The sequence below is a fragment of the Methanohalophilus sp. RSK genome (genome assembly GCF_003722075.1).
Lineage (GTDB): Archaea > Halobacteriota > Methanosarcinia > Methanosarcinales > Methanosarcinaceae > Methanohalophilus.
In genome coordinates this window covers 1-51,830 of the sequence record NZ_RDSK01000003.1, presented here as the reverse complement: position 1 = coordinate 51,830, position 51,830 = coordinate 1, and the positions used below count along the sequence as shown (strand labels likewise).

Here is a 51,830-nt window from a genome sequence, read left to right as displayed (position 1 = left end):
CGTAAAAGTGCCAAGGTGGCGGAGCGGCTACGCAATCGCCTGCAGAGCGATTCCATCCCGGTTCGAATCCGGGCCTTGGCTTTCATCCATCTCATATAAGTTGAGGACAGCGGCCATAGCGGCAGGGCAACTCCTGTACCCATCCCGAACACAGAAGATAAGCCTGCCAGCGTTGTATATTGTACTAAAGTGCGAGAGCCTTTGGGAACTATGCATCGCTGCTGACTCAACTTATTGACTCTTACCTTTTCTCAATAATGCTTTATTTCTAGCAGCCTTTTTGAATCAATATTAAAATTCCAGAAATTCTCTTTCTTGATTAATCTACTTTCCAGATGTTATTTGATATCTCTACTATCCTATCATTATATTTTTTTTAAAACATAGAGATTTTCTTTCTCAAACTGTCTTTTTAGAGGACTTCTTACAGCACTCTAAAATCTATTAATACATAAAAATTAGAAATCTTAGTTGGTGTGAGGGTATAATCAAATATCTAGTTTAGCTATTATTTAATTATTTTTTTCGAGAAGTCTTCTAACGTTAACTAGAAAGATGGGTACATAAGCACGATAATCATACCAGCACAGTGCATAATCTCAAACAATGAAAGGGGAAAAATCATGAACGAAGATAGCAAGGACCCTGTAATAGGACCCACTGGCCGGGGTAGCACGTCAATCCGGGACTGGTGGCCGAATCAGTTGAATCTTAATATTCTGCACCAGCATTCTTCCAGGTCCAATCCGATGGGAGAAGCGTTCAACTACGCTGAGGAGTTCAAGAAACTCGACTTTGAAGCTGTGAAAAAGGACCTCTATACACTGATGACCGACTCGCAGGACTGGTGGCCGGCTGATTATGGTCACTATGGGGGGGCTTTTCATCAGGATGGCATGGCACAGTGCAGGTACCTACCGCATGGCCGTGGAGGCGGAGGTTCCGGCAACCAGCGGTTTGCGCCACTCAACAGCTGGCCGGACAATGCGAACCTCGACAAAGCGCGCCGTTTGCTCTGGCCGATCAAGCAAAAATACGGCAGCAGGAACTGCTGATGGACCGGGCTCAACTGCTGACATTGACCGCCCCTGAGATGGCGGTTCTCTTGGGCGGCATGCGCGTCTTGAATACCAATTTTGCACAGTCCCAGCACGGCGTTTTCACCAAACGGCCAGAGACGCTCACCAATGACTTCTTCGTGAACATGCTCGACATAAACACTGAATGGACGGCAACTTCGGATGATGTTTTCGAGGGTCGTGATCGTACAACAGGTGAACTCAAGTGGACCGGTACCCGTGTCGATCTCATTTTCGGTTCGAACTCCCAGCTCAGGGCCGTGGCGGAAGTCTATGGATGTGAGGACCCCAGGAGAAGTTCCTGAACGATTTTGTAGCGGTGTGGAACAAGGTAATGAACCTTGACCGCTTTGATCTCACCTGATCGTAGCATCAACGTAGGGTCTCTAAAGCATATTTTGAATGCTTATGGAGATTATTAGAAGCATATGAGCGTGGCGTTTCAATACAATCTGAAACACCGCCCTTTCTTTAGGACCTTGCAGTTTACTGGTGCACAGCAATGCAACCATGACAAAAGAAGAGCATGCAAAGGCTACTGAAAAACAAATCATATTCGACTGTGGTTGCGGTTTTCCATCGCAGTTCAAAAAGTGATTTGGCGGTGTAATCTTAAAATATTTTCTTTGCTCTTTTGTTACCGGTTATTGTTTGGCAGGAATTCCCTACACTTTGGTTTTTGTAGATATGTCACAGGGGTTAAGTTATAAATAAGAAATCTCATACTGCATACCCATAATCAATCATCTTTCACAGTGAAAACCATGACCAAAAACCTACCTGACCAGTTAGAATTCCAGCTAATAGATGCCGACTACTTCAGACAGGACAACTCTCCTGTAATCCGCCTGTTTGGGCGTTCCTCAGAAGGTAAAAGTATATGCTGTCAGGTACCCGGCTTTGAACCTTATTTTTATGTAAATTGTAATACAGACCTGGAACAGGTTGCAGCTGATATAAAGCAAAAGTTCGAACAGGTAAAGGCCATTGAAGAGGTTGAGAAATTTGAACCGGTAGGTTACCAGACCACACCCATCCGCATGTTAAAGATAATTACCCATGATCCGGGTAACGTGCCGGAGATCAGGGATGATATAGCCGCCATGCCTGCTGTAAAAGAGATCTACGAGGCAGACATCCTATTCAGGAACCGCTTTCTGATTGACAGGGGCCTGCATGGGATGGGCTGGATGCGGTTGACCCCCCAAAGTGCCGTGCAGGACCTTCCCCTCTGCAATATAACCTGCAGCAGTGGGGACGTGGAAGAATTTGAAAGAAAGGAACCTGCACCCCTGAGGCACCTGGCGTTTGACATCGAGTGTTTACCAGTGGATGGCAATATGCCCACTCCTGAAACCTCTCCCGTGATAATGATCAGTATCTCCTTTGCACCGGCCTATCAGGGCAAAGACACCATAGTCCTGATAGCCAAACCTGCTGATGGCGTGGACGCAGATGTGGAAGCCTGCCAGGATGAAGCTTCCATGTTGTCGCGGTTTTTTGAGATATTCAGGGAATTCGATCCCGACGTGGTTACCGGCTATAACAGCAATGATTTTGATATTCCCTATATAACCGATCGTGTATCCATTCTCAACAAAAATGGCCACAGGATCAAATCCGATGTAGGCAGGGACGGCAGGAGCCTGGGTTACAGGAAAATCGGCATTCGCACCATGGTTGATATCACCGGCAGGGCTGTTGTCGATGTGTTGCCCCTGATCAGGCAGGAATTCAGCCTGAAACGTTATACCCTCAGGAATGTCTCCCATGAATTGCTCGACAAGGAAAAACTGGATGTTTCCCCTCAGGACATGGAAGAGTACTGGGAAGACAACGGTACCAAACTCTATGAGTTTATCAATTACGCCAGACGTGACTCCGAGCTTGCCCTTGAACTGCTTCTGCACCTAAAATTACTTGATAAACATATAGCGGTATCCCAGGTAAGCGGCACTCTGCTTCAGGATGTGATAAGCGGAGGCCAGACCAATATGGTCGAACAGCTCCTCCTGAGTGAATATGGCAAGCAGAACAGGGTCATGTCATCCAAACCCGATGAACATACATCCCAGCAAAGACGGAAGCTGAATGAGAACCTCAAAGGGGGGGCAGTCCTTGAGCCTCATAAAGGGTTACATGAAAACGTGCTTGTGCTGGACTATAAGTCCCTTTATCCCACCATTATAATGGCCCATAATCTCTGCTATACCACCGTTGTGCAAAACAGCAATCTTGAAGCAGATGACCTTATAATCTCTCCTACCGGGGATAAATTTGTCAAACCCCATCTATACAAAGGCATCGTACCCTCGGTACTCGAGGATCTTTTGAGAAGGCGCAGTGAGACCAAACAAATAATGAAAAAGACCCGGGATGAAAATCAACACCGTGTTCTGGATGCCACCCAGCTTGCCCTGAAAATCCTGCTCAATAGTTTTTATGGCTATTCCGGCTATGCCCGGGCCCGTCTGTACAGTCTGGGAATGGCCGGCTCAGTAACAGGTATTGGCAGGGAAAACATCGCCCGCACCGAGGAGATTGTCTGCAGCCAGATAGGCAGCGTGGTGCTCAGGAATGACGAGGTCTATTTCAGGGATGAAGCAGGTGAAATTGGACCTGATGACAAAAAAGTAAACCTTTCCATTGTTTACGGGGATACGGACAGTGTTTTTGTGCACTGTATGGATAGGGATAACAGGGAAATATCTCCTGATGACTTGACTTTGGAAGAATCTGCCCGGGTGGGCAGCAAAGTTGCTTCCCTTGTAACCGCATCCCTGCCCGATCCCATGGAACTTGAGTTCGAAGCTACCGCCAGGCGTGTCCTGCTTGTAGCAAAGAAACGCTATGCTCAATGGCTGTTTGAACCTGCGGAAGACGGCTGGAAGGATAAGATCAAGGTCAAGGGCCTGGAAACCGTCAGGCGTGACTGGTGTGAGCTGACATCCAATATGCTAAACCGGGTACTGGAATATGTCCTGAAAGAAGGTAATGTGGAAAAGGCAGTGGAACATGTGAAAACCACTGTGGACAGGGTGCGCAATCTGGATGTCACCCGGGATTCTGATATTATTGATGATCTGGTACTGACAAAGACTTTTTCCAAGAGTCCTTCAAGCTACAAGAACAAACAACCCCATCTCACCGTGGTGGAAAAGATAGAACAGCGTACCGGCATGCGTCCTTCCATCGGAGAGAGAATTCCCTTTGTGATAGTTGCGGGCAAGGACCTTTTTGTAAACCGTGCGGAAGACCCTGAGTATGTCAGGCAGCACAACATAGCCCTGGATGTTGATTACTATATCCAGAAACAGCTCCTTCCACCGGTGGAACGCATCCTTTCAGTATTTGGTGTGAATATAGCGACCCTGGATCATGACTCCAGGCAAAAGGGGCTTTTTGATTTTGCGAAATCCAAACCTGCTGACAACGGGTGTCAGATGAATGCCGAAGTAAGAGAACCTGAAAAAGAAAAACTTCCAGAAAGCGGCAACCAGAGTTCCCTACTTGATTTCTGAATCATATACTTTCTATGGCTTCCACGGGATCCAGTTTTGATGCCTTTCTTGCCGGATATACTCCGGCGATCATATTTATTATAAAAGCAAAGATGGCGGCATAAATAAAATTCATTGCCTCAATCTTCATGGGCATACGTGTAAGCCCCAGATACATTTCGGCAGGCAATTCTATTTCGTAGGATCCAATTGCCACCGCTGTAAAATATCCCAGTACAAGACCCAGCAGGAGGCCGAAAGCGCCCAGGATTGTGGATTCTATCAGGAATATTTTAGTGATGCTTTTTCTGGAAGTACCCATTGCCATGAGCATTCCGATCTCACTTTTCTTGTCCATGACAATATTGATCAGTGTATTGGCAATACCAAATCCGGCGGTAATATAGATCAGGATATAGTAAAGCCACACAACCATCTTCTGGGTATTGAGTAAATCCAGGAGCTGACTGTTGATCTCAATCCAACTATCAGCCTTTAGACCTGTTTCTCTTTCAATTTCTAAAGCGGTTGTCTCTGCATTATAGGGATCTGTGACACGCATGGATATTGCAGTGATTGTTCCCTTCTCATCATAAAAATCCTGCAGGGTTTCCAGTCTTGCATAGGCAACACTTTTGTCCCGGCCGGTGCCACTGTCAAAAATCCCTATAACTTTCAGGGAAAGCTCGCCTGCTTGAGGGGAGGTTATCTGTACCCACTCACCAGGTCTTGTTTTCAGATCATCGGCCAGGTCATCCCCTATAAGGATACCTTTGCCACCTCTGGAAAGATCCTCATAATTTCCCTCTACGATATCGGGTTTAAGGTGCATCACTTTATTTTCATCCGGAGGATCCACTCCGAATATGTTGATCCCTGCGGAATTATCCCGGTATGTAATCACGGCCTGTTTTTCAAGGTATGCAGAGGAAGCGATAACTGTGGGGTTGCTTTCGATTACAGATTTATAATAATCGTAGAGATGTATACCTGCATCCTTTTCCTCTGCAGGATACACCACTATATGAGGAGAGTTTTCCACTGTTTTTTCTATCAGTTCATCGGTAAACCCGGTCATAAGGGACATCAGGACTACAATTACCACTACAGCAAGGGCTACAGCAAGAATGGAAAAGAATGTATTGCGCTGTTTTGAAGCGATATGCCTGCGGGCAATCCTGAATTCGAACATAAAGTTTCAGAGCTGCACATAACGTGCAGCATCTCCCAGGTTTTCTTCAATACGCAGAAGCTGGTTGTACTTGGCAGTTCTTTCCCCTCTGGCAGGAGCTCCGGTCTTGATAAGATCGGCACCGATTGCCACTGAAATATCTGCAATCATTGTATCCTCGGTTTCTGCAGACCTGTGGCTTACCACTACATTATAGCCGCTGTGGAATGCCATGCTTGCAGCATCGAAGGCCTCAGAAAGAGTACCGATCTGGTTTACCTTGAGCAGAAGAGCATTTGCAGCTTCCATTTCGATGCCTTTGGCAAGTCTTGAAACATTTGTGACAAACAGGTCATCTCCCACAATAATGGTTTCCCAGGCTTCATTGGTAAGATTTGCAAAATCCTCAAAGGCTTCCTCATGGAAGGGATCCTCAATCATTACTATAGGGTATGTGTCAATCAGGTCGACGTAGAAATCGGTAAGTTCTGCTCCGGTCATGGTGGTTCCGTCGATATTGTAGTTCTCCCCATCGAAAAACTCAGAGGCAGCGGCGTCCATCCCGATGGTCACCTCAGACTCGGTATATCCCGCTTCTTCGATGCCACTTACCAGAGCATCCAGGGCATCCACTGTCTGGTCGATGGGTGGGGCGTATCCTCCCTCATATCCCACATTGGTTGCGGACGCACCATATTTATCCTCCAGTACCTTTCCCAGGGCATGATAGGTCTCGCTTCCCATGCGCAGGGCATTTGAATAAGTATCAGTTCCCTTGGGCTGGATCATGAATTCCTGGATCGCCAGACCATTGCCTGCATGCTTGCCGCCGTTGAGGACATTCATTGTGGGAACGGGTAGTGCAAAGGAATTCGATCCTCCAAGATACCTGTACAGGGGCATTTTGAGGGAATCTGCAGCTGCATTGGCAACAGCCATTGATACACCCAGGATGGCATTTGCACCGAAAGTAATCTTGTTGTCGGTTCCGTCAAGGGCAATCATTAACCCATCGATCTCCCTCTGGCTGCGCACGTCATAACCAGTCAGTTCCCCGGCTATTGTTGTATTGACATTGTCCACGGCATCTAGGACACCTTTACCATTGTAGCGTTCATCCTCCTTATCCCGCATTTCAATGGCTTCATTTGTTCCTGTGGAAGCTCCTGAAGGGACACTGGCCCTGCCAAAACCCTTTGGCGTGAACACATCAACCTCCACTGTGGGATTTCCCCTGGAGTCCAATATCTCTCTTGCATGAATCTTTTCTATCCGGTATCCTGCTTCTTCTGCCCTGTAACTCATATAATTCCGCCTTGGACTTTGTTTACTGAATAGGAAATTACTGTATATATAATATTCTTGTCCCTGAAATCTTTGTTGTTAATGTTTTGTACGTATTTACGTATAATGTATTCATAAAATATATATTAATGGAGCCATTTTTCTTCTCTTATGAATGACGTTGCTTTCATAAAGCTCGATCCCGGCAAGAGGGAGATTGCAGATTTACTCCAAAACCTCTCCCTGTCCCGGATAGAAGCTCTAGCTATGACCTGCCTTATTGATGGTGATTCGCTTACCTCAAGTGAGATTGAAAATCTCACCGGCTTGAGACAACCAGAGGTAAGTGTTGCCATGAAACCTCTCTGCAAAAAAGGTATAGTGGAGTCCTGGGATCAGAAGTTATCAAAGGACCGGGGTAGGCCTCGTCGTTACTACAAATTAAAATTAACCTTTGATACATTCATGAGAAATCTGGAAAATGACATATCGGCCGAAATAGAGTGTAAATCCCACGCGCTCAATAGGCTAAAACAGATATGCACTTAATTCTCTTTTTATCCGAAATTGATAGGGGCAAATCCTCTTTTACTGTCAAATTTGCGCAAAGCATCCATTCCTTCAATTTCAAGAAGAAGGATTTCCGTCACCATGAAGGCTTCATTGTGCTTTCGCATGCATCCGATACTGGCTTTGCCATCCCTGCCCAGGCCGGTATGGAGGTGAACTACGGGTTTTTTGTTCTCAAGCATTATGTTGCCAATACCGATTATTTCATGCGGGTCCACAAATGAATTCCATATGGGCTCCGGGGGAATCATATCTTTGAGGGGGCCGGTGACCAGATTTGAGTTCCTGCATGCTCCCAGCATGAAAAGGAATGCCTTTTCTATACCTTTTTCTTCTGCCAGGGCCGTTATACTTTCCAGTATGTCTTCACCGTCATCTACCCTGAGGACAAATACTCTTCCGACTTTTCCTTCTCTGTATTCCATGTTATTCCCTTATTCAGTAATTTTGCCATCTACGATCCTGACGATCCTGTCGGTTTTGCGGGCCATGTTTTCATCATGGGTCACCAGGATGAATGTCTGGTCAAATTCCCGGTTCAGTTTCCTTAAAAGTTCATAGACCTTGTCACTGGAATGGCTGTCCAGATTCCCGGTAGGTTCGTCCCCGATGACGATCTTTGGCTGGTTGACAAGTGCCCTTGCCACAGCTACGCGCTGGTTTTGTCCCCCTGAAAGCTGGCCTGGAAAATGGTGCAGACGGTCTTTAAGTCCAACTTCATTGAGCAATTTTTCAGCTTCTCTGGTAGCTTCACCCTTTTTCTTGCCGGCTATCAAAAGAGGCATCATGACATTTTCCAGTGCGGTGAAATCGGGTAGAAGATGATGGTACTGGAAAATAAAACCAAGCAATTTATTTCGTGCACTGGATCGCTGCCGGTCATCCATGCTGGTGACATCCTGGCCGTCAATCAGGATAGTGCCTTTTGTGGGAGTGTCCAGAATACCTATCATGTGGAGCAGGGTACTTTTGCCGGACCCGGAAGGGCCAACTATTGAAAGGAATTCTCCCTTTTTCACATCAAGGTCCAGTCCGTCAAGCGCCTTTACCTCGACGCCATCTCCATAGACTTTTTCCAACCCACGGATCTCGATGATATTGTCTGTTTGTGGCATGTCCCTCCCTGGAAACATTGCACATCATGTCAGTAATGCGGTTCCAGACCTTCGATCTGGGAGAATGCCTTGTCTACTTCTTTTTCTTCCTGGACACGTTCCTTTTTCTCTTTTTCAATATTGATAGCATCGACTGCAAGATGATAAAGTTCTTCCAGCTCGGAAGCGGATTCAAGAGTAAGGACAGACAGTACCCGGGGAGATTCGCCTTTGCGGACAATTATTCCTTTGAAAACATGGCCTACCGAATCAGAAAGTTTCTCAACTTCTGTGGAGATTTCATCGATACTCAGGTAACTCTTGTCACCCCTGATGATCATCATGGACCTGCTTGCTTCCTCGTAAACATTGGTATTAAACAGTAATCCGCTTGGGGATACAGCCTTCTGGATGGCTGTTCTGACAGGCACTTCTCCGTCTGCTTCATAGTAACCAATGGTTGCAATCCCGGCTCCTCCACTCATGACCGTCTTGAAATCACCCAGGTCGGTGACCATCATCATCTCGCTGTCCAGGGAATCCAGCAGGAAGATCAGCCTTTTTGCGATCATCTCATTTATGGAATCATAGGCAGATTCCACATCCCCGCCCATCTGTTTGAGATACTGGTTATCTGCAAGGATTATCCCGTCAACCCCACTTTCCCTTATGTCCTTGAGGGCAAATGCCGCGTTTTGCAGGTACAGTGTCCCTTCTTCTCTGAAGGGGAGGACAACGACTGCATATACCGGATAATCATTTTGTTCTTTCAATTCCCGGATCAGGGAAGGAGTAAAAGATGATCCTGTACCTCCGGAGGCAGAAGTTATAACAAAAGCAAGATCGAAACTGCCTCTCTCATCGAGGTTGCGCATGATCTGGGATTTATTTTCATCAAAAACTTTCCTTCCCACGTTTCTGTTTGCACCAACTCCGTGCAGGTGAGGTATATGGATTCGATCCTTTGCCTTGGTATATTTCATTTCCTTGAGGTCGTTGACGGCAGTATTTATGGCAAGAGTTTGTACATTACTTTTATACTGTTGTTTTGCATAGAATTTAGCAAATCGACTTTTGGAGCCGAATGCCTGCCTGTTTATAGAGTCCAGGATACGGTTGCCACACTGTCCGTTTCCGACCATAAGTATGTTGAGCAATTAATTCCTCCAGATGATATTTAAAAGCGGTATTGTTGGCGGCGGTAATATATCCATGCTGCTGCCCCAAGAATGATGACTACAGGCACGATATATACATATAGCGGCTGCTCGAAGATCACGTCGTATTTGCCTTTTGTGACTTCCAGTGCATTTGTTGTTGTTTCACTGTTTATTTCTTCTGCTTCAGGGTCTTCAGCACTGATGTAGGAATAGGAGGCTGTTACCGGATAACTGCCCATTTCCTCTGCTTTGACGTTGAATGTGAATTCCTTTTCCTGTTGCACTCCCAGGGTTTCCAGGTATATTGTGGGTGTACCACTGATAATCTCAATTTCGCTGTCCTCGCCTTCATACTCAAGTTCGTCGGGAAGCTGGATGTCCACTGAAACAGCTTCAGCATCCCCTTCACCGTTATTTCTTATGAGTAATGTTACTTCAGTACTCTCGCCCCGCGGTATAACAGGTTCCTGAAGCTCTGCCGAGACTTCCACATCTGCCATGGCTGCAGGTTCGCCTTCCACTGTGATTGTAGGAGTGTTGGAACTTGCCTGCGGGAAATCAACTCCCGCATTGTTGGAAAAGGTTGCAGTAGTAGGTTTGAGTGTAAATGTGCCGGGTTCTGTTGACTTGATGCGATAGACAAAGATTTGCTGTGACTCCCCAACGTCCAGGGACATCTCCCCGGATTGGCTTACGAAAGTTTCTTCCAGGATGAATTTCTCGGGGAGGTTGTTGGAAAACCTGAGATCAGTTGCATCGTCATCTCCTTTGTTTTCTGCCCTGACGGTAACTGTTACCGAATCACCTGCTTGTATGGTATTTGAGCTTACACTTTTGGTTATTTCTATAACGGGTGTACCGGAAAATTCCGCCTTTTTATGGCCCCCATCGACAACTCCCTTTGTATTGATGATATCCTCATCGGTAATTGTAATGAGTATTTTGGCAAGATTTAAAGTACCTGTCTTTGTATCGAGAAGTTTCACTTCAACTTCTTCATTATCGATTTCAAAGGTAAAAGTGTCGTTAATATCCAGCCCTTTGTCCATCAATTCAGTGTCCTTTTCATACACATAAAACGATGCATAGTCTTCTGAAGGGAACACATCGGCTACATCTATTACATGATTGTTTATCTGGTACCCATCACCGGCTTGTATATCTCCTTCATAAAGAACACTTGTTGCACAAGCAGAGCCCGCAAATACCACTGAGGACAAGGCTGCTATCAAGAGCAGGCATACTATCATTTTTTTGAATTCCATGTTCCCCTCGCCACGATTTTTTCATGATTTGTTATCTAAATACTGCCTAAATACACTACTGGAAACCAATATAAAGTTTATGACATAAAAGACTCTTTCATCTCCATACTCAGATCGGCCCATTGTGCTTTATGGATCAGAGAGCCCATAGAGATTACGTCAATTCCGGTTTTTGCGTATTCGGCAAGGTTTTCGGTGTTTATTCCTCCCGACACCTCTACTATTACCTTATTCCTTAATCCTTCGTGACGTAACTTTTCCACGGTTGATATTATTTCTGAAGGGGCCATATTGTCCAGCATAATGATGTCCACTCCCATCTTTGCAGCCAGAATAGCATCGGTTGCGGATTCAACTTCAGCTTCTATCTTTTGGGTAAAACTTGCCATTTCCTTTGCTTTGAGGATTGCATTTTCCAGGCCCATTATATTCCTGTGGTTGTCCTTTATCATGATGGAATCGGAGAGATTGAACCTGTGGGGGTCCCCTCCACCCGCGATTACGGCCAGTTTTTCGAACTCCCGGATTCCCGGAGTTGTTTTACGGGTTGCAGCCACAACTGCTTCAGAACACTGATTTACAGTTTCCACGCAATCTCTTGTAAGGGTCGCAATACCGCTCAGGTGTCCCAGGAAATTCAAGCTCAGCCTTTCGGCACGTAATAAGGATACCGTGCTTGCCTTAAGTTCAAAGATCACATCGTTATTCTGTATCCTTTCACCATCTGCAACCTTTCTTGTATATTCGATATCAAAATAATCAAATATGGCTTCTGCAACATCCACACCGGCAATTACACAATCCTGTTTTGCAAAAACCACGGCTTCTGCAATTGTATCCGGCACCATCTGGCATGAGATATCATGATAACCCAGATCTTCCCGGATGAAGTTCTCTATCTGTCCTCTCAGCATCCTTTTCACCGGATTTACTTTATGTTCGGGAAGTTTTAATAGGCTTTGTAATGATAATACTTTTATGCGCTGCCCCTCTAGAACATAAAGGAGTCTCATTAATGCTTAAAATAGGAGTTTTCGGTTGTGGTGCCATAGGTGGAGAGATATGTAGGGCTATTGATAATGGCCAGATTGAAGCAGAACTCTATGCTATATATGACCGCCATGATGAATCCCTGAACAGGGTGAGAAGTTCACTGGAAAATTTTGATCCGCAGGTCATGGAAATTGTTGAAATGGTCAGGGAGGTAGACCTGGTGGTAGAATGTGCTTCCCAGCAGGCGGTTTATGAAGTGGTTCCCGCAGCGTTGCATGCAAAATGTGATGTCATGGTGGTCAGTGTCGGGGCTTTTGCTGACACACAACTGCTTGAAATGGCCGAAAACATAGCCCGTGAAAAAAATTGCCGGATTTACGTTCCCTCTGGTGCCATCTGTGGAATAGATGGTTTGATTTCAGCTTCTGCAGCTGCTCTGCATTCAGTCACCCTGACAACCGAAAAACCCCCCGCTGGATTGAGGGGTGCCCCCTATGTCCTTGAAAATAATATCGATATTGATTCCATAACCGGCAGAACGGTTCTTTTTGAAGGCTCAGCGACCGAGGCTGTACATGCATTCCCTGCAAATGTGAATGTGGCTGCTACTCTCAGTCTTGCCGGGATTGGATTTGATAATACCAGGGTAAGGATAGTGGTCAATCCTGCCCTGACAAGAAATATCCATGAAATCGCAGTTGAAGGTGAGTTTGGAAGGTTTACCTCCAGAGTGGAAAATGTGCCATCCCCCACAAATCCAAAAACAAGTTATCTGGCTCCTCTTTCCGTAATTTCTACCTTGAAGAAACTGACCCAATCCTTTAATGTGGGAACCTGAACTCGCATAAACTTATATGTTATATAATCTATGTATTCGCCCGGAATTCATTATCCCGGGATTGCAGTGGTAATATGCAGGATAAGCAGGCGATAATAGACAGGATTAATGTCCTGAAAAAGGAAAAAAATGCGGTGATCCTTGCCCACAATTACTGCCGTGGCGATGTACAGGATATAGCTGATTTTGTTGGTGATTCACTTGGCCTGAGCCGTCAGGCAGTCGAGCAACCCGGTGATATCATTGTTTTTTGTGGCGTAGACTTCATGGCGCAAAGCGCTGCTATCCTGAGCCCCCAAAAGAAAGTTCTAATTCCCGACAGGTTTGCACGCTGCCCAATGGCCGCAATGGCTACTGCAGATGAGGTGAGAAAAGCCAAAAAACAACATCCAGACGCGATGGTTGTGTCCTATGTAAACAGCAGTGCAGAGGTGAAAGCAGAAAGTGATGTATGCTGCACCTCCGCCAATGCGGTGGAAGTTGTCAACTCACTGGATTGCGCGAAAGTACTGTTCATTCCTGATAAAAACCTGGGAGATCATGTAGCCAAAAATACTGATAAGGAAATAATTCTGTGGGACGGCTACTGCCCGACCCACAACCAGTTACGTGAGTCGGATGTAGCTTCGTCTAAAGAAGCTCATGCTGGCGCCGAGGTTTTGGCTCATCCGGAATGCAGGCGGGAGGTGCTTGAAAAAGCAGATCATATTTTCAGCACCACAGGAATGACAGGATATTGCTCCTCCTCTTGTTCAAATGAATTCATTATAGCTACGGAAAACGGGCTTCTGCATCGCCTGCGCACGGACAATCCGGATAAGCACTTTTACCCCTGCTCTGAATATGCGATATGTCCGGATATGAAAACCATCGACCTTGCATCTGTTCTGGATTGTCTGGAAAATGAAGAATATGAGGTCACAGTAGAGGAAAAGGTCACAGCGCAGGCCAAAAAAGCCCTTGATCGCATGCTTGAAGCAGGAAGAGCATAAAGGCGGGCTATTTCCATGCACGCTTATCTTCAATTAATGCGTATTGTCAATTGCGCAATGGCAGCCTTTGCAGCAGTTATCGGCGTGTTAATCGCTTTTAGAATCATTTTTGAACAACCCCTTCAGGCATTTCCATTTTTAGAAGCAGGGCTTGTGGGATTTGTAGTAATGCTCGTAACAGGGGCCGGCAATACCATCAATGATTATTTTGATGTGGCTATTGATACGACAAACAGGCCTGACAGGCCGATTCCCTCTGGAAGGGTAAGTAAGAAACAGGCGCTTTTCTTTGCTGCATTCCTTTTCATTGCCGGAATTACCATTGCCTGGTTCATTAATCTGGTCTGTGCTTTTATAGCTCTTTTCAATTCTCTCCTGCTTGTCCTGTATGCCCGTAATCTGAAGACCACTCCCTTTTTTGGCAATGCTGCGGTGGGTTACCTGACAGGTTCCACTTTTCTTTTCGGTGCCGCTGTATTTGGGATAGAAGGATTGTATGCCCTTTCGGTATTATTCCTGCTTGCAACCCTGGCTACAATTGCACGTGAAATTGTGAAGGATATCGAGGATATGGAGGGAGATCTAAAAGCAGGAGCTACCACTCTCCCCATTCTCATCGGGAAAAAACAGGCAGGGCTTGTAGCTTCGGCGCTTGCCCTGATAGGTATTGCTGCCAGTCCTTACCCTTACCTGAAATCCATGCTGGGTGAATATTACCTCCCTCTGGTGGGTATCGCTGACCTGCTTTTTATCGCGGCTGTCTATGCAGTGTTGAAAAATGACCCGGCCCTTTCCTCCAAACGCTTCAAACTGGCTATGTTCATGGCATTGTTTGCCTTTGTGGCAGGTGCTTAACGGGATGTATGCCTGAGATATTCCTGCAACATCCGGGGAAACGTTTCGGCGGGAACAAACCTCACACCCAGTTGTTCGGCCCATTTCTGAATCCCGTAATCCTTGGCAACTACGGCTGCATCAAGTTCTTTTGCCAGCAGTAGCACATCGATATCCGGTGCACTGTCCAGTATCCCGTAACGCAGGGCTGAGCGGTATTTGTTGCGGAATTTGTTCACAACGGAACCCACTACTTCGCGATCGATATCCCTTTCCACCATATGTTTGGTTTCTGCCTGTGAATTCTGGATAAGACATTCGTGGGAAGCCTCACGTATTGCATCCTCTGCCACATTCATGCCTTTGTTGATCCTCTCCCTCATGTAGGATACGTATTCGTGGAAGATTCGGGAGGGGATCTGTACCTCATACCTGTCAGGGGTTTTCTTGACAAGCCAGGTATCAATCTTTGCCACGACTTCAGGGTCACAGTTATTGTTATTGGCAAACTCCTGAAGTTCATTATAAACGGAAGGGAAGGGGACATAGCAGCTGATCTGCAGATGCAGTCGGGCATCGGCTATCAGGTCCAGAATTTCTTTCATACCTGCACAGATAGTGTCCTGTCCCAGTGACTGGCGTGCCTGAATATCGGTAAGCCCGGTGGTATCCATTATAAACCTCTGTCTCAACATGTTTCCTCCCCGTTATAAAAAGTACAGAATAAAAATTGGTTTACAATTTAAAGTAGTTTTGTACTATTTGGCTTTTAATTTCCGGTTTCCGTATCTTTATGTTCACAACCTGCCTTTGCATTTTTGAGTTTTTCAATTGCAGTCCTGAAGTGTTGGTTGTTGATGTGAATTGAGTATGCTATCCTTTTCACATCCTCCCGCTTCATGGCAGGCCGGACATTTTCCCTGATTGAAAGCATTGAAGCTTCCCTGCAAATAGCCTCTATATCAGCCCCACAATAACCATCCGTAAGTCCGGCCAGCTCATGTATATTGACATCTTCTGACAGGGGTTTGCCCTTCAGGTGGATTCCAAAAATTGCTTCCCTGCCGGCAGAATCAGGCAAGTCTACATGTATGAGCCTGTCAAAACGGCCCGGCCTGAGCAGTGCCGGATCCACCATCTCAGGGCGGTTGGTGGCGGCAATTATGACAATATCCTTCAACTCCTCTATGCCGTCGATCTCGGTAAGGATCTGGCTAATTACTCTCTCAGCTCCCTCCCCTCCAAAGTTATCCTGTCTTTTGGGTGCAATCGAATCGATTTGATCGAAAAAAATAATTGAAGGAGATGCCTGCCGTGCTTTGCGAAATGTTTCACGGACTGCTTTTTCGGAATCCCCTACATATCTGCTTAGTAATTCCGGTCCCTTTATGCTTATGAAATTGGCATTACTTTCCCCGGCTGCTGCCCGTGCCAGCAGGGTCTTGCCTGTGCCGGGCGGTCCGTAAAGCATAATTCCCAGAGGAGGCCGGGTGGCAGTTATTTCGAACAGTTCCGGATATTTTAGGGGCCATTCCACAGCTTCCATAAGATCCTGTTTGACTTTCTCCATTCCCCCTACATCATCCCAGAGGGTATCTGCCATTTCTAGGAAGACTTCCCGCATTGCAGAGGGTTCAACGTTTTTGCGTGCTTCTTCAAAGTCAACAGCATTGACTGTAAGTTCATCCATGATTTCCGGAGGGATTTCATCTTCAATTTTCAGCCGGGGCATGAGTCTGCGCAGTGCATGCATGGCAGCTTCTTTGCAGAGTGAGGAAAGATCAGCTCCGACAAAACCGTATGTTGTATCTGCTATCTTTTCCAGGTCTACACTGTTAGAAAGGGGCATACCTCTTGTATGCACATAAAGTACCTGCAGCCGCCCTTCCCTATCCGGAATCCCAATCTCAATTTCCCGGTCAAACCGTCCCCCTCTTCGCAGGGCCTGGTCAATGGAGTTGGGTCGGTTGGTCGCAGCTATTACTATAACTTTTCCGCGTGATTTCAGGCCGTCCATAAGGGAAAGCAACTGGGCAACCACGCGTCTTTCCACTTCGCCCCTGACCTCATCCCTTTTGGGAGCTATGGAATCGATTTCATCAATGAAAATAATGGAAGGGGCTTCCTTTTCAGCCTCATCGAAAATTTCCCTGAGCTTTTGTTCGCTTTCACCATAATATTTTGAAACGATCTCGGGACCACTAATGGAAAGGAAATTGGCTTCGGTTTCACTTGCAACAGCCTTTGCAATCATGGTTTTTCCGGTACCGGGAGGTCCATAAAGCATCATACCTGCCGGAGGGTCGATTCCCAGTTTCTGGAATAGTTCTGGATGTCGCAAGGGTAGTTCGATCATCTCCCGCATCAGGCCGATTTCCCTTTTCAGCCCCCCTATATCCTCATAGGAAACCTGTTCATCTCCTGGTAACTGTTCTACAGGTTTTTCCTTCAGCATCAGTCTGGTATTGCGGGTAACAATCACAGGGCCTGTCGGCTGGGTAGCTGTTACTACAAACGACATCGGTGTGTTAACGGTCTCAACACGTATCTTTTGTCCACGGTCAAGTGGTCTGCCTTCCAGGATACGGTGAATATAACGTGAGTAATTTTTGGAATGTATAGTCTGGTTTGTAGCAAGAGTAACCCTCTGGGCATCTGTTGCTTCAACCTTTTTGATAGTGACTTTATCATCGATACCTATACCTGCATTATTACGCAGGTTACCATCAATTCTTATGATGGTTTTACCTGCATCATCAAGGTAGCCGGGCCACACAACGGCATAGGTTTTACGCTTACCCTGAATAGATATTATATCTCCACTGATGGCTCCTACCTTTTCCATCAGGTCCTTGTTAAGCCTGGCAATACCTCTTCCTGCATCACGGTGGTATGCCTCTGCCACACAAACTTCGATTTTATTGATGGTTGGGTTGGAGGAGACCATACTTGGTCCAAAAATATTAGCTCAGGCGGGCACGGAGCTGTTCTACAAGTTCCTGCTTGATGGATGTGCTACGATCCCCACCACAGACGATACCCCTGACACCCAGGATATCCGGCTTGATTTCCATTATTGCTTCTATATCCTCGAATTTGATACTGCCTGCCAGAGCCGTTTCCAGGCCATTTGCATGTGCTTTTTCAACGAAATCCTTAAGCTGTGCTTCATTGAGGAACTCGAAGGTGGAACGTCCGTCCTTTACCCCTGTATCAACCATGACCAGGTCAACTCCTGCCTTTGCACCGATTGCCGGTAAGAGGGCGGGGTCAATTGAATTGATCCTCGCATAATCGGAATACGCACATGCGACTACTTTTGGGACATTGTCCATTGTCCTGACAGCTTCAGTAATTCCGGCAAGCATCTCATAGGCCTGTTCCTCTGTCTGGATATCATACAGGCCGATTTTGACATAATCCGCACCTGCAGCTGCTGCACCATAGGCAGCAAGGGCAGCGGTGCCAGGCTTGTAGTTAAAATCCCCCAGAGCTGCACTGATGGGCTTTTGGTTCCCTACAGTTTCCTTCACTCCTTTGATCACTCCCGGGAAATTGGCACCAAGAGAGCCTTCCTTTGGATTTTTGACATCGATAATATCTGCACCGCCTTTTAGGGCGGAGATTGCTTCTTCGTTATTAATAGGACTAACCAGCAGTTTCATGTAATGGCCTCTTTTTTATAGGATGGAATTAAGTGTCATATTAAATATGTTTCGAATTGTCTTTGTACTAGATATATATAATGGTATTGCAGTTCATGCCCGGGGAGGTGACCGGAAAAAATACCAGGCTGTCCATCGGTCCAGTCAGGTATGTGAAACTTCAAGTCCCTGTGGTATAATTGAAACTCTCAATCCACGGGAAGTCTATATTGCCGACCTCAATATCCTGCAGGGGGGAGGGGAAAACAAAGCGAATATTGATGGATTAAAATCCCTTTCATCCACATCTAATGTCATGTTGGACGGCGGTGTAGACAGGCAGGAGGATGCATATAAATGGCTGCAAGTTGCCGATACTCTGGTGCTGGGCACTGAAACGGCTTCAATGGATGTGATCAGGAATCTGGCAGCCAGGTATCCGGGCCGCATAAGTGTGAGCATTGATCGCAAAAATGGTCAATTACTGTCTAAATCATCGGATATCCCTGAAAATCCTGATCAGGCAATAGAAATACTCAATGAGTTGCCATTGAAAGATATCATTTATCTTGATCTGGATCGTGTAGGCACCTCTTCAGGGATGGACATTGATATGCTTTCCCATCTTGCTAAGAGATCCCACCACCCTCTTCTGCTGGGGGGTGGTGTGCGGGATATGGCAGATATTGCAGAACTTGAAAACGCCGGGATTTCAGGTGCACTTGTCGCAACGGCAGTGCACAAACAAGTTATACCAGTAAAACAACTACGATAAAAAAATCAGGTGATAACTATGGATGAAGATACATTTGAAGATGTTGAAGCAGCGTATCATGAAATAAAAATGGGTGGAGGGTGGTACCTTACCATCTCACTGGAAACCAGTGAAAAGTATGAAAAAGAATATGTGGAAATTGCAAAGGAAAGAGGGGGCCAGAAACGGGGCCGTTTTAATCTCAATCCCAAATATGCAAGACAGCTGGGAGAGGCCCTTATTGAATTTGCCGACTCCAATGAGCTTTGATCATTCAAGTTCTTTGATGGCCCTGTCTACTTCCTTTTTTACTTTTTCCAGACTCTGTGATGCGTCTATAATTACAAATCGCTGAGGATTTTCTTTTGCAAGTTGCAGGAATACATTGCGAACCCCCAAAAGGAAATCCACCTTTTCAAACTTGGTCTGTGCGTCACGACTGTTACATCTTGAAACGGCAGTCTTGGGGTCGATATCAAGCAGTACAGTGAGGTCCGGCACAATGGTCCATCCCCTGTGCAGCTGCTTGATCCACTCCACCGGCTCATCGAACCTGTCCTTAAGGGTAGACGATTGGTAGGCAATTCTGCTGTCTGAGTACCTGTCTGAAATTATCACTCTGCCGGCCTGCATTGCAGGGTTGATTGTATTTCGGATGTGTTCTGCATGATCGGCTGTAAACAATAAGAGCTCTGCTAGGGGATCAACATCCGACTGGATTGCCCGCATCACAGCCTGGCCGATCCAGTCTTTTGTAGGTTCCCGTGTAAAAATAATATCCGAATAAAAGGGATTTTGTTTCAGGTATTCCATTATGGTGGTCTTGCCCGACCCGTCAATCCCTTCAATGGTGACAAGTTTTCCTTTCATTTATATCTCTCAGGTACGGACTGTGTCTTCACTGCCACATTGGGGACATTTTATAGGCATGAAGTTGGGGTCTGCCTGGAATACGAAACTGCAGGTATTGCATACAAAATATACCTTTGATTGGTCTATATCTTCCATATTTTCACCTGTATAATATTAACCGGTAAATAATATAACTATATTCTCCATTTCCAGTGTATGACGATTATAGGAGTAATTACAAGGGGTAAGTACGGCAACAGATTGATAGAAACATTACGTCAACATTCGGATTTCACCGTCAAAACTGCATCCCTGCCTGCCAGGTTACCCGATTTTTTGGATGAGCCGGAAGAATTTGTAAAAAGACTGGATATCAATCCGGATGTATTCAATGCAGACACCATAATAACTTATTCTCTGCATCCCGATATTACACCGGTGATTGCCCGCCTAGCCGGGAAAGCCGGTGTGTCCTCATTGATCGTACCCGGAGGCTCTTCCCGGGCCCCACTTGTCGAACTGGATAGAATATCTTCGGAATATGGTATCTATATCGAGGTGGATGAGATATGCTGTACTCTTGCGGAAAAGGAAGAAACAGCACCATATTCCAGTGTCTTTGGTCTTCCGGAATTCGAAGTCTCCACTAAAAACGGCTATATATCGGATGTCCGGGTCCTGAAAGGGGCACCCTGCGGCAGCACATGGAGAATGGCGGAAAAACTGATCGGTACAAGAGTGGAGGATGCCCCTGCAAAGGCAGGTTTGTTAATCCAGCAATACCCTTGCAGGGCTGTCAGAGGGCAGCTGGGAGGAATCCATGATTCGGCCCAGTTGCATAAAAAAGCAATTGAGAAGGCTCTGAAAACCCTCTCAGAAGAATGAGTTTACTGGCTCTGCAATTTGATCCTGTCCTTGAGGATGCATTTGCCGCCTGTATGGCCGCCCAGGGGATTATGAGGGGTTCCCAGTGAATTCATACATCGTGCCATCACTGCTGCACCCCTTGCAAGCCCGTCATCGACAAATACGACTTTTTCTTCGATTTTATCTCCCAACCCCAGTGTTTCCAGTTTTTCAAGCACAAGTTTGGGTTTATCTCCTGATATGCCGGCCCTTCCGGTAATTCCAATGGAAGTTTCAGGAAATACAACTCCTTCTTTCTGTGCCACTTCCACAAGGCGGTAGATTACACCTGCCATCACTTCATCGATTACTGCGAACAGGACCTTGAGTCCCTCTTCTTTGTAAATCTGGGCCCCCAGTTCTGTTAATTCATCCATTTTTGAACCATTGGTACCCACGTCACATCCAATGAGCACGACCCCAATTTCGGCTGCAGCGGCAGGATTTACAGGGACACTTCCATAACGGGTAACATTTTCAGGTACCTTTTCGATAGATATCTTTTCCATCAGGCGGTTTGCATATTCCTTTATTTTCTTCCCCTTCAGGAACATGGTAATCATGCCCGGAGGCTTTTCGTCAAAGACATCAAGAGCGGTTCCCAGTTCCAAATCCACAAGCTGGGTCCCACGGATTATAGCATCGGGAATGGCTCCTGCATAGCCACAGAAGTTCCCAATGGTTTTTGCATAGGGCTCCTCCGGGCTGATGACCCGTCCATCTAGCGTGGTCCCAAAATCCATCGATAAACAGGGATTGCGGAAATCCACATCCACCCATTTCGCTCCTTCTTTAATACCGGCGGTTGCAAGTTCTCCCTCCATCTCATTGGCCACGATTTCCACACCTGTGGCCCCCGTGGGAGGAAGGACGCTGGCAACTGCACCATCAAAAATAACTTTGTTGAGTTTACTGAACTTCTGGAATCTGGGGTTTATATTATCCTGGGACATCGGAGGTGTCATGTTCCTGGGAGGTACTCCTGCCAGAAGGCAGCCGTCTGCAAGAGCTTTGATAAATTCTCCCACTTCTTCCGGTGCATCGAATCCGGCCACAACGCCGGTGGATCGGACAACGAAGTGAATATCTTTTTCTATATCGAGGTTGGCTTTTTTGACAGCCTCTATCAGCGTGTTCTTGACAAGTTCTGCCACGGATTCACGGCTCAATTCCACTCCTGTAAGCGTCTTGCCGAATACTTCTTCTCCAGGTTTTGGTTGTCTTACATCCCTTGTCATCCTTACAGTTTTCACCACATGGTATGTCGTACCTTTTTCAAGATCTGTGGCCGTCAGGATGCATTTGGTGGTCGTATTGCCCACTTCTACAGAGGCCACTATGAAATAGGAATTGGATTTTGATTTCAGGTCTATCAGTCTAACGGAAGGAGTCTCGGCCATCCTGGGTTTGTGTGACATAAAATCTGTCCCTCAGAGGTATGATTTAATTTTTTCCTGTATGTTTGCCTGTGGCAATGCACCCACCATTCGGTCTGCAAGTTGCCCATTTTTGAACACAAGAAGGGTTGGAATTGCAGTGATCTGGAATTTTCTCGCAGTAACCTGATTCTGGTCCGTATCGAGTTTGCCAAAAACAACGTCTCCCTGCATCTGCCCGGCAAGGGAGTCTATTATCGGCCCGACCTTTTTGCAGGGGCCACACCATTCTGCCCAGCAGTCCACTACAGCAAGTGGATAACGGCTTACAAAATCTTCAAAATCGGCATCTGATACTATCATGGCTTCTGCAGGCCAGTTGGCCTTTTCGAGATCTGTCTTTATCTCTTTCATTCTCTTCTTCCTTATTTCTTCGAGTTCGTCCATGTTTCCCCTCGCATTATTTAGATATTTCATAAGCTATATCTGTGATTCTGATCAATTACCAATTAGCTATGTACTGCATACATTTAAAGGTTTGGATGGTTATTCACAAATAGTGCACAACCAACAATTGCCCATCCTGGAGGGGTTTCCATTACAAAAGCAGACAGTGAAAAATCAAGCAACCGCACAATATTCGATCAGAAATGTGTAACCTGTGGCACATGGATGAATAGGATCGAGAATAAAAATAAGAATGCTGGCAGAACAGTAACGTATTCCTGTCCGGAATGTGGCCTGTCCTATACCGTGGATGAATGATTTAATGTGGGAAATTAATCAACTGCTCAATCTTGACCCTTATGATTTTGAAAGGCTGGTAGCTCACCTTTTTGATAAAATGGGTTATAATACCCAATCGACACAACAGAGCAGGGATGGGGGTGTCGATATCGAAATATCGATTGATAATTTTGGTCTTTCCCATCGATGGCTTGTCCAGGCCAAACGTTATTCAGGGCCTGTAGGGGTCAAGGAAGTGCGTGAATATGGCAGTTTGTCTTACAGAGAAAATGTGGATGGAGTAATTATTGTTACCACTTCCAGTTTTACCGGTGAAGGAAGAATGGAAGGGGCAAAACACAACATCAAGCTGATAGAAGGCCCCCTGCTTACCGAGATGCTTAACCATTATTGTCCTGATGAAGGGGAGAGTTTCCACCGGAAAGGACGGGGGGTTGATGTGCTTGAAACCGGTGAACAAGTATTTGGAAGACATAGCGCAACAATTGAAGGAGACAGGATATGGCTGGTACTCACAAAGAAACATATGTATTTTGAAAAAATAACTGCCACTCTTTTCTCAAAGAAAAAAGAACTTATCAGGAGAATAGATGCAAGTTCAGTTATAGGTTTGAAACAGGATACAAATTCCCTCTATATAGTAATCGATGAGAAAAATCCTGAGGTACTGGCCCTTTCGATCAGGGAGCCGAAAAGTTTTGCAGAGAACCTTGAATTGTTTCGTCCTTCTTTTCTGCGGGGCGAAACCCTCCGGAAATTTGGATAGGAAAAAAAAGGTTGTCTGGTGCTTACCAACCGCAGATTTCTCATGATGGATAAAGACAATATCGAAACTATCAGATTGAAGGATATTGCAGGGGCAGAGATTGAGAAACAGGGAATATTACACAAGGATAAACTTGCAATCCTTGAATCAAAGGAAAGTATTACCAGGCACATATATGATGTGGAAAACGCCTCTGAATGGAGGGAGGCAATCCTGAAAGGCCTGGGAAAGGAATGAATGTTATTTAATTTGTTGTAAATAGCGCTGGTTCTTGACAACCCGCGTAATTAATGTGGCCACAAAACCAATAGCAAGACCAAGCAATATAACAAGTACCAGATTCCCTTCTTCGGCATACTGGAGAAGGAATTTAAAGAGCAGAGCAGTCAGGGCAATCCCTGCTATTATGATATAGCCCACATTGATGTTATAGAGTTTTTCCAACAGACTCATAGTCAACCCTTGGAATCCCTTTGCAATAAATACTTTCCTTAATTTTCGCACAGTGGCATCTTTTATAATTATGCACAAATTTTGTCGACCGGTTCTTCATCTCAGATCTCTATGAGGGCCCAGGTCACAACCTGTGCATGGCAGGCACATTGTCCCGAACAGTCTTGTATCAAGTCCGCCCTGATCCAGCTCTTCTCTCAGGAAACGGGTGAGTTTGAGGATACGCTCTTTTGAAGGCCTCTCTATATTAACCTCTTCCTTTCTGAGGGAATGGCTTGCTGCGGGTCTCAGGATAGGAACCACACCTCTGCGTACAAGTTCCCGTATTCCTTGCATTACAGTTTCATCATTTTCTCCCAAACCGATTATGAAATTGGAACAAACCCTGTTCTTGCCAAACATCAGGACAGCTTCGGAAAGGCAGTCCAGTATAAAGTCAAGGTCCTGTTCGCCACAAAGCGCGCTGTACAGCTGGCGATCCATTGTCTCTACATTATATTTTATCTCATCTGCGCCGGCCTCTTTTAGCAGTTTGTTGGAATTGATTGTGGGATATACCGAAACTCCAATGGGTACATTGTATTTTTTGCACTTCCTGACAACATCAACCGCCCTTTCAACTTCCTTTTCAACTGTCTCATCAACTCCGGCAGTGATAGATATGGCTTTCATCTTTCCTGTATCATGTGCTTTTTCTATCATATCCAGCACTTCTTCCACTGATTTGACCCTGCCATTGAGTTTTGGGACCGGGCAGAATTTGCAGTCAAAGATACAGGTCTCGGTCATATTGATATACGCCTGTTCTGGACAGTGAAGCAGTTCTTCTTCAATTTGTCCACAGGCAAGGAGCTTCTCATTTTTGTAGATACAGATTTTTCCATCCTTTTTAAGCGCTTTTAAAGGGGATTTTACATCTGCTCCAAGTTTTACCCGGTGTCCTCCGGAACTAAAAAAGAAACCTACTTTACCGGCACCCGGTCCTGCACTTGAAACAGTGGGTTTCCCGAGTAGTTTTTCATCGATGGCCACTCTTCCTGTTGCCAGTAATTCGGCTTTGATCTGGGCATCCATGTACTCATGGTGGGTAGTAAGATTAATTATAGTTTTCTGCCATCAGTTTATAATAGTGCATGGATATCCTATTGTAGACAGTTTTTGTGGTGAATATAATGAAGCAGGACCCTATTTGTAAAAAAGAGATTGCTGAAGACACTTCTTTCCAGAAAGAATATGACGGCGAAACCTATTATTTTTGTTCAAGTGAATGCCTGAAAACATTTGATGAGATGAAGAAAAGCGTAATACGTCTCAAACGCAGTCTTGATGAGAAAAAACGTGTTTCTTTTGGCAAACTAAACAAAGATGTTATCAAGCCGGGTATCTGCACCCTCTGCGGAGCATGTGCTGCATCCTGTGAATCCATAGCAATAAAGGATAAACGTCCCAAAATAGTAGGACCATGCACATCATGCGGGGTGTGTTACAACCAGTGCCCTCGCACGATTACTACAGAAGAGGAACTTGTGGGCAAACTCAGGTTTGCATACAGCGCCAAAAGCCTTCTTCCCCGGCATGAGGGACAGGATGGAGGTGCTGTTACGGCATTGCTGGCTTATGGGCTGAAGGAAGGTCTGATTGATTGTGCGGTAGTAACCACTCATTCAAAGGATCAACCCTGGAAACCGGTTGCAATTATTGCTGAGGACCGTGCACAGGTCCTTGAGTCCTCTGGTAGCATGTATTCTCACAGCATGACAATGGAACAGTTGATGCAGGCTATTCAGCAAGGTATGCGAAGTATTGCTTTTGTAGGTCCAAGTTGCAATATAGATGCAGTTTACAAGACGCAGCGTAGTCCCTATGGTTTTTTGCATTTGTTCATGAGGGCCAATGTATTGCGTCTGGGACTATTCTGTATGGACACATTTTCTTACGAAGGCATCAAGGAATTTGTTGAAAACCATGGTATGAGACTTGCGGATATTGATGCAATGAAGATCCGTAAGGGTAAGTTCGAGTTTGAGCAGGCAGGTCAGATTAGCAGATTCTCTCTGTCCGAATTTGATGAATACAGGTCTTCCTCATGCAAGTTCTGTACCGACATGGCGGCAGAAAATTCCGATATAAGTTTCGGGGGTGTGGGTACGCCGGATGGTTACACCACGGTTTTTGCCCGGTCCAGTATTGGTTATGAGATATTCAATGAAGCTGTGGAAAATGGTTTTCTGGAGGCCAGGCCCCTGGAGGACTATGAGATGGACAGGGTGCTCAATCTTGCCAGGATGAAAAAGGTACAGATGTATGGTGTAAACCGCAGGAGTAAAAAGGCCTGATAAGAACATATTAATAGCATTACCTTTTGTGTAACACATACGCTATATAACGCTTACAGAGGCTTCATATTATGATTACAAAGGAACAGGTAGAACACATCGGCTGGCTTGCACGGGTCAATATCGATGAGGAGGATGCTTTTGAATTTGCATCGGAACTAAGCACTGTGCTGGATTATTTCGGACAGCTGGATGAGGTGGATACCTCGGATGTCAAACCTACATACCACGTTGCCGATGTCATGAATGTATTCAGGGAAGATAAGCCAAAAGATTCCCTGGAGCAGGATGATATTCTTGCAAATGCTGAAGAGATACAGGAAGGCTACATAAAAACTCCAAAGATCATCTGAGGGGGCGAAAAATGCTGGATGGTTTATCTGATATAAAATATAAGATAGGTTCCTCATCAGCCGAGGAAGTTGTTGCCTCCTATCTGGAAAGAATAGAAAAAAGTGATATTAATGCCTTCACCTGTATTGCAGAAGATGCTACTGATCAGGCTAAAAAAATTGATTCCCTTAATATGGAAGGGCCTCTTGCAGGTGTACCCATTGCAATTAAGGATAATATTTCCACGAAGGGATTATCCACAACCTGCAGTTCTGCCATCCTTGATGGTTATGTGCCACCCTATGATGCTCATGTGATCGAAAGATTGCGGGAGGCCGGTGCAGTGATAATCGGCAAATCCAACATGGATGAGTTTGGTATGGGAACTTCCACTGAAACAAGTACCTATGGTCCGACTCTTAATCCCTGGGATGCAGAAAGAGTGGCCGGTGGCTCCTCAGGGGGAAGTGCCGCTGCTGTAGTTGCAGGGCAGGTTCCTGTCTCGCTGGGTTCGGATACAGGTGGTTCGGTACGTTGTCCGGCGGCCTTTTGTGGGGCTGTGGGCCTGAAACCGACTTACGGGGCAGTTTCCAGATACGGCCTTGTGTCCTATGCCAATTCCCTGGAGCAAATCGGTCCCCTGGCAAATCGTGTGGAAGACGTCGCAACCCTGATGGACGTAATCAGCACATATGATAACCGGGATTCAACCTGTGTCAAGCATAATGCTGGTTATACTGATGCCCTGCAGGACGATATGGAAGGATTAAAGATAGGAGTTCCTGCCGAATATTTCGGAGAAGGTATCGATGATAATGTACAGAAACTGGTATGGGATGCTGTTGGCAAGTTCGAGGATATGGGAGCTGAGTACACGAAAGTTTCCATGCCAAACACACCCTATGCACTGGCAGCGTATTATACCATAGCCATGAGTGAAGCCTCCTCCAACCTTGCCCGTTTTGACGGTACTCGCTATGGCACCCGTTCAGAAGGGGAGAACTGGCATATGATGGCTTCAAAGACCCGGCAGGAAAAGTTTGGTGCAGAGGTAAAAAGACGTATCCTGCTTGGAACCTATGCTCTTTCTGCGGGCTATCATGACAGATATTATCTAAAAGCCCTCAAGGTTCGCACCCTTGTAAAACAGGATTTTGAAAGAGCCTTTGAGGACGTGGATGTATTGATGGCACCCACAATGCCGACTCCCGCTTTCAGGATAGGGGAAAAAATGGATGATCCCCTCTCCCTGTATCTTACGGATGTCAACACTGTCCCGATTAATCTTGCAGGGGTGCCTTCCATATCAGTGCCGTGTGGCTTTTCCGAAGGTCTGCCTGTAGGACTGCAGGTAATCGGGAACTACTTTGATGAAGCTACCATTCTCAAAGCAGCCAACGCTTTTGAGAAAAATACTGATCATCATACCAAACTGGCCGGGGCGGTGGTATAAATGGTATACGAAAATCCCGATGGTGTTATGATAGGCCTGGAGATACATGTCCAGCTCAACAAGCTTGCTACCAAGTTATTCTGTGGCTGTTCCACGGATTATCATACTTCAGAACCCAATACTCATGTATGTCCGGTATGTATGGGCCTTCCCGGTTGTCTGCCGGTGCTGAACAAAAGGGCTGTGGAATATGCTATCAGGATCGGACTGGCCCTAAACTGTGAGATTGTGGAACAAACCCAGTTCCACCGTAAGAATTACTATTACCCTGATCTTCCAAAAGGTTTCCAGACCACCCAGTATGATTACCCGATTGTCAGTGACGGCAAGGTGGTCATTGAAGGTGAGGACGGTGAACATGTCGTTCGGATCAGGCGTGCTCATATGGAGGAAGACCCGGGTAGATTGATGCATATGGGCTCAATTGAAAAGTCCAGGGGTACACTGATTGATTACAACCGCTCGGGCATGGCCCTGATTGAGATAGTTTCCGAGCCGGATATGCGCAGTCCACGGGAAGCCAGACGTTTCCTGGACAAGCTGCGTAACATCCTTGAGTATCTGGATGTCTTCGACAGTACCCTGGAGGGCTCGATGAGGGTGGATGCCAATATCTCTATTGGTGGCGGTGACCGAACAGAGGTTAAGAACATTTCTTCCCACAAAGGCGCCGAAAGGGCCCTGCTCTATGAGATCATGCGCCAGAAGAATATCAAACGCCGGGGAGAAAAGGTTGTTATGGAAACACGTCACTTTGACGAGGCCCGCGGGGTCACGATTTCCATGAGGACCAAGGAAGAAGAGCACGACTACCGTTATTTCCCCGAACCCGATCTGGTACCCATGAGGGTTGGAAGCTGGGTTGAGGGTATCCTTGAAACCCTTCCCGAATTGCCTGATGCCAGGCGCAGCAGGTTCATTTCGGATTATGGAATGGTTGATACCCATGCCAAGGCGCTAACATCTGATATCAGGGTGGCGGATTTCTATGAAGAGGTTGCCTCGCAGGTAGATCCTGCCTCAGCAGCGGTATGGGTTTCCGATGTCCTCAAGGGAGAGCTCAATTACCGTGATCTCACCATAGCTTCCTTTACAGTAGAAGATATGGTAAAGATCATTGAGCTGGTAGTCAGTGGTAAGATTACCGAAAAGGGAGCTGTGGAGATCATACGCAATATCCTTGATGAGGGCGGGTCCCCGATGGACATTGTAAAGGAGAAGGGCCTGCTGAAGGTAGAAGGTGATGTGGTCGACCAGGCTGTAGAGGAAGTTTTAAGAGAAAACCCGCAAGCTCTGGAGGATTATTTTGCAGGTAAGGAAAAATCCCTGAACTTCCTTGTGGGTCAGGTTATGAAGAAAACACGTGGCCGTGCGGATGCCCGTTCAGTACGTGAGATGATGCTGGAGGAAATCGATAAGAATTATCGATGATTGCCCCAAAACAATTATATGTTTTGAGGGCTATGTAGCCAGCCCGATACTATTAATTCAATTACAATCATTACAAAGGTGAGAATATGGCAAGATTCCCCGAAGCTGAGGAACGTATACTTAATAAGAAGATCTGCATGAATTGCAATGCCCGTAACGCTGTAAGGGCTGTTAAATGCAGAAAGTGTGGTTACAAAAATCTCCGTGTAAAATCCAAGGAAGTAAAGAGAGGCTGATCTGTCTGATGCAGGTGGAAGAGTACCTCAATGGCATTGTAAAGAGGGACGGTTGTGCCCATCTGACACTTATAGATCCCGCCTCCCAAAAACCCGAAAGAGCGGCAGAGATTGCAAAAGCTGCCGTTGAGGGGGGCACCGATGCTATAATGATTGGGGGTTCCACCGGAGCGATGGGTCAGGTTCTTGACCGGACCCTTCAGCTGATGAAAGAACAAATTGATGTGCCGACTATTCTTTTCCCTGGCGATTCCGCAGGCGTGAGTTCATACGCCGATGCTATTTTTTTCATGAGCCTGCTGAATTCCAGGGATATCAACTATATTGTTACCAATCAGGCGATGGGTGCGCCTCTTGTGCGCAAATTCGGCATTGAACCCATTCCAATGGCCTACCTGATAGTGGAACCAGGAGGCACGGTTGGATGGGTAGGGGATGCACGTTTGCTCCCCCGTACAAAACCGGAGCTTGCTGCAGCCTATGCTCTTGCAGGATCCTATTTTGGAATGCGCTACGTGTATCTTGAGGCAGGTTCGGGTGCTGATGAACCTGTTCCGGTTGAAATGGTGGGTGCTGTGAAACATGCTATCGATAAAGGACACTTGATAGTAGGTGGAGGTATCCGCGACCGTAATGCTGCAGTTGTCTGTGCAAAGGCAGGGGCGGATATGATCGTGACAGGTACTGCCGTAGAAGGTGCTGGCGATGTCCGTGCAAAGATTGCTGAATTCGTTTCTGCGATCAAAAGTTAAAAATGGATTTCCCTTAATGAGGTGGGGAAATGCTTAAAGTAAAAGGTATTTCAAAAATTTACGCTTCTCCCTGCGGGAAAAAACAGGTACTTGAGGACATCAGTTTTACCGTACAGAATGGCGAAATACTTGGCATTACAGGTAAAAGTGGTAGTGGCAAATCTACACTACTGGAAATTCTGCGTGGAATTGAAACCTTTGACAGTGGAACGATTGAGATCGACGGAAAGGCTATAAATCCGGATATGGGGCAAAGCGGTCAACGTTTTTTGATGAGCAATAGTGCTCTTCATCTTCAGCGCAACTTCAGCCTGTGGTCCGGTAAAGCAGTTGAAAATATAATCCGCAGGCTTTATTATGCAAGGGAAGGTTACGAAGCCCTTCCGGAAAGCGATCACCCCCTTTATGATGAAATGTATGAGGAGGCAATGGCCTATCTGGGTATTGTGGGCTTGAAGGAAAAAGCCCTGCATTTTTCCGGAGCATTGAGTGGAGGAGAAAAACAACGCCTCATTCTTGCCCGCCAGCTTGCATCCCGGCCATCCGTGCTACTTCTTGATGAGCCTGTCACAATGGCTGGTCCGGATTCCAAACAGCAAATACTGGATATAATTCTTCTTCTGAAAGAAAAACTCAACATTCCTATTCTCGTAGTATCCCATCTTCCGGAAATTTTGAGTTACCTTGCCGATGATATGCTCTACATTGATGAAGGAAAAATTGTGGCATCAGGGAGTTCTGGTGAAGTTCTGGATAAGTTCCTTCATGGAATGGCTGACAAAAAACCTCTGGGTGCTTTTTCAGAAGAGGTTTGTGTCAGGGCAGAGAATCTTGCCAAGCGTTATTCCCTCTGGAGAGTTGGGGAAGTTTTGGATCTGAAGGATATCTCTCTTTCTGTTAACAGGGGTGAGATACTGGGCTTTATTGGTCCTTCCGGAAGTGGTAAGACAACCCTGCTGCGGATGTTAGCCGGTCTGCTTGAACCCCAAAATGGCAGGGTCCTTTATTCCCTTGAGGATAACTGGATTGATATTTCCCGTTTCAGCCCGCAAAGAATGGAAATGCGTCGCAGAATGAGTATCATGCATCAGGAATTTACCCTGTCCCCTCATTCCACAATAGGACAGCATATTGCCTTTAAACTCAGGCTCAAAAGACAGGGTGCGATAGAACACGCCCGCCAAAAAGCAGAGGAGCTGGGTATTTCTGAAAAAATGCTGGATACGATTTATCAGTTGCCCGATATGGCAGAGGCAGAAAAAGAACAATCCCTTTCAAAAATGGGCCTGACACCACAGGTCTATCTTGAATTGTTCCCCGCCTGGCCGGATCTCAATGTGGCCAAATATGCAGAACCTGTATTTGATGCTCTGGATCTTTCTCCTGACATACTTGAAAAGAAACCTGCACAGATAAGTGGCGGGGAACATGTGAGGTCCTATATTGCAGTATCTCTTGCCACATCTCCGGATATACTCATGCTGGATGAACCTTTTGGAGATCTTGACCCGATTACTCTGAGAGATGTTACCAATTCTCTCAAGGAAATAAATCGCAGGTTTGGCACGACAATAGTTTTTGTCAGCCATCACATGGATTTTGTGAAAGAAGTAGCCCACAGGGCAGTTTTGGTATCCGGAGGTTCGGTTATTGAAGAGGGGGATGCCCGGGAAGTATGTGATAACTTCATAGAATCAACCGGTGTGACCTACATTGGAAAGGGCATTGACGGGCTCCTTTCAAAGTAATTTTGGAACAGTTAAGTTGAGTGATAATTCTTTCTTCTGCTTATTTTCATTTTGTTTATATATATTGAAACACAATATACTCTTGGAGGTTTAATAAAATGTACGATCCTGTATATTATATGAAAAAATTTGGGCTTTTTACCGTGGGTTTGTATGCCCTGACCGAAGAGAAGATTAATGAATATGTGAAAGAACTCGTCGAAAGCGGGGAAATTAACAGGGAAGAGGGAAAGAAATTCGTTAAGGATTTGATTGAAACCAAAAGAAAACAGCAGGAAGAGATGGAAGAGAAAATGTCTTCCCGGGTCAAGGAAGCTGTCAACAAATCCGATGTTGCAACCCAGGAACATGTAAAGAACCTGGAAGAAAAGATTGACCGTCTTGAAAAGATGCTTGCAAAATCTCTGGGCGAAGACGGACCTGCTGAAGAAAAAGACAAGCATGAAAAAGATGATGAGTGGTCCTGATACCATTCATCCCTAATATCCCTTTTTTGATACCATGGTACCGGGTATTTCTCACAGATATTCAATCGTCAAGCGATACGGGCGTATTATAGATGTACTCGTATCGAATGGATTTGGTTATTTTGTGGATAAAATGGGCCTCTGGTCAATGGGGTCTGTTCGCAGTCGTGTCAAGGACCGGTTTGGAAGGGAACAGGAAACTGATACCCGTCCGGAAAGGGCACGTAAGGTACTTGAAGAACTGGGCCCCACCTATGTCAAATTCGGCCAGTTACTCAGCATGCGGGAAGACCTGATACCCCTGAAATACGCCCAGGAATTTACAAAACTTCAGAACGATGTCCCTCCTTTTCCCTTTGAAGATGTAAAAGCAGTACTCAAAACTGAACTTGGCAGGGATATACCTGAACTATTTTCTGATTTTGATGAAAAACCGGTCGCAGCTGCATCCATTGGTCAGGTCCACAAAGCACGCCTTCATACCGGGGAAGCTGTGGTTGTAAAGATACAGAGGCCCGGCATTCGCCGCATTATTGAGGCGGACCTGGATATTATGTACAGTCTTGCCGGGTTTGCCCAGCAGCATATCGAGGAAATAAAACTCTACAACCCGGTGGCGGTTGTAGACGAACTGTCAAGGTCCATTCACTCAGAAATGGACTATACTCAGGAAGCAAGGAATATCGAACACTTCCTGTCCAACTTTGAAAACGATCCTGTTATTGTAATTCCCCGGGTATACAATGATTACAGCAGTGATCGCATCCTGACCCTGGAATATATTGAAGGGATAAAATGTAACAAATTTGAAAAGCTGGCAAATGAGAATCTGGATCGGGAAAAAATTGCCACAGATGTTTCTGAAGCTTTTATGAAACAGGTTTTTGAACATGGTTTTTTCCATGCCGATCTCCATTCGGGCAACATATTTGCCCTGGAAGACGGCAGAATAGCCCTGCTGGATTTCGGGATGGCGGGTCATCTTTCCGAAGATATGCGTGGACTTTTGATAGATGCCCTCATAGCCATAACAAACGGGGACAGTACCCAATATATAGAGGTTATGCGTGATCTGGGAGTAGCGGATGAAAAACTGGATGTGCGTTCCTTCAAAGCGGATTATGATCATTTCCTTTTCAAGTATTATGGGCGCACACTGAATCAGGTGGACGCCACAGATGTTTCCTCTGAAATGCTGTCTCTTTTGCGTAAACATCAGATACAGGTACCTCCCAACGTTGCCCTGCTTTTCAAAGGAGTAATGACTGTAAGTGGCTTTGCTATGCAAATGGTCCCGGATTTCAATGTAACTGAGATCGCCGAGCCCTATGCACATAAATTCATGAAAAAACGCTTTTCTCCGCGTAATATGGTCAAAAACAGTTCAAAGAATCTCTGGTATGTAAGCAGGCTTCTCAGTCGTGCCCCGTTGCAGTTTTCACACATTCTCGAGATTGCCGAAAAAGGTTACCTGAATCTTAAATTTGAACATGAAGGCACCGACCGTCTCCTTTCGGAAATAAGCGTTGCCTCCAACCGGCTTGCTTTCAGTCTTATCATTTCTGCCATTATAGTTGGTTCTTCCCTGATTATACAAACCGGTATGGAACCCCAGGCGTGGGGGGTTCCGTTGTTTGGTCTGCTTGGTTTCCTTGCTGCCGGGTTTTTCGGTATGGGTCTGATTATATATATTATTAGAACTGGAAATCTATAACATCACAATTTATATATCGCAAACATTCGAAATAGAATGTCCACAAAAACGGAGGAATCCTATGACTGACCCCCAGATCGAAAGAAAACTTATCGAAATCATGCGTATTATCAATGAAAGTGACAGGCCTGTAGGTGCCCGTATCATTGCCGACGAATTACGCAACAGGGGTTATAATCTTGGTGAAAGGGCTGTACGCTATCACCTCAGAATACTGGACGAGCGTGGCTTTACTGAAAAACACGGCTATACAGGTCGCTCCATCACATCAAGAGGTAAGGAAGAACTGGAAGAAGCCCTTATAGGTGACCGGCTCGATTTTGTAATCACAAGGATTGAGGACCTGATCTATCGCACAGATTATGATCCGGTAAAAAAGCAAGGGAATGTGATTGTAAATGTATCCTATGTGGACAAGGATGATTTTGAAAAAACTGCCGGCTTGATGAGAAGTGCAGTTGATTACTCAATAAGTCCCAGGGTGGGAATATTTGAAGAAGATTCGGAGGATATATTTGTTCCACGAGGGAAAGTGGGGATTGCGACAGTTTGCAGTATTACTTTTGATGGAATCCTCCTGCGGCATGGCATTCCGGTCAAGCCTAACTTTGGGGGAATTCTTTCCATGGAAAACAATGAACCGGTGGTTTTCAAAGACCTTATCTCGTACAGGGGTACATCTATAGATCCGATTAAGATTTTTTTGATGCGCCACTCCACATCAGTAACAGGATTGCTTCAGTCGGGTTCTGGCACCATCCTGGCTAATATGCGTAGTATTCCACAATCTGCTGCTGGAGATGCCCATCTTCTTTTCCAGCAATTGCATGAATCTGATATAGGCGGATTGCTTGCTATGGATCACGAATCGGGTAATGTGCTGGGAGCACCTGTAGATATCGGCATGTCGGGGATTGTTGTTTCTGTAGGTGTAAATGCCCTGGCGGTTGTTGAAGAATACGGTATTGATGTAAATACCCGACCCGTTTCAACGATTATGGATTATGGAACAATGAAATCCCTGTGAGATAATCTGTTTTCATTTTTTATTTATATCATAGGGTTTCAGGAATTGTCCTTCTACCTCATCCCGGTGGAATGTATTGTAACTACAGAAAGGTATTATCCTTCCATCTGGCGTGGCATAATGGATGCCACAGCGGCAAACTCTTTCCAGGTCAAAGTTATAGAGGTCCTGGAAATGCATTGCTCCAACAAAAAGCGTTTTTCGGTGGAATTGGCTGGTTACTTCACGTCCCCCTTCCTTTATTATGTTAATCAGCATTTTTGTAACATTGATTGATTTGGGAGCCTTTTCCTGATCGACCAGTTTTGGGATTTCCCGGACTACCCTGGCAAAGTTGATAAGGTTCCTGGCTTTTGTACCGTTGAGGTCCTGTGTGGCATCCTCAAGCAATTCGATGAATCCCTCAACATCAAGGAAATCTGTAATCGGTATGATTCTGCCTTCCTCTACAAAAAGGTATGTTGCGGCTCCACAGTGCGGATGGACTGTGAATTCGGGAAGGTGTTTTCCCTGTATTCCTTCTATAAAACGTGAGATGGGCACAACAAAGGGTATTGGGTACCAGGCTGATTCGGGCACCTTCCCGGAGGTCTGATCTGCAAGTCCCTTAATCAGGTCAGGAATGGTAAATCTCTGTTTTTCCCTGCTTTGCCTGTCGATTCTACCGGTGAATGCCACAGGCTGGAAGTTGATTCCTTTCACCACATCCAGTTTATCGGTGGCAAACTGAAGGATATCGGCAAGTTGATCATCGTTTTCCCCTTTAACGAGAGTGGGCACTAGAACGATACTGTGGAGACCTGCTTCACGGCAATTATCGATTGCTTTTTCTTTTACAGGAAGGGCATTGAAATTACGTATCTTTTGGTAAGTTTCTTCTTTGACCCCATCAAAGGAGAGATATATTGTATGCAATCCCGCATTTTTCAGTTTGCGGGCATATTCAATATCTTTTGCGATTCTGACGCCGTTTGTAGCAATCTGAATCTGGACAAACCCCAGTTCCTTTGCCTTCTGGATCATGGCGGGCAGATCATCTCTGACAGTTGGTTCTCCGCCTGAGAATTGTATTGCCGGGCAGGGAGTTGGTTTTTCTTCTCTCAGGGTTTTTAGCATATCTTCTATCTGCTGGAAACCAGGTTCATAAATGAAGCCCCGGGTCTTTGCATTGGCAAAACAGATGGGACAATTTAGGTTACAGCGGTTTGTAACATCGATGTTTCCAAGAAGGGTTGTTGTTTTATGGGACGGGCACAGTCCGCAACTCAAGGGACAACCCTCATCATCTGAAGTCAGCGAGTTTGAAACACCGTTTCCTTCATGGCGATATTTCTGGAATTTTCGGTACAGGTTGGCATCCGACCAGTAGACTTCTTCGAACTTGCCATGTTCTGGACATTCCTTTTCCATCAATACTCTGCCATTATTTTCAAATATACTGGCTTCAATAATTTTCTTACATTCAGGACAAACAGATTTAGTGCTATGCATATGCGTACCCTTCCCCGCTGAAAACGTTCCAGATCAATATAAATTATGTGTCTAAAAGGGGAGTTTGCATTACCCCATCAGCAAACCTCCCTTAAATATCACTTATTCTTCAAGTATTATTCTTGCTATGTCATCCCCCACATCGGAGGTTTTAGAGTTGCCTCCCATATCATAGGTTTTGACATTGTTTTCCATTATGTTCTGTTCAATGGCAGAAACAATACTTGCACCAGCTTCGGTTTCTCCGAGCTGGTCTATCAGCATGGAACCGGCCCATATTGTGGCGATAGGGTTGACCTTGTTCTGCCCCTTGTACTTGGGTGCAGAACCGTGGATTGGTTCGAACATACTGGTTCCTTCGGGATTGATGTTTCCGCCGGGTGCAAGTCCCAGTCCTCCCTGTATCATTGCGCCCAGATCGGTGATTATGTCCCCGAACATGTTGGGGGTTACAACTACATCAAACCAGTCGGGATTTTTGACAAACCACATGGTAATAGCATCAACATAGTTGAAATCTGTATCAACATCTGGATGTGTGGCAGCTACCTCTTCAAATTCTTCTCTCCAGAATCCATAGATATCGGAGAGCACATTTGCCTTATCCACAGAAGCCACATGCCTGTCGCTTTTTTCTGCAAGATCAAAGGCATACTCGATAACCCTTCTGGTACCCTCTTTGGAGATCATTCCTATCTGATAGGCGATCTCCTCGCTGTCGGTTTCGATGTCAAGGTCAAATTTTGCGGAGTACAGGGAACGTGAGACCTCAAGCAGTTCCTTGCTGGTACCCTTCTTGGACCTTCCACCGATTCCGATATAGAAATCTTCAGTGTTTTCCCTTACTACTGTAAAGTCAATATCTTTCGGAGTTTTATCCTTTATAGGAGTCCATACTCCCTCGAGAAGTTTTATTGGACGTAGATTAATATACTGGTCAAAATAAAAACGTGCAGCAAGCAGGATACCTTTCTCGAGCACACCCGGAGCAATCCTGGGATCTCCTATAGAACCCAGATATATGGCTGAATAGTCGGACAGTTCTTTGAGTGTGTCCTCGCTTATCAGTTCCCCGGTTTCAAGGTAATGGTCAGCACCGTGTGGATAATCTATCCAGTCCACATCGAATCCGAATTTTTCTCCTGCGGCATCTATAACTTTCATTCCTTCTGCCACGATTTCCGGGCCGATGCCATCTCCGGGAATTACAGGCACTTTATATTGGGTCATTGTTAATTATCTCCGGTATTATCAGATTAATCGATTATCTTTCGTGTGTATTCTATCAGTCCACCGGCATTTACAATCTCTCTTACAAAATCAGGGAGAGGAGTTGCCTGATACTTTTCTCCTTTGGACAGGTTCTCGATAATCCCGGTGGAAATATCCACTTTAAGTTTGTCGTTCTCATCTATATTGTCGGTATCAGCACATTCCAGTAATGGTACACCGATGTTGATTGCGTTTCTGAAAAAAATTCTTGCAAAGGATTTTGCAATAACGCATCCAACCTTTGTCCCTTTTAATGCTAGGGGTGCATGTTCTCTGGATGATCCGCAGCCAAAATTGCTTCCAGCAACGATTATGTCATTTTCCTTTACATTTTCTGCAAAATCTGGTCTCACTCCTTCGAATGCATGCGCTGCAAGTTCTTCAGGGGTGTTTAGGACCAGAAATCTTCCCGGGATAACCGCGTCAGTATCCACGTCATCTCCGAATTTCCAAACTTTTCCTTCCATTCTATCACCGGCAAATCAAATCACTGGATGAGATGGCATCTTGTATCCAGAATTGTGCTAATAATACAAAATAATCATATAATAATCTCATCCCTGGATGGTATATTTTTCCCACATTTCATCTGAAATAGCAATTTGTAGCATCATGTATGGCTATATAGGGTTTCCAATAGCAAAATATATCCATTTACCTGCCAGATTCCAGATAATGGCAATTCACAAGAATGACTCATTGTGTGGCAATAAGGCGCTTCCTTTACGCAAAATTGTGCATATGTCGGGAGGGGCGGTTCCTTTTATTGCGGATATTTATGGCAGGGAATATGCCGCACTGGCGCTTGGGTTTGCAACACTTATTTTTTTCATAATGGAAGTTATCAAACCGGCTGAAAAGAAAAGGTATGTATATGGTCTTTTATGGAGGAACGGTGAGAAGGAAGTGTTCGCACTGGACCCTCTTTTTTACATTCTATCTTTTTTTGTCCTTCTGGGTTTGAGTTATTTTGTAAATGCAGGTATATGTTATGCTTCCATGGTAGTCCTGACTCTGGGTGATGGAGTAGCACCGCTGATCGGTTATCTGGGAAGATTGCGCCTACCCGGCTCATGTAAGACGGTGGAGGGTACCACTGGAGGGATAATCCTGTCTTCTATAGTAGGATTTTATTTTGTTGGAGTGCTGGCTGTTGTTGGTAGTGTGGCCGGTATGGTCACGGAATGTTCAATTTCTCGCCATGATAACCTTTTTATACCATTTGCTGCACTTGGGGCAATGCTTTTAGGAAAAGCACTTTTTTGAAACCAATTAGAGAATATTTTCAGACTATTTTTTAACAAAGCTGGATTCTGCATCTTTTAGTGCAGCATTGTTAATCATTATTAGTTGTAATTAAATAGGAAATAATTTATAGCACAACAAAGCAACTCATTTCCGTAGGGAATGGTTTTATCTAACTCATTTAGATTCTATTTCTGAGTCTATGCTGCTTTAAATTGATATTATACAGGTTGTTACAATGCACAAAGATGAACTGATCCAGTTGCATACTTTGATGGCCCAAATCAAAAGGTATCTGGAAGATCAGGGTGTAGAACATGATTTTGAGGATTATAACTCCCTCTCCATAAGTCCGGTTCACATCCATCGAAGCAAAGCAGAACACAAGCATGCAATCTTTATCCTCGGTAATCACCTGGCATCCATCATTTCAGAAGACGAGATATCCAGTGTAAGCAGGACCTCTGTCAGGATGCAGGAATTTGCCGAGAGATCGGGACATAGGGTTTCACATAGTAATTGAACGGAACTTAAGGTATGGCAGGCCAATTGCCTGTCAGTAAATCGTCATGCAAACCTGCGGGATATAGATATTTCTTCATAATTATTCCGCATTCCCCATCTATGTAATAGCCCGGTTCATACCAGCAGTCGACAAATCCCATGCGACTATAAAGACTCCTGGCTTTTTTATTGCTGGCACGTACCTCCAGGCGCACATATTTTACATTACGGTTGCGAAAATGTCTTTGTATTACCTGCAATAATGCCTGACCGATTCCCCTTTTCTGGAATTCTCTTTTAACGGCAAGGGAAAATATCCTCCCTTCCTGTTCACTACTGCGATATCCCATTACAAAACCAGTAATGGTTTTCCCGCTTTCAGCAACAAGAAAACCTTCCGGGTTCATTTCATAGAAATTCATGTAGGTGTAGGGGTCATGGTCTTCGAATGCCTCCATTTCAATCTGCAGCACTTCGGCAAAATCCCTTCCTTCGAATCTTCTAAACTGCAATGTTGCCCCTCCCGGGCATTTTACAATTTCTTGACGTGCCTTACATCCACGGCAATACCCCGGTTTGAGCGTATCATCTCCGGGCCGCTCATTGCAGCACGTCCAACACAAAATGCTTTATCTCCGCATATGAATACTTCATCATTAGGGCGAATCCTCTCATCTGCATCAATGACTCCCGGCGCCAGTATTGAACCCCGCGGCACGAAACCATCGATATTTACAACATAATTTCCTGTTCCAACGATTCTTTTAGCTCCTTCGATGGTCAGGGCTATCGTACCATTTTCGGGAATCAGGGTTATGATTTGCTCCTTATCGAGAAATGCCTGGTAGCGGGGGAAAGGGGCCTTAATTTTTGAATCAGGGGGTAAAAGGGCTTCACCGCAACCCGCACCAAACTGGTAATCTGCAATGGCTTTCAGCATGTCCCGTCTGTAATCTCCCCTGTACCTGAGCCCGTCACACAAATTTTTCATCGTATCTTCCAGTTTGTGCAGGGAGGTTGGGGAAGTCACATTTCCGTCGGATGTGTAAGTTATGTCCAATCCTAGTTTTTTGGATACGTTCTCACATATACTGCGATATTCATCTTCCACATGTGCTACAATATGTTTGTAAGGATGTTTGAGCAGGAAGTCTGCCAGGCATTCTTCCACCCACCTGTGTTCCTCTGCATCCCAGTAGCCCGTTACTGTGGTATCATAATGTGCTGCGGGATATGTGACTTCCAGTTCCCGGGGTACTATTCCCAGTGGTGAGGTAATTATGACTTCCTGTACAAGTTTGAGGTTTTTTCCAAGTGCCTTGCGGAATCTGGAATGGGTCATAGAAATCGAGTAAGGTTTGCGGGCTGAACAGGGTAAAAGTAGCAGGACATCCTTTTCAGGTGGTGTGTATCGCTGCTGTACTCGTCGGGCAAAGCGTACAACTTCGGGCCTTGTCAGGGATTCAGAGGTTGTTGCAAGCAGGGGTGCGGGTTTGAATAGGGCTGTTCTTTCTTCGAGGAAATTGTATTCTGCATCACTCAGGCGCAGCATTGCCACAAGGCTGGGGGCATGACGGCATCTTCCTTCCACGTATTCCCTGAGAGAGGCACTGCGTATCCGTTGTCTGACAAGGGCCACTTCTGCCTCAAGAATAGCGATATTATGCTTTTCAAGTAGTCGGGCACGTTGCTTTTTATCCATATCCTTTACTTCTTTTGCACACATGCCGCTGCAATGGGCACAGCAGCAGGGCAATTCTGCAAGTCTGTCCAGGTGGATGAAACCGGCAGATGTCAGGTATTTATCTTCAAAGGCAGCAATCGTTGCCCTTGTCGTATCCAGGATATCCACACCCAGGTAAATCAACATGGCAAGATTTTCCGGCAGGGCGATATTAGGTGCATACAGCGCCGAATCCGGTGCAATGTTTTTCCTAATCTCCATGAGCTCGGCCAGCAGCCTGCGAGGGTTGCCTTCATGACAGGCGATGCCATCTGCCACATAGAGGTCCCGGGTAGTTTCCGCATCTCTTTCAGAATAGGCTACCCCCGTGGGTCCTTCGTCCGCTGGCACGTCAATCTTTTCACAGGTAACATCTCCTGCTACCATGGGCGGATATGTGCAGGAAGGCATGATTAAAAGTTTATCTTTTCCCACACGTTCCCTTAAATTCAGGGTGGCTTGTGTTGCTGCTTTTCCACTTCCGAAATACCACTGGTTGCCAGGGTATATTATATCTCCTTCTGCTTTTGGCTTGAGGGAAGAAGTGTCAATTACCGCTGGTGTGTGGATCGTTTTGTTAAGATAGAGGCTTCCCGTTCTTGCAGCCCCGTCTCGCTGATGGACTTCGAAGTATCTGGTCATGGCATAGAATAGAACTATATAGATGTAAACGTTTTCTACTCAATCACATAATATTGATCAATATATTACAGGTTGAACGTATATGCTTCTTAACAGGCTGAAGGAGATAGTCGGCGATAAAAACGTAAGTAATTCGGCCTCGGACATTTGTTGCTATTCTTCGGATGCATCCCAGGTAAAGGGTCGTCCTGAATATGTGGTACGCCCCCATAATTCAGAACAGGTGAGCAAGATAGTAAAACTTGCTTCTGAAAACGAGATTCCTGTGGTGGCCCGGGGTGCTGCCAGTGGGCTTGCAGGTGGTGCAGTACCGGTCCGTGGTGGAATTGTGCTGGATGTGAGCGGTATGGATGAGATTATCGATATAGACATTGATAATCTGCAGGTAACAATCGGTCCCGGGGTTGTACATTCCAGGCTCAATGAAACTCTGAAGCCCCACGGCTTTTTCTTCCCTCCTGACCCTGGTAGCACTGCTATGTGTACCCTGGCTGGCCTTATAGCAAACAATGGTAGTGGAATGCGTTCCGTAAAATATGGGACTACGAAACGTTATGTGCTGGACCTTGAAGTAGTCCTTGCGGACGGCAGCATCATCAGGACCGGTTCAAGAACACTAAAAATGGCTTCAGGTTATGATCTGACAGCCCTGATGGTAGGTTCTGAAGGAACCCTGGGCATAATTACTGAGGCAGTTTTGAAGATTCATCCCCTCCCTCGCGCCAGGCTGGTAATTCTCCTCTCTTTTGATAGTGCGGAAAAAGCCGGAGGCGCAGTTGTGCGTATCCTTTCCTCGGGAACAATTCCCTCAGCCTGTGAAATACTGGATAGTACTACTATAAGTGCCCTGAAATCCTATGATCCGAGTCTTGATATCCCTGATGCAGGTGCTATTCTCATGGTTGAGGTGGATGGTTCAGAAGGTGCGGTCTCTGAGGCTTCAGAAATGGTGAAAAAGGTATGTGAAGAGATTGCGGATGACATACGTGCTGCACGCGATGAAGAGGAAAGTGACCGCATCTGGGCTGCCCGGCGAATAGTGGGGGCGGCAATCAGCCGTCTGGATCCCCTGCGCAATCGGGTGTATGTAGGGGAGGATGTCGGTGTGCCGATAAAAAAGATACCTGAAATGATCGAGAATGTACACAGGATATCCGATGAAGTAGGAATTCCGATCATGATATATGGCCATATAGGAGATGGCAATCTGCATACCGGTATGAGTATCGATATGCTCAGTGAGGAGGAATGGGACAAGCTCCACAGGGCTGCTGACCTTATCTACCGCAAGGCAATAGAATTAGGAGGAACGGTCTCCGCAGAACACGGCATTGGTGGTGCACGCTCGGACTACATGGAACTAGAGCATCCTACATCCCTGCCGGTAATGGCCCTTATCAAGAAAGCCCTTGATCCCAAAGGAATCCTTAATCCCGGAAAACTGGGGGTGGATAAATGAATAGTGAAGATCGCAGGTCGATCCTGAAATGTGTACACTGTGGAACCTGCAGGGCTTATTGTCCCGTATTCAATGAATATGGTTGGGAATCCACCAATGCCAGAGGAAGGATGCTCATCGCCCAGCAAATCGATGATGATTCGGATATTGATGACAGTTTCCGGTTTTCCCTGGATACCTGTACAACCTGCGGAATATGTGAACAAATGTGTCCTTCCGGGGCAACACCTCCGGATATAGTTGAAAATGCACGTGCAGCTGTTGTGCGCAAGGCCGGGGCCAGTAAGGCTCAGGAAAAACTCAAAAAGGACGCTGTTGAATGGGGCAATCCCCTGCGTGAATCCCGGCAACGTCTGCATTGGCTTGAATCTGATGAGAAGGAAAAATTGCCTGATAAATGTGAGTATGTTTATTTTGCAGGTTGTATGACTGCATACAGATATCCGGAAGTTGCACGCAAAACCTTTGATATCCTCAAGAAGTTCGGGGTGGGTGTTTTGAAGGATGAGGTATGCTGTGGTTCCCCTCTGCTTCGCACAGGTTCTGATGCCTCCGAATTGATCGAGCATAACCTGGAACAGATTAAAAAAAGCGGGGCAAAAACCATTATCACAGGATGTGCTGGATGCTACACTACCCTGAAAAAGGATTATCCCGGAGAACTGGATGTACTTCATGTTTCCGAATTTTTAGAGCAAAAACTCGATGAACTTGATATCAAGAGACTTGATATTTCCGTATCCTATCACGACCCGTGCCATATAGGCAGGGCACATGGTATCTATGAAGCACCGCGCAATGTTATCAGGCGTATCTGCAATCTTGAGGAGATGGACACTCACCACGAAAATGCACGTTGCTGTGGTGGTGGAGGTGGCGTGAGGAGAAGTTTCTCAGATCTATCCCAGTCCCTTGCCTCCAAAAGACTGGACGAGATTCCAGAAAAGGCTGAACTACTCGTAACTTCCTGTCCTCTGTGCCGTTCCAATCTTGAGATGGCTGCAGAAGACCGCGAGCTCATAGATCTTATTGAGCTGCTTGAAAAGGCTATCTGTTAATTTTGAAGTGGCGGGAGTTTCACGAAAATTTGTGTGAGGCTTTCGCTTTCTGTTATTTTCAGTTCCCCTTTGTGTGTGTCGATAATTTCCCGGCACATACGTAAGCCTCCCCTGTCCATGTCTTCAAGAGGTGGGATGTTGTCTTCGCTTGTGTCTGGTAATTCAGGTACATATTCGAAACAGATATCGATATTATCTTCCTTTTTCAGTGTTGTGATGGATATCATGGAATCTGCCGGGCAAAACCTGATAGCGTTATCCAGCAGGTGGAGGAATACTCTTCTGAGGTAATTAGAGCTGCCAGAAATTTCACAAACGCTGTCATCAAAGCAGGTATCTATAGTAATTCCCTTTTCCCTAATTTGAATGGAAATGTCCTGTAGTATTTCTTTTAAAAATTTGTTTATATCCAGAGGGCTAAAGGAATAGCGTATGTTATCTCTGGCTGTATCATCTGCATAAAATAATGACTCAATGAGTCTGTGTAGAAATATCGAATTGCGAGAGATGGACTCCATGGCTTTTTTTTGTTCCGCGCCAAGTTCTCCGAGCCTCTCTTTGCTGAGCAGGTCGCTGAAACCTTTGAGCGATATCATGGGAGTGCGAAGTTCATGACTGATATTGGCAATGAATTCTTTTTTGACCTGGTCTATAGTTTTTAATTCTTCGTAGGCCTTTTTGAGTTGCTCTTCAGTCTCTTTCTGGGCTGTGACATCTTCGCCGGCAACCACTATTTCTCCTACTTCACCCACATCATCCCTTAAAACAGTCTGGCGCCAGCGAATTAACCTTTTTTCCCCTTTGCGGTTTATAATATGATTTTCCAGGTATTCGGGTATGCCTTTTTCTTCATTGAGTAGTCTTTTGAATTGCTTCTTGACCTTTATTTTTTCCTCTGCAGGAACAAAACTGTCAATCCAGTTTTTTTCCTTTAGTACGGAGGTCTCATATCCCAGCACCTTTGCAGTTTTTTGGTTCGCAATTTTGATATTCATATGCCTGTCCAGGATTATCATTATGGAACCCGCCGTGTCTATATACTTGAGTGCCAGGTCCCTTTCCTGAAGGATCTGCTGCTGCAACCCTTTTACTTTTAGCAGGGTCTCAATACGGCTCTTGAGTATGAATTCATCGACCGGTTTCAGGACAAAATCATCCGCCCCATTATTGAAGGCCCTGATTTTTTCCTCCCTGTCGTTTATGGCTGTTACGATGATCAGGGGGATGGTACGTGTATCCTGACGCTGCTTGAGGATCCTGCATACTTCTTGGCCACTGATATCATTCAGGTCGATATCCAGCAAAATCACATCAGGAGTTGTTTTTTCCATTATCTCCAGGCTGTCAATTCCTGAATTTGCCTTTGTTATGGTATACTCTGCCTGAAGCATATTCTCGATAATATCGATGTCTTCAGGCTTGTCATCTACCATCAGTATTTCGAATTGCTTCTTTTGAAGCATGAGCAATCTCCTGTAGAGTCTATATATACGATGTATATATACATATAATTATATAAAATTTCTTTAAAAATGTTCATTTCTTTTTGGATTCCCACATGCCGCTTTTACCGGAAATCAGACATTTCCAGCTGTTACCCACAAGATCCATTCGGTCTGCCGTTTTTAAAGCTTCAAGAATATATTTGCGATTTCGTTTGTCCCTGTAATGGAGGATTGTGCGCTGGATCTTCTTGTCCCTGCGTGAAGTGGCAACTTCTATATTTTCCCCGGTGAAGGGGTCGATTCCGGTATGATACATGCAGGTGGATGCTGTCATGGGGGTTGGTGTGAAATCCTGGACCTGCTCACTATACAGTTTATTATCACGTATGTATTCGGCAGTTTCGATCATCTCTTTAAGCCCGCAACCCGGGTGGCCGGACATGAGATATGTCTGAAGGTATTGCTCTTTGCCCAGTTTCTTGTTGATTGCTGAATACATTTCCACAAACTTTTCAAAAACATCCCTGCCGGGTTTTCTCATGCTGTCGGTGACTTTTTTTGAATAATGCTCCGGTGCCACAGCAAGTCTGCCACTGACATGCTTTTTACATATCATTTCCAGATACTCAGGTTGGGTCAGGGCAAGGTCGTAGCGCACACCGTAAGTTATGAACACCTTTTTCACCCCGGGAATTTGTTCCAGACGGTTTAGTAGTTCCATGTTTTTGCTGTGGTCAGTATTCATTGACGGGCAGACCTCGGGGTAGAGGCACAGCTTGTCGGTACACACCCCTTTGTCTTTCCAACGGGAACATTCCATTGAATACATATTTGCGGTGGGCCCTCCCACTCCATTGATATTTCCCTTGAAATCTTTCATTTTGGTGAGGCTTTTTGCCTCTCTTAAGAGTGATTCAATACTCCTGGAATTAACCATGCGGCCCTGATGGTGGGCGATGGCGCAGAAGGAACAGGCACCAAAGCAACCCCTGTGGGTAGTGAGGGAGAAGCGCACCGGTTCAATAGCAGGGATGTCCTCTTTGTAAGCGGGGTGTTTTTGTCTTGTGTAAGGTAACTCATAAACCTCATCCAGCTTTTGGGTCTCAAGAGGTTTTGCCGGAGGATTCTGGACAATGATAGTTTTGGGGTGGGGCTGGACCAGTATTTTCCCATTTCCCGGATTTTGCTGCTGCCAGAGGGTTTTGTAATTCCTGGCAAAGGCTTCCTTTTCTTCTGAAACCGTAGTGTAGGATTCCAGTTCGATATAATCCATGCCTTGAAGTTCTTCTTTCCAGGTTTTCACCGGGGTTTTCCAGACGGTACCGGGAATGTCCTTTATTTGTTTGATATCTTCTCCTGCCTGTAATCTGCGTGCGATTTCTTCTGTCTGGGTTTCGCCCATCCCATATATAAGAAGGTCTGCCGGGGCATCTGCAAGAATTGATTTCCTTACCTTTCCTGACTGGAAATCATATTGTGCCAGTCTGCGCAGGGAGGCTTCTACGCCTGCAATCACAATAGGGGCATCCGGGTATGCCTGGTGTATGCGATTGGAATATACAATGGTCGCCCTATCCGGTCGCATACCAGGGGTACCTCCCGGAGAATACATATCACGCTTACGTGGCTTGAGGGATGGCGTATAGTTGGATACCATTGAGTCCATGTTGCCGGCGGTTGCAGCAAAGAAAAGTTCCGGTTTTCCAAGTTTCTTTAACTCTTCCGGTTTATCGTGGGCAGGCTGGGCTATTATTCCTACTCTGAATCCCCTGGCCTCAAGGAGGCGGCCTATCAGGGCAGCCCCGAAGGAAGGGTGGTCAACGTATGCATCGCCTGTTACTATGATTATGTCAAGGGTGTCCCATCCCCGCTGATACATTTCTTTTTTTGACATCGGGAGGGGGTTTGATGTTTTTTTATCGTGTTTCATTGTTCTGGATCACCATATGGTTCGGGATGCACGCATTGAAAGCTGGATCTGGCGGTTGGCATCACTTTTTACCACCGGGCCATGGCCGGGATAGAGGGTTTCTACATCGATTTCTGCCAGTTTTTCGATTGATTCGGTGAGTTGTCTGGCTGAGCCTCCTTCAAAATCCGTGCGTCCAAATCCGCCGGATGCAAAGACTGTGTCTCCCGAGAACAGGCTTTTGGAAAAAGGTTCGTAGAGACATATGCCTCCCGGAGTGTGGCCGGGTGTGTGGATTATCTGAAGGGCTTCGATTTCGTCTAATTTGATCATGTCTCCGTCTTCATAGAGGATATCCGGCTCGATAGCAGGCGCTTTTTGCCCAAAGAATGTTGATACACTTCCCATATCATCCGTGAGCATAGGCTCATCTGCCCTGTGGACGCCGACCTTTGCCCCACTGAGTTCCACAAGCAGGGGCACAGCTGCTGTATGATCATAGTGGCAGTGGGTCAGGATTATCAGTTCCAGTTTATTGAGATCTATATGAGTTTCAATTTCCCGGGCAAGTCTTTCTCCGTTCAGCCCGGTATCGATGAGGATACTGTCGTTTATAAGGTAGGAGTTTGCATCATTGGTGGTGGCATTGCATTGTATGACTTTCATATGTATCCCTTAGATTTTGAATGCGGTATAGGTGTTTTTCCGTGTGATTTCTGCCACGTCGGCAGGTTCCATATTCCTTTTTTCTGCTATTGTATTTATGGAATCAATCAGGTATGCGGGTTCATTGCGGCCCTTGCGAGGTGAAAGATAGGGGCTGTCTGTTTCTATCAGCATGAGTTCTTCAGGTACAGTGGCAGCGATCTCTTTGTGATGGCTGGAGAAGCAGACCAGGGTAGGTATGGATATGTAGTGGCCGGCATCAGTTATTTTTTTCATTGTTTCAAGGGAGCCACCGTAGCAATGGAAGATTACCCTGTCCAGATGGCCTGCCATTGCAAGCGCTTCTTCCTCGGCATCCCTACCATGGATAACCAGCGGTTTTGTATGTTTTTCCGCGATTGAGATGACCTGTTCGAATATATCTCTCTGTCTCTTGCGCAGTTTCTCATCCGTACAGTGATAGTAGTCCACCCCCGCTTCCCCTATTCCTATGGCCTGTCCGGCCTGTTCATCCAGCTGGGAGAGAACTTCCTGCGGCCTGTCTTTATCGGGATTTGTGGCGAGCATGGGGCTTAACCCTATTGTTGGGTGGATGCAGTCATGGGTTTTAGCCAGTTCAAGGGTTGAAATGTTGGTTTTCAGATCAATACCCGAGTTGATCATTTCACAGGCCCCTGCTTCTTTTGCACGATGGATAACCTCTTCACGATCGCGGTTGAACTTGGAAAAATCAAGATGGCAGTGTGAATCAATAAAATAAGGTAACATGTTCCTCACTTCTGGAGGAGCATGTTAATAGCGGTTACGAGTGCTTCAACGGATGCATATACAATATCTGCACTTGCGGAACGTGCGGACACTATCCGTCCGTTTTCATCCTGTACGCCGACTATCACTTCTGCAACGGCATCCGAACCACCGGTTACCGCTTCAATGCGGAAGTCGTGGATGCTTATGGTGGCGTGTTCCCCGATTATACCGGTTACTGCCTTGAGTGCGGCATCAACGGGCCCGGTTCCGATATTTGAAAGTATCTTTTCTTCATCGTTAACCTGTGCTTTCACAACGGCTGTAGGTGTTGTGACGTTACCCGTCATTACAGACAGCTCTTTGAGGTCAATTGCAGGCTTACCCGTTGGTTTGTGCATGACTGCACAGGCAATCGCGTACAGGTCAGCATCTGTCAGTCGCTTGCCCTTGTCTGCTATTGTTTTTACCTTCTCAATGATGTGATTGAGTTGTTCATCATTGGGGTTAAGGTTGGCAGCTTCAAGGGATCTGCGTACCGCATGTTTGCCGGCATGTTTGCCCAGTACGATACGGCGTGTGTGGCCCACCATCTCCGGGGTCATTATGCCCGGTTCGAAGGTGTCAGAATTCTCGAGGACGCCGTGGGTATGGATTCCTGATTCATGCGCAAACGCATTCTCACCAACAACCGGACGATGGGCTGTAATAGGAACGGTTGTATAACGTTCGACCATTCGTGCGGTTTCAACGATATATTCTGTATTGATATTGAGGCTGGCGCCGTATATGGATCTGAGGCTCATGACCGTTTCTGCCAGATCTGCGTTGCCTGCTCTCTCACCAAGACCGTTCACCGTCACCTGTGCCTGGTTAGCCCCCGCTTCGATTCCCATCAGGCTGTTTGATACAGCAAGCCCAAAGTCGTTGTGGCAGTGTGTATCTATGGGTATACTGATTTCCTGGCGTAGGTCACTTATCAGGTTATACATGCCCGACGGGGACATTACGCCCACGGTGTCCGGCACGTTGATAATATCACATCCAGCTTCCTCTGCTGCCCCGTAGATTGCTACCAGGTAATCGAGGTCGGTTCGTGTGGCATCCATAGCAGAAAACATACATCTCAGTCCGTGGTCTTTTATGTATCCCACGGCCTGGGTGGCCATTTGTTGTACTTCTTCACGACTTTTGCGTATGGTATGTTCCCTCTGGATATCCGATGTGGAGACGAAGGTGTGCACCATATCCACTCCTGCGTCTATACAGGCGTCGATATCTTTTGTAAGCACCCGGGCAAGACCGCAGACCTCGGAAGTAAGGCCTGCGTTGGCTATTGATTGTACCGATTCTTTGTCTCCTTCGGATGCTATTGGAAAACCTGCTTCAATCGTATCTACCCCAAGCTTGTCAAGCTGCGTTGCAATATTGAACTTCTGTTTTGGGGTCAGGGATACACCAGGGGTTTGTTCCCCGTCGCGAAGGGTAGTATCAAAAATGGTTATTTCTTTATTTCTAATCGATTCAGCGCTGTAAAAAGCGATCCCTCAGTTGGTTCTTCGCATACATAATAAATCCCGCAAATTACTTTGCTTTTCTACTATTTATATTTGCGTGTTATTTATGTTTGGATTCCGCAAATCCATGTGAAATGCCTTATCACGAAATCTATATATATTATGATGGTATCTTAGGGCTGCTTTCTATAACCTGTTTCATGCGCGAACCTCGCCGGTTTGTCGTGTGATTTGTTCCGGCCTGGCCGGATCAAAAGGTATATATATCAAAAGCGATATTCATGAGTTCCCGCACAATACGTGTGTGGAAACATAATCACCTTCATATCAATGGAGACAGGAGATAACAATTCTGTCTGACTCACGCAATGGCAGTT

52 protein-coding genes, 1 tRNA gene and 1 rRNA gene are annotated in these 51,830 nt (G+C 45.8%); 28 read left to right on the top strand and 26 right to left on the bottom strand.

The genetic code is table 11. The features are described 5' to 3' along the window. Window positions 1–9: 9 nt before the first annotated feature. The 5 genes from EFE42_RS02300 (at window position 10) to EFE42_RS02285 (ending at window position 4,600) form a co-directional block, all read left to right on the top strand. Window positions 10–81 (top strand) — tRNA-Cys (locus tag EFE42_RS02300). 24 nt (window positions 82–105) lie between these two features. Beyond that, window positions 106–227, top strand: a 5S ribosomal RNA gene (gene rrf, locus EFE42_RS02295). Between the two features lie 396 nt (window positions 228–623). Further along, window positions 624–1,055 (top strand): peroxidase family protein, encoded by a 432-nt coding sequence (locus EFE42_RS10710; protein WP_305021956.1) that lies wholly within the window; start codon window positions 624–626, stop codon window positions 1,053–1,055. A gap of 149 nt (window positions 1,056–1,204) precedes the next feature. Beyond that, complete coding sequence (locus EFE42_RS10960; protein WP_370448646.1) at window positions 1,205–1,384, top strand: hypothetical protein; 180 nt, start codon at window positions 1,205–1,207, stop codon at window positions 1,382–1,384. A 459-nt stretch (window positions 1,385–1,843) separates the two neighbouring features. Further along, window positions 1,844–4,600, top strand: a complete 2,757-nt coding sequence (locus EFE42_RS02285) for a DNA-directed DNA polymerase (protein ID WP_123135734.1) — start codon at window positions 1,844–1,846, stop codon at window positions 4,598–4,600. 1 nt (window position 4,601) lies between these two features. Here the strand turns inward: EFE42_RS02285 and EFE42_RS02280 are convergent, their stop codons facing one another. Then, window positions 4,602–5,771, bottom strand: a complete 1,170-nt coding sequence (locus EFE42_RS02280) for an ABC transporter permease (protein ID WP_123135733.1) — start codon at window positions 5,769–5,771, stop codon at window positions 4,602–4,604. A 6-nt stretch (window positions 5,772–5,777) separates the two neighbouring features. Beyond that, complete coding sequence (gene eno / locus EFE42_RS02275; protein ID WP_123135732.1) at window positions 5,778–7,055, bottom strand: phosphopyruvate hydratase; 1,278 nt, start codon at window positions 7,053–7,055, stop codon at window positions 5,778–5,780. A gap of 150 nt (window positions 7,056–7,205) precedes the next feature. On the opposite strand from eno, the gene EFE42_RS02270 reads away from it, so the two are divergent. Next, entirely contained in the window at window positions 7,206–7,583 is a 378-nt protein-coding gene (locus tag EFE42_RS02270; RefSeq protein WP_123135731.1) for a transcriptional regulator, read from the top strand. 8 nt (window positions 7,584–7,591) lie between these two features. On the opposite strand, the gene EFE42_RS02265 is transcribed toward EFE42_RS02270, so the two are convergent. From EFE42_RS02265 to nadC, 5 genes are all read right to left on the bottom strand, one after another. Further along, window positions 7,592–8,029 carry a PPC domain-containing DNA-binding protein gene (locus EFE42_RS02265; RefSeq protein ID WP_123135730.1) on the bottom strand — a complete coding sequence of 146 codons (438 nt, stop codon included), beginning with the start codon at window positions 8,027–8,029 and terminating at the stop codon, window positions 7,592–7,594. 9 nt (window positions 8,030–8,038) lie between these two features. After that, window positions 8,039–8,719 carry an ABC transporter ATP-binding protein gene (locus tag EFE42_RS02260; protein ID WP_123135729.1) on the bottom strand — a complete coding sequence of 227 codons (681 nt, stop codon included), beginning with the start codon at window positions 8,717–8,719 and terminating at the stop codon, window positions 8,039–8,041. 29 nt (window positions 8,720–8,748) lie between these two features. Further along, complete coding sequence (locus tag EFE42_RS02255) at window positions 8,749–9,855, bottom strand: cell division protein FtsZ (protein ID WP_123135728.1); 1,107 nt, start codon at window positions 9,853–9,855, stop codon at window positions 8,749–8,751. A 20-nt stretch (window positions 9,856–9,875) separates the two neighbouring features. Then, on the bottom strand, window positions 9,876–11,123 hold the full coding sequence (locus tag EFE42_RS02250; protein ID WP_123135727.1) for a COG1361 S-layer family protein: 1,248 nt from the start codon (window positions 11,121–11,123) through the stop codon (window positions 9,876–9,878). A gap of 77 nt (window positions 11,124–11,200) precedes the next feature. Then, a complete protein-coding gene (gene nadC / locus EFE42_RS02245; protein ID WP_123135726.1) occupies window positions 11,201–12,037 on the bottom strand; it encodes a carboxylating nicotinate-nucleotide diphosphorylase in 837 nt (278 codons plus the stop codon). A gap of 101 nt (window positions 12,038–12,138) precedes the next feature. Between nadC and EFE42_RS02240 the strand changes: the two genes are divergently transcribed. From EFE42_RS02240 to EFE42_RS02230, 3 genes are all read left to right on the top strand, one after another. Next, window positions 12,139–12,954, top strand: a complete 816-nt coding sequence (locus EFE42_RS02240; protein ID WP_123135725.1) for an aspartate dehydrogenase — start codon at window positions 12,139–12,141, stop codon at window positions 12,952–12,954. Window positions 12,955–13,028: 74 nt separating this feature from the next. After that, complete coding sequence (gene nadA / locus EFE42_RS02235; protein WP_123135724.1) at window positions 13,029–13,946, top strand: quinolinate synthase NadA; 918 nt, start codon at window positions 13,029–13,031, stop codon at window positions 13,944–13,946. A gap of 15 nt (window positions 13,947–13,961) precedes the next feature. Then, window positions 13,962–14,801 (top strand): geranylgeranylglycerol-phosphate geranylgeranyltransferase, encoded by an 840-nt coding sequence (locus EFE42_RS02230; RefSeq protein WP_123135723.1) that lies wholly within the window; start codon window positions 13,962–13,964, stop codon window positions 14,799–14,801. Here EFE42_RS02230 and EFE42_RS02225 read toward each other — a convergent pair. The 3 genes from EFE42_RS02225 to EFE42_RS02215 all read right to left on the bottom strand — a co-directional run bounded on the left by EFE42_RS02225 (window position 14,798) and on the right by EFE42_RS02215 (window position 18,445). After that, on the bottom strand, window positions 14,798–15,475 hold the full coding sequence (locus EFE42_RS02225) for an RNA ligase partner protein (RefSeq protein WP_123135722.1): 678 nt from the start codon (window positions 15,473–15,475) through the stop codon (window positions 14,798–14,800). The genes EFE42_RS02230 and EFE42_RS02225 overlap by 4 nt on opposite strands. 74 nt (window positions 15,476–15,549) lie before the next feature. After that, on the bottom strand, window positions 15,550–17,727 hold the full coding sequence (locus EFE42_RS02220; RefSeq protein WP_123135721.1) for a CDC48 family AAA ATPase: 2,178 nt from the start codon (window positions 17,725–17,727) through the stop codon (window positions 15,550–15,552). Window positions 17,728–17,743: 16 nt separating this feature from the next. After that, the gene (locus EFE42_RS02215; protein ID WP_123135720.1) at window positions 17,744–18,445 is read right to left on the bottom strand and encodes a (5-formylfuran-3-yl)methyl phosphate synthase; all 702 of its coding nucleotides are present in this window, start codon (window positions 18,443–18,445) and stop codon (window positions 17,744–17,746) included. Window positions 18,446–18,491: 46 nt separating this feature from the next. Between EFE42_RS02215 and EFE42_RS02210 the strand changes: the two genes are divergently transcribed. Then, the gene (locus EFE42_RS02210; RefSeq protein ID WP_123135736.1) at window positions 18,492–19,199 is read left to right on the top strand and encodes a HisA/HisF-related TIM barrel protein; all 708 of its coding nucleotides are present in this window, start codon (window positions 18,492–18,494) and stop codon (window positions 19,197–19,199) included. A gap of 18 nt (window positions 19,200–19,217) precedes the next feature. Then, entirely contained in the window at window positions 19,218–19,448 is a 231-nt protein-coding gene (locus tag EFE42_RS02205; RefSeq protein WP_072361768.1) for a hypothetical protein, read from the top strand. Here EFE42_RS02205 and tmk read toward each other — a convergent pair whose 3' ends face one another. Together tmk and EFE42_RS10870 are read right to left on the bottom strand one after the other, a co-directional pair. Then, window positions 19,449–20,048, bottom strand: a complete 600-nt coding sequence (tmk, locus tag EFE42_RS02200; RefSeq protein ID WP_123135719.1) for a dTMP kinase — start codon at window positions 20,046–20,048, stop codon at window positions 19,449–19,451. Window positions 20,049–20,057: 9 nt separating this feature from the next. Next, entirely contained in the window at window positions 20,058–20,186 is a 129-nt protein-coding gene (locus EFE42_RS10870; RefSeq protein WP_255419047.1) for a hypothetical protein, read from the bottom strand. A 60-nt stretch (window positions 20,187–20,246) separates the two neighbouring features. On the opposite strand from EFE42_RS10870, the gene EFE42_RS02195 reads away from it, so the two are divergent. After that, window positions 20,247–20,915, top strand: coding sequence for a DUF166 domain-containing protein (locus EFE42_RS02195; RefSeq protein ID WP_123135718.1), 669 nt, complete (start codon window positions 20,247–20,249; stop codon window positions 20,913–20,915). Window positions 20,916–20,917: 2 nt separating this feature from the next. Here EFE42_RS02195 and EFE42_RS02190 read toward each other — a convergent pair whose 3' ends face one another. Further along, the gene (locus tag EFE42_RS02190; RefSeq protein ID WP_123135717.1) at window positions 20,918–22,354 is read right to left on the bottom strand and encodes a methanogenesis marker 14 protein; all 1,437 of its coding nucleotides are present in this window, start codon (window positions 22,352–22,354) and stop codon (window positions 20,918–20,920) included. A 12-nt stretch (window positions 22,355–22,366) separates the two neighbouring features. Then, window positions 22,367–22,759: a thioredoxin gene (trxA, locus tag EFE42_RS02185; protein WP_123135735.1), complete on the bottom strand. Its 393-nt coding sequence runs from the start codon at window positions 22,757–22,759 to the stop codon at window positions 22,367–22,369. A gap of 322 nt (window positions 22,760–23,081) precedes the next feature. On the opposite strand from trxA, the gene EFE42_RS02180 reads away from it, so the two are divergent. Together EFE42_RS02180 and EFE42_RS02175 are read left to right on the top strand one after the other, a co-directional pair. Continuing rightward, on the top strand, window positions 23,082–23,825 hold the full coding sequence (locus EFE42_RS02180) for a restriction endonuclease (protein ID WP_158599177.1): 744 nt from the start codon (window positions 23,082–23,084) through the stop codon (window positions 23,823–23,825). A gap of 42 nt (window positions 23,826–23,867) precedes the next feature. Further along, window positions 23,868–24,062, top strand: coding sequence for a hypothetical protein (locus tag EFE42_RS02175; RefSeq protein WP_123135715.1), 195 nt, complete (start codon window positions 23,868–23,870; stop codon window positions 24,060–24,062). 3 nt (window positions 24,063–24,065) lie between these two features. Here the strand turns inward: EFE42_RS02175 and EFE42_RS02170 are convergent, their stop codons facing one another. Both EFE42_RS02170 and EFE42_RS02165 read right to left on the bottom strand, forming a co-directional pair. Beyond that, window positions 24,066–24,278, bottom strand: a complete 213-nt coding sequence (locus EFE42_RS02170) for a hypothetical protein (RefSeq protein ID WP_148039243.1) — start codon at window positions 24,276–24,278, stop codon at window positions 24,066–24,068. Window positions 24,279–24,374: 96 nt separating this feature from the next. Next, a complete protein-coding gene (locus EFE42_RS02165; RefSeq protein ID WP_123135713.1) occupies window positions 24,375–25,352 on the bottom strand; it encodes a radical SAM protein in 978 nt (325 codons plus the stop codon). Window positions 25,353–25,450: 98 nt separating this feature from the next. Here EFE42_RS02165 and EFE42_RS02160 point away from each other — a divergent pair, with 98 nt between their 5' ends. The 10 genes from EFE42_RS02160 (at window position 25,451) to EFE42_RS02115 (ending at window position 35,775) form a co-directional block, all read left to right on the top strand. Next, window positions 25,451–26,614, top strand: a complete 1,164-nt coding sequence (locus EFE42_RS02160) for a Coenzyme F420 hydrogenase/dehydrogenase, beta subunit C-terminal domain (RefSeq protein ID WP_123135712.1) — start codon at window positions 25,451–25,453, stop codon at window positions 26,612–26,614. A gap of 71 nt (window positions 26,615–26,685) precedes the next feature. Continuing rightward, window positions 26,686–26,967, top strand: coding sequence for an Asp-tRNA(Asn)/Glu-tRNA(Gln) amidotransferase subunit GatC (gene gatC, locus EFE42_RS02155; protein ID WP_123135711.1), 282 nt, complete (start codon window positions 26,686–26,688; stop codon window positions 26,965–26,967). A gap of 11 nt (window positions 26,968–26,978) precedes the next feature. Beyond that, on the top strand, window positions 26,979–28,400 hold the full coding sequence (gene gatA / locus EFE42_RS02150; protein WP_123135710.1) for an Asp-tRNA(Asn)/Glu-tRNA(Gln) amidotransferase subunit GatA: 1,422 nt from the start codon (window positions 26,979–26,981) through the stop codon (window positions 28,398–28,400). Beyond that, window positions 28,401–29,831: an Asp-tRNA(Asn)/Glu-tRNA(Gln) amidotransferase subunit GatB gene (gatB, locus tag EFE42_RS02145; RefSeq protein ID WP_123135709.1), complete on the top strand. Its 1,431-nt coding sequence runs from the start codon at window positions 28,401–28,403 to the stop codon at window positions 29,829–29,831. Window positions 29,832–29,917: 86 nt separating this feature from the next. Beyond that, entirely contained in the window at window positions 29,918–30,067 is a 150-nt protein-coding gene (locus EFE42_RS02140; RefSeq protein ID WP_013038400.1) for a 50S ribosomal protein L40e, read from the top strand. 8 nt (window positions 30,068–30,075) lie between these two features. Next, a complete protein-coding gene (locus EFE42_RS02135; protein WP_123135708.1) occupies window positions 30,076–30,819 on the top strand; it encodes a geranylgeranylglyceryl/heptaprenylglyceryl phosphate synthase in 744 nt (247 codons plus the stop codon). Between the two features lie 29 nt (window positions 30,820–30,848). Then, complete coding sequence (locus tag EFE42_RS02130; protein WP_123135707.1) at window positions 30,849–32,567, top strand: ABC transporter ATP-binding protein; 1,719 nt, start codon at window positions 30,849–30,851, stop codon at window positions 32,565–32,567. Between the two features lie 98 nt (window positions 32,568–32,665). Then, the gene (locus EFE42_RS02125) at window positions 32,666–33,034 is read left to right on the top strand and encodes a phasin family protein (protein WP_123135706.1); all 369 of its coding nucleotides are present in this window, start codon (window positions 32,666–32,668) and stop codon (window positions 33,032–33,034) included. A gap of 34 nt (window positions 33,035–33,068) precedes the next feature. Further along, complete coding sequence (locus EFE42_RS02120) at window positions 33,069–34,748, top strand: AarF/ABC1/UbiB kinase family protein (protein WP_123135705.1); 1,680 nt, start codon at window positions 33,069–33,071, stop codon at window positions 34,746–34,748. Window positions 34,749–34,809: 61 nt separating this feature from the next. Then, window positions 34,810–35,775 (top strand): DUF128 domain-containing protein, encoded by a 966-nt coding sequence (locus tag EFE42_RS02115; protein WP_123135704.1) that lies wholly within the window; start codon window positions 34,810–34,812, stop codon window positions 35,773–35,775. Window positions 35,776–35,787: 12 nt separating this feature from the next. On the opposite strand, the gene tes is transcribed toward EFE42_RS02115, so the two are convergent. From tes to EFE42_RS02100, 3 genes are all read right to left on the bottom strand, one after another. Next, the gene (gene tes / locus EFE42_RS02110) at window positions 35,788–37,266 is read right to left on the bottom strand and encodes a tetraether lipid synthase Tes (RefSeq protein ID WP_123135703.1); all 1,479 of its coding nucleotides are present in this window, start codon (window positions 37,264–37,266) and stop codon (window positions 35,788–35,790) included. Window positions 37,267–37,368: 102 nt separating this feature from the next. Then, window positions 37,369–38,496 carry an isocitrate/isopropylmalate dehydrogenase family protein gene (locus EFE42_RS02105; protein WP_123135702.1) on the bottom strand — a complete coding sequence of 376 codons (1,128 nt, stop codon included), beginning with the start codon at window positions 38,494–38,496 and terminating at the stop codon, window positions 37,369–37,371. Between the two features lie 26 nt (window positions 38,497–38,522). Continuing rightward, a complete protein-coding gene (locus tag EFE42_RS02100) occupies window positions 38,523–39,005 on the bottom strand; it encodes a 3-isopropylmalate dehydratase small subunit (RefSeq protein ID WP_123135701.1) in 483 nt (160 codons plus the stop codon). A gap of 208 nt (window positions 39,006–39,213) precedes the next feature. Between EFE42_RS02100 and EFE42_RS02095 the strand changes: the two genes are divergently transcribed. After that, entirely contained in the window at window positions 39,214–39,804 is a 591-nt protein-coding gene (locus EFE42_RS02095; RefSeq protein WP_148039242.1) for a hypothetical protein, read from the top strand. Between the two features lie 217 nt (window positions 39,805–40,021). Further along, window positions 40,022–40,306, top strand: a complete 285-nt coding sequence (locus EFE42_RS02090; protein WP_123135699.1) for a UPF0058 family protein — start codon at window positions 40,022–40,024, stop codon at window positions 40,304–40,306. Window positions 40,307–40,313: 7 nt separating this feature from the next. Here EFE42_RS02090 and rimI read toward each other — a convergent pair whose 3' ends face one another. Together rimI and arcS are read right to left on the bottom strand one after the other, a co-directional pair. Then, on the bottom strand, window positions 40,314–40,799 hold the full coding sequence (gene rimI / locus EFE42_RS02085) for a ribosomal protein S18-alanine N-acetyltransferase (protein WP_123135698.1): 486 nt from the start codon (window positions 40,797–40,799) through the stop codon (window positions 40,314–40,316). A gap of 20 nt (window positions 40,800–40,819) precedes the next feature. Further along, entirely contained in the window at window positions 40,820–42,652 is a 1,833-nt protein-coding gene (gene arcS, locus EFE42_RS02080; protein WP_123135697.1) for an archaeosine synthase subunit alpha, read from the bottom strand. An 82-nt stretch (window positions 42,653–42,734) separates the two neighbouring features. On the opposite strand from arcS, the gene EFE42_RS02075 reads away from it, so the two are divergent. Together EFE42_RS02075 and EFE42_RS02070 are read left to right on the top strand one after the other, a co-directional pair. Continuing rightward, window positions 42,735–44,111, top strand: a complete 1,377-nt coding sequence (locus tag EFE42_RS02075; RefSeq protein ID WP_123135696.1) for an FAD-binding oxidoreductase — start codon at window positions 42,735–42,737, stop codon at window positions 44,109–44,111. Next, entirely contained in the window at window positions 44,108–45,169 is a 1,062-nt protein-coding gene (locus EFE42_RS02070; RefSeq protein ID WP_123135695.1) for a (Fe-S)-binding protein, read from the top strand. Before EFE42_RS02075 ends, EFE42_RS02070 begins: the two co-directional genes overlap by 4 nt. On the opposite strand, the gene EFE42_RS02065 is transcribed toward EFE42_RS02070, so the two are convergent. The 5 genes from EFE42_RS02065 to EFE42_RS02045 all read right to left on the bottom strand — a co-directional run bounded on the left by EFE42_RS02065 (window position 45,166) and on the right by EFE42_RS02045 (window position 51,456). Then, entirely contained in the window at window positions 45,166–46,632 is a 1,467-nt protein-coding gene (locus tag EFE42_RS02065; protein WP_123135694.1) for a response regulator, read from the bottom strand. The genes EFE42_RS02070 and EFE42_RS02065 overlap by 4 nt on opposite strands. A gap of 73 nt (window positions 46,633–46,705) precedes the next feature. Then, the gene (locus tag EFE42_RS02060) at window positions 46,706–48,544 is read right to left on the bottom strand and encodes a YgiQ family radical SAM protein (protein WP_123135693.1); all 1,839 of its coding nucleotides are present in this window, start codon (window positions 48,542–48,544) and stop codon (window positions 46,706–46,708) included. 9 nt (window positions 48,545–48,553) lie between these two features. Next, complete coding sequence (locus EFE42_RS02055) at window positions 48,554–49,189, bottom strand: MBL fold metallo-hydrolase (protein WP_123135692.1); 636 nt, start codon at window positions 49,187–49,189, stop codon at window positions 48,554–48,556. A 9-nt stretch (window positions 49,190–49,198) separates the two neighbouring features. Beyond that, complete coding sequence (locus tag EFE42_RS02050) at window positions 49,199–49,957, bottom strand: TatD family hydrolase (protein ID WP_123135691.1); 759 nt, start codon at window positions 49,955–49,957, stop codon at window positions 49,199–49,201. Between the two features lie 5 nt (window positions 49,958–49,962). Then, window positions 49,963–51,456: a 2-isopropylmalate synthase gene (locus EFE42_RS02045; protein ID WP_123135690.1), complete on the bottom strand. Its 1,494-nt coding sequence runs from the start codon at window positions 51,454–51,456 to the stop codon at window positions 49,963–49,965. Window positions 51,457–51,830: the final 374 nt, after the last annotated feature.

What these genes read in the sequence shown, in the direction of transcription:
- EFE42_RS02215 (WP_123135720.1), bottom strand. Translation starts at nt 18,445, where the DNA reads ATGAAACTGCTGGTTAGTCCTATTAATAACGAAGAAGCAATCTCCGCC.
- tes (WP_123135703.1), bottom strand. Translation starts at nt 37,266, where the DNA reads ATGCATAGCACTAAATCTGTTTGTCCTGAATGTAAGAAAATTATTGAA.
- EFE42_RS02240 (WP_123135725.1), top strand. Translation starts at nt 12,139, where the DNA reads ATGCTTAAAATAGGAGTTTTCGGTTGTGGTGCCATAGGTGGAGAGATA.
- EFE42_RS02105 (WP_123135702.1), bottom strand. Translation starts at nt 38,496, where the DNA reads ATGACCCAATATAAAGTGCCTGTAATTCCCGGAGATGGCATCGGCCCG.
- EFE42_RS02160 (WP_123135712.1), top strand. Translation starts at nt 25,451, where the DNA reads ATGAAGCAGGACCCTATTTGTAAAAAAGAGATTGCTGAAGACACTTCT.
- EFE42_RS02175 (WP_123135715.1), top strand. Translation starts at nt 23,868, where the DNA reads ATGATGGATAAAGACAATATCGAAACTATCAGATTGAAGGATATTGCA.
- EFE42_RS10960 (WP_370448646.1), top strand. Translation starts at nt 1,205, where the DNA reads ATGCTCGACATAAACACTGAATGGACGGCAACTTCGGATGATGTTTTC.
- nadA (WP_123135724.1), top strand. Translation starts at nt 13,029, where the DNA reads ATGCAGGATAAGCAGGCGATAATAGACAGGATTAATGTCCTGAAAAAG.
- EFE42_RS02120 (WP_123135705.1), top strand. Translation starts at nt 33,069, where the DNA reads ATGGTACCGGGTATTTCTCACAGATATTCAATCGTCAAGCGATACGGG.
- gatA (WP_123135710.1), top strand. Translation starts at nt 26,979, where the DNA reads ATGCTGGATGGTTTATCTGATATAAAATATAAGATAGGTTCCTCATCA.
- EFE42_RS02195 (WP_123135718.1), top strand. Translation starts at nt 20,247, where the DNA reads ATGACGATTATAGGAGTAATTACAAGGGGTAAGTACGGCAACAGATTG.
- EFE42_RS02165 (WP_123135713.1), bottom strand. Translation starts at nt 25,352, where the DNA reads ATGGATGCCCAGATCAAAGCCGAATTACTGGCAACAGGAAGAGTGGCC.
- trxA (WP_123135735.1), bottom strand. Translation starts at nt 22,759, where the DNA reads ATGGACGAACTCGAAGAAATAAGGAAGAAGAGAATGAAAGAGATAAAG.
- EFE42_RS02220 (WP_123135721.1), bottom strand. Translation starts at nt 17,727, where the DNA reads ATGGTCTCCTCCAACCCAACCATCAATAAAATCGAAGTTTGTGTGGCA.
- EFE42_RS02225 (WP_123135722.1), bottom strand. Translation starts at nt 15,475, where the DNA reads ATGTTGAGACAGAGGTTTATAATGGATACCACCGGGCTTACCGATATT.
- EFE42_RS02190 (WP_123135717.1), bottom strand. Translation starts at nt 22,354, where the DNA reads ATGTCACACAAACCCAGGATGGCCGAGACTCCTTCCGTTAGACTGATA.
- EFE42_RS02205 (WP_072361768.1), top strand. Translation starts at nt 19,218, where the DNA reads ATGGATGAAGATACATTTGAAGATGTTGAAGCAGCGTATCATGAAATA.
- EFE42_RS02130 (WP_123135707.1), top strand. Translation starts at nt 30,849, where the DNA reads ATGCTTAAAGTAAAAGGTATTTCAAAAATTTACGCTTCTCCCTGCGGG.
- EFE42_RS10870 (WP_255419047.1), bottom strand. Translation starts at nt 20,186, where the DNA reads ATGGAAGATATAGACCAATCAAAGGTATATTTTGTATGCAATACCTGC.
- EFE42_RS02125 (WP_123135706.1), top strand. Translation starts at nt 32,666, where the DNA reads ATGTACGATCCTGTATATTATATGAAAAAATTTGGGCTTTTTACCGTG.
- gatB (WP_123135709.1), top strand. Translation starts at nt 28,401, where the DNA reads ATGGTATACGAAAATCCCGATGGTGTTATGATAGGCCTGGAGATACAT.
- EFE42_RS02230 (WP_123135723.1), top strand. Translation starts at nt 13,962, where the DNA reads ATGCACGCTTATCTTCAATTAATGCGTATTGTCAATTGCGCAATGGCA.
- EFE42_RS02135 (WP_123135708.1), top strand. Translation starts at nt 30,076, where the DNA reads ATGCAGGTGGAAGAGTACCTCAATGGCATTGTAAAGAGGGACGGTTGT.
- EFE42_RS02100 (WP_123135701.1), bottom strand. Translation starts at nt 39,005, where the DNA reads ATGGAAGGAAAAGTTTGGAAATTCGGAGATGACGTGGATACTGACGCG.
- EFE42_RS02075 (WP_123135696.1), top strand. Translation starts at nt 42,735, where the DNA reads ATGCTTCTTAACAGGCTGAAGGAGATAGTCGGCGATAAAAACGTAAGT.
- arcS (WP_123135697.1), bottom strand. Translation starts at nt 42,652, where the DNA reads ATGACCAGATACTTCGAAGTCCATCAGCGAGACGGGGCTGCAAGAACG.
- EFE42_RS10710 (WP_305021956.1), top strand. Translation starts at nt 624, where the DNA reads ATGAACGAAGATAGCAAGGACCCTGTAATAGGACCCACTGGCCGGGGT.
- EFE42_RS02180 (WP_158599177.1), top strand. Translation starts at nt 23,082, where the DNA reads ATGTGGGAAATTAATCAACTGCTCAATCTTGACCCTTATGATTTTGAA.
- EFE42_RS02070 (WP_123135695.1), top strand. Translation starts at nt 44,108, where the DNA reads ATGAATAGTGAAGATCGCAGGTCGATCCTGAAATGTGTACACTGTGGA.
- EFE42_RS02090 (WP_123135699.1), top strand. Translation starts at nt 40,022, where the DNA reads ATGCACAAAGATGAACTGATCCAGTTGCATACTTTGATGGCCCAAATC.
- EFE42_RS02280 (WP_123135733.1), bottom strand. Translation starts at nt 5,771, where the DNA reads ATGTTCGAATTCAGGATTGCCCGCAGGCATATCGCTTCAAAACAGCGC.
- EFE42_RS02060 (WP_123135693.1), bottom strand. Translation starts at nt 48,544, where the DNA reads ATGAAACACGATAAAAAAACATCAAACCCCCTCCCGATGTCAAAAAAA.
- EFE42_RS02140 (WP_013038400.1), top strand. Translation starts at nt 29,918, where the DNA reads ATGGCAAGATTCCCCGAAGCTGAGGAACGTATACTTAATAAGAAGATC.
- EFE42_RS02065 (WP_123135694.1), bottom strand. Translation starts at nt 46,632, where the DNA reads ATGCTTCAAAAGAAGCAATTCGAAATACTGATGGTAGATGACAAGCCT.
- EFE42_RS02260 (WP_123135729.1), bottom strand. Translation starts at nt 8,719, where the DNA reads ATGCCACAAACAGACAATATCATCGAGATCCGTGGGTTGGAAAAAGTC.
- EFE42_RS02285 (WP_123135734.1), top strand. Translation starts at nt 1,844, where the DNA reads ATGACCAAAAACCTACCTGACCAGTTAGAATTCCAGCTAATAGATGCC.
- EFE42_RS02210 (WP_123135736.1), top strand. Translation starts at nt 18,492, where the DNA reads ATGTTTCGAATTGTCTTTGTACTAGATATATATAATGGTATTGCAGTT.
- tmk (WP_123135719.1), bottom strand. Translation starts at nt 20,048, where the DNA reads ATGAAAGGAAAACTTGTCACCATTGAAGGGATTGACGGGTCGGGCAAG.
- EFE42_RS02095 (WP_148039242.1), top strand. Translation starts at nt 39,214, where the DNA reads ATGGCAATTCACAAGAATGACTCATTGTGTGGCAATAAGGCGCTTCCT.
- EFE42_RS02270 (WP_123135731.1), top strand. Translation starts at nt 7,206, where the DNA reads ATGAATGACGTTGCTTTCATAAAGCTCGATCCCGGCAAGAGGGAGATT.
- EFE42_RS02050 (WP_123135691.1), bottom strand. Translation starts at nt 49,957, where the DNA reads ATGTTACCTTATTTTATTGATTCACACTGCCATCTTGATTTTTCCAAG.
- EFE42_RS02265 (WP_123135730.1), bottom strand. Translation starts at nt 8,029, where the DNA reads ATGGAATACAGAGAAGGAAAAGTCGGAAGAGTATTTGTCCTCAGGGTA.
- eno (WP_123135732.1), bottom strand. Translation starts at nt 7,055, where the DNA reads ATGAGTTACAGGGCAGAAGAAGCAGGATACCGGATAGAAAAGATTCAT.
- EFE42_RS02170 (WP_148039243.1), bottom strand. Translation starts at nt 24,278, where the DNA reads ATGAGTCTGTTGGAAAAACTCTATAACATCAATGTGGGCTATATCATA.
- nadC (WP_123135726.1), bottom strand. Translation starts at nt 12,037, where the DNA reads ATGCTGAGAGGACAGATAGAGAACTTCATCCGGGAAGATCTGGGTTAT.
- EFE42_RS02115 (WP_123135704.1), top strand. Translation starts at nt 34,810, where the DNA reads ATGACTGACCCCCAGATCGAAAGAAAACTTATCGAAATCATGCGTATT.
- EFE42_RS02055 (WP_123135692.1), bottom strand. Translation starts at nt 49,189, where the DNA reads ATGAAAGTCATACAATGCAATGCCACCACCAATGATGCAAACTCCTAC.
- gatC (WP_123135711.1), top strand. Translation starts at nt 26,686, where the DNA reads ATGATTACAAAGGAACAGGTAGAACACATCGGCTGGCTTGCACGGGTC.
- EFE42_RS02250 (WP_123135727.1), bottom strand. Translation starts at nt 11,123, where the DNA reads ATGGAATTCAAAAAAATGATAGTATGCCTGCTCTTGATAGCAGCCTTG.